We start from the raw sequence: 49859 nt of genomic DNA, 5'->3' as shown, positions 1-49859 counted from the left end.
TCAGGGATGGCAGTATCAGATGTCGGCATTCCAACGCAGGCTGGAAGCCAGAGGCCTCCAACAGAGCATGTCACGCAAAGGCAATTGCCTCGACAACGCCCCAATGGAGAGCTTCTTTGCCATCCTCAAATCCGAGCTCTTCCATCCCGGAACCTTCGACACCGTTCAAAGCCTGGACGACGCCATCACGGACTACATTGACTATTACAACCACCGCCGCATCAAACTGAAACTGAAAGGGCTGGCCCCTGTGCAATACAGGAACCAGCCCTTAAACCTACCAACTCAATGAACCGTCCAACTTTATGGGGTCAGTTCACCGTCGCGGGACCTTTTTCATGACCTACGTCCTCTATGCCGCCGCCGCTCTGGCCGAGATCGCCGGCTGCTTTTCGTTCTGGGCCTGGTGGCGGCTGGATAAGTCGCCGCTTTGGCTTCTTCCCGGCCTCGGCTCGCTTGCCCTGTTCGGCCTCCTGCTGGCGCTGGTCGACACGTCAGCCGCCGGCCGCGCCTACGCCGCCTATGGCGGCATCTACATTGCGACATCGCTTGGCTGGCTGTGGCTGGTGGAGGACGTGCGCCCCGACCGCTGGGATTTTGCCGGCGCGGCGCTCTGCATTGCCGGCGCTTCCGTGATCCTTCTCGTCCCGCGGGGCGCGTGAGATGGAGTTGCCGGCATCCCTCCGCCAAGGTGTCGAGCGCTTGCTCGAAAACGTTCCGCTGGCGGTACTCAAACAAGCGGCAAAAACGCTGTCCGACCGTTATCGTGCCGAATTGCGCGACGGCCGTCTGCACATGGCCGAGGATCTGGCGGTGAAAGCCTATCTGGCGACGCGGCTGCCGGCGACCTATGCCGCGATCCGCACCAGTCTCGATGCGCTGAGCGATGCCAAGCCCGCCTTCCAACCCAAGAGCCTGCTCGATGTCGGCGCAGGTCCTGGTACTGCGCTTTGGGCCACGACTGAGCTGTGGCCCGATCTCGAACAGGCTGTGTTGTTCGAAGCCAGTGCGGCGGTACGCAAGGTCGGCGAGACACTTGCCGCCGGTGCGATTGCCGCCCAGACGAGGTGGCTGGCGGGTGATGCCACCATCGACCTTGCCGACCTCAAGTCGGCCGATCTGGTCACTTGCGCCTATGTGCTCGATGAAATCGCTCCCGCATCACTGCCGAAGCTCATCGACCGCCTCTGGCAACTCACCGCCGACACGCTGCTTGTGGTCGAGCCGGGCACCCCTGCCGGCTGGCAGCGCATCCTTGCCGTGCGCCGGCAACTTATCGAGGCGGGCGCGCATGTGCTAGCGCCTTGCGCGCATCAGGCGCCCTGCCCGCTGGTCCCGCCCGACTGGTGCCACTTTTCCCGCCGCGTCGCCCGCTCGCGCCTGCATCGGCTGGCCAAGGATGCCGACGTGCCGTGGGAAGACGAGAAGTTCATCTACGTCGCGGCTTCTCGCGACGGACCCACATCACACCAAGCGCGGGTTCTTGCGCCGCCGAAGTCCGGCTCCAGCAAGGTTCTGCTTAAGCTTTGCCAGGACGACGGCACCGCCGCCGAGCGCTTGTTCACCAAGCGCGACGGCGCCGACTTCAAGCTCGCCCGGCGGCTGGACTGGGGCGACAGGCTGGGTTCCGAATAGGCGGCAGTGGCGTTTCGAACCGCTCCGAAGAAAAATTCGGAGCGATGTCGAATCCAGGCCGTGCCGTTCGACCATTGGCGTTCTCGGATCTTTCGAGACGCCAAGAGTGTCAAACGGCATCAGCCAACAGGAGAGACGCAATGAGCTATATCGCAGGATTTGTCGCCGCGGTGCCCGCCGCCAACAAGGAAGCCTATCGCAAGCATGTCGCCAAGGCGGCATCGGTGCTGAAGGAGTTCGGCACCACCCGGATGGTCGAGGGATGGGGCGACGACGTGCCCGGCGGCAAGATCACCGACTTCAAGGGAGCCGTGAAGGCAAAGCCGGGTGAGGTCATCACCTTTTCGTGGCACGAATACGCGGACAAGGCGGCGGCGGACGCTGCCTATCAGACGATGATGAGCGACCCGCGCATGGCGGAGATCGGCGCGTCCATGCCCTTTGACGGCAAGCACATGATCATCGGCGGTTTCACGCCGTTCATCGACCTGAACACGACCGGCAAGACCGCTATATCGATGGCTCGCTGGTGCCGGTGCCGGCCGCCAACAAGCAAGCCTACCTTGCCGTGGCGGCGAAGCAGGCCGCGGTGATCAAGGAACATGGCGCAACCCGCGTCGTCGAGGCGTGGGGCGACGATGTTCCCGACGGCGAGATCACCGATTACCGCAGCGCCGTGAAAGCGACGGGCGATGAGGTTGTCGTCTATGCCTGGGTCGAATGGCCGTCGAAGCAGGTGCGTGACGACGCCTGGAAGAAGGTGATTGCCGATCCGCGCATGTATGCCGACACCATGCCCTACGACAACCAGCGCCGGGTCCATGGCGGCTTCGCACTGATCCTCGACGCCTGATCCCAAGAACCCTAGTTTCGACAATCCTGGAAAAGGAAACCCACCATGCGTTATGCCTGTCTCATCTACTACCACCCCAAGACGCTGTTCGGCGGCAGCCCGCAAGCCAACGCCGTGCTGGCCGAATGCGCCGGATATGACGAGGTGCTCAGGGCCAGCGGCCACTTCGTAACCGCCGAAGCCCTGGTGTTGCCGGAAGAGGCGATGACCGTGCAGGTCCGCGACGGCAAGATGTCTTCGGTCGACGGCCCGTTCATGGAGACCAAGGAAATCCTGGGCGGCATCATCGTCATCGAAGCCCGTGATCTCAATGAAGCGGTGCGGGTGGCGAGCGGCCATCCGCTGGCGACGATCGGCTTTATCGAAGTCCGTCCGGTCGTCGACTTTAGCCAGCCGCCGCCGGTCCTGTGAGCACCGCCGGCCCGCGCGACGCCCTGGAGGCGGCCTACCGCACCGAGGCGCGGCGCGTGCTGGCGACCTTGATCCGCCTGCTCGGCGGTTTCGACGCGGCGGAGGAGGCCTTGCATGAGGCCTTCACTGCTGCCGCCGAACAATGGCCGCGCCAGGGTGTGCCGGCCAATCCCTATTCCTGGCTGGTCTCGGCCGGCCGCTTCAGAACCATCGACCGCTGGCGCCGGGAAGCGCGGCTGACCGGGGCCCTGCCCGAGCTCACGGCTCTGGCCGAGCCGACGCCGGAACCAGCCATGCCGGAAGACATTCAGGACGATGAATTGCGGCTCATTTTCGTCTGCTGCCATCCGGCGCTCACGCCGGATGCACGCATTGCCCTGACCCTGCGCGAAGTGGGTGGCTTGACCACCGAGGAGATCGCCCGCGCCTATCTGACGCCGGCGCCAACCATCGCGCAACGCATCGTGCGGGCCAAGGCGAAGATCCGCGACGAGGCCATCCCCTACGAGGTGCCCCACCGCGCCAACCTGCCGGTGCGTCTCGAGAGCGCGCTGCAGGTCATCTACTTGATCTTCAACGAGGGTTACGCGGCAACCGAGGGGTCGAACCTGACGCGGGCCGATCTGTGCGCCGAGGCGATCCGGCTCGGCCGGCTGATGGTCGAACTGCTCGACCAGCCGGAGGCGCAAGGGCTGCTTGCCCTGATGCTGCTGCACGAGGCGCGGCGCGCGACGCGGGTCGACGCCAGCGGCGACCTTGTCCTGCTAGAGGATCAGGACCGCACGCTGTGGGACCGTTCGGTGATCGCCGAGGCCGACGGCCTGATCGGTCGGGCGATCGCCTCGCGCCGCATCGGGCCATATATCCTGCAGGCGGCCATTGCTTCCGTCCACGCCGAGGCGGCAGGCACGGCGGAGACCGACTGGGTACAGATCGTCGCGCTTTACGATGTGCTCGGCCGCGTCGACCCCTCGCCGGTCGTGGCACTCAACCGCGCCGCGGCCATAGGCATGCGCGACGGCCCGCAGGCCGGACTGGCGGCAATCGAGGCGGTCATGGGACAAGGCGGGCTGGACGGCTACCATCTGGCGCACGCGGCGCGAGCAGACATGCAGCGCAGGCTTGGCTTGACCGAAGCGGCAAGGACCTCCTACCGGCGGGCGATCGAGTTGACCCGGCAACCGGCGGAACGCCGGTTCATCGAGGGGCGACTCGGTCAGCTTTGAGCGGGATGGCTGCACAGGGCACCATTCTTGTTTTCCCGTTTTGTTCTCCCTGTGAATGCGCTACAATCGTTCTTTCGATTCGAGTCAATTGCGATTCTTTCCACCGAAAAAACTCGGCTGTGAATCGCGGGTATCAAAGCTGATTGGACAGGCACTGGTGCAGATAAGTCAGCATGGACTTGTCACGTTCTGATATCGAGAAGCCGGGATCGAAATCGGGGACATCATGGCAGAAGCAGCGCGAAAATTCGGCGTGGCGGAAACACCGCTTTATCGTGAAGCGCCCAACAACATCGAGGCCGAGCAGGCGCTGCTCGGCGCCATCCTCGTCAACAACGACGCCTTCTACCGCGTCTCGGACTTCCTCAAGGCCAGCCATTTCTACGAACCGCTGCACCGCAAGATCTTCGAGGTGGCGTCCGAGTTCATCCGGATGGGCAAGGTGGCGACGCCGATCACGCTGAAAACCTTCCTGCCGGCCGACGAGAAAGTCGGCGACATGACGATGGCGCAATATGTCGTGCGGCTGGCGGTCGAGGCCGTCACCGTCGTCAACGCCACCGACTATGGCCGCGCCATCTATGACCTTGCCACACGCCGCGCGCTGATCACTGTCGGCGAGGACATGGTCAACATCGCCTATGACGCGCCGGTCGACATGGCGCCCGGCGAACAGATCGAGGACGCCGAACGCCGCCTGTTCGAGTTGGCCGAAAACGGCCGCTACGATGGCGGCTTCGAGAGCTTTTCCGATGCGTTGAAGAATGCCGTCGACATGGCCAGTGCGGCTTACATGCGCGACGGTCACCTATCCGGCATTGCCACCGGCCTGCGCGATCTTGATCACCGCATGGGTGGCCTGCAGCCTTCGGATTTGATCATCATCGCCGGCCGCCCAGGCATGGGCAAGACGTCGCTGGCCACCAACATCGCCTACAACATCGCTGCCGCCTATGAGCCTGCCCAGCAGGCCGACGGTTCGGTCAAGGCGGCCAATGGCGGCGTCGTCGGTTTCTTCTCGCTCGAAATGTCGTCCGAGCAGCTGGCCACCCGCATCATCTCCGAGCAGACCGAAATCCCGTCGTCGAAAATCCGGCGCGGCGATTTGACGGAAGCCGATTTCGGCAAGCTTGTCGCCTACACGCAGGAGAACCACAAGCGCCCGCTCTACATCGACCAGACGGGTGGTATCTCGATCGCCCAGCTCGCGGCGCGCGCCCGCCGCCTCAAGCGGCAGCGCGGGCTGGACCTGATGGTCATCGACTATATCCAGCTGATGCAGGGTTCATCCGCCAAGGCGTCGCAGAACCGCGTTCAGGAAATCACCGAGATCACCACCGGATTGAAGGCGCTCGGCAAGGAGCTGGGCGTGCCGATCATCGCCCTTTCACAGCTCTCGCGCCAGGTCGAAAGCCGCGACGACAAGCATCCCCAGCTGTCCGACCTGCGCGAATCGGGTTCGATCGAGCAGGACGCCGACGTCGTGCTGTTCGTGTACCGTGAGGAATATTACATCAAGAACAAGGAACCGGAGAAAGGCACGCCCGAGCACCTCGCCTGGGAAACGAAGATGATCGAGGTCCAGGGCAAGGCCGAAGTGATCATCGCCAAGCAGCGCCATGGCCCGACCGGCACCGTCAGCCTTGCCTTCCAGGGCGAGTTCACCCGCTTCTCCGACCTCGCTGAGGAGCATCATCTGCCGGAAAGGTTCGAGTAGCTTTTTGACCTACCGTCGCGCTCTGTCACACCCCCCTCTGTCCTGCCGGACATCTCCCCCGCAAGGGGGGAGATTGGATGTCGTTACCGATTTCGCCAATCGCCGACGTGGCAGAGATGGTGCTGTAGTCAAAACTGCCAATCTCCCCCCTTGCGGGGGAGATGTCCGGCAGGACAGAGGGGGGTGTGAAGGAACGCCCCGCTTTCCCAATTTTCAGCCTGCGGCGACGTAATGGCAAAGTCACGCGTCCAATTCATCTGCCAGAGTTGCGGATCGGTGCATCAGCGCTGGGCCGGCAAATGCGATGCCTGTGGCGAGTGGAACACGCTGGTCGAGGAAGGCACGTCCGGCGGCATCGGCTCGGGACCAGCCAACACGCGCAATGCCCGCAAGGGCCGCGCGGTGGTGCTGACCACGCTGTCCGGCGATATCGAGGACGCGCCGCGCATCATCTCGGGCATTGGCGAACTCGACCGCGCCACCGGCGGCGGTTTCGTGCGCGGCTCGGCGTTGCTGGTCGGCGGCGACCCCGGCATCGGCAAGTCGACGCTGCTCACCCAGGCGGCCGCGGCGCTGGCATCAAAAGGCCATCGCATCGTCTATGTTTCCGGCGAAGAGGCGGTCGCGCAGATCAGGCTGCGGGCGCAGCGGCTTGGCGTCGCCTCTTCTCCGGTGGAACTTGCCGCCGAGACCAATGTCGAGGACATCCTGGCGACGATCGCCGACGGCAAGCGGCCTGATCTCGTCATCCTGGATTCGATCCAGACGCTGTGGACCGACCTTGCCGATTCGGCGCCTGGGACCGTCACACAGGTGCGCGCCGCCGCCCAGGCGATGATCCGTTATGCGAAATCCACAGGGGCGGCGATCGTGCTGGTCGGCCATGTCACCAAGGAAGGCCAGATCGCCGGGCCGCGCGTCGTCGAGCACATGGTCGACGCCGTGCTCTACTTCGAAGGCGAAGGCGGCCATCACTATCGCATCCTGCGCACGGTGAAGAACCGTTTTGGCCCGACCGACGAGATCGGCGTCTTCGAAATGTCGGACAAGGGCCTGCGTGAGGTCGCCAATCCATCCGAGCTTTTCCTTGGCGAACGCCATGCCAAATCGCCGGGTGCTGCGGTTTTCGCCGGCATGGAGGGGACAAGGCCGGTGCTGGTCGAGATCCAGGCACTGGTCGCACCCTCCTCGCTCGGCACGCCGCGCCGCGCCGTCGTCGGCTGGGACGGCGCCCGGCTGTCGATGATCCTGGCGGTTCTCGAAGCCCATTGCGGCGTGCGCTTCGGCACTCACGATGTCTATCTCAATGTCGCCGGAGGCTACCGGATTTCGGAGCCCGCGGCCGATCTGGCAGTGGCGGCCGCCCTGGTTTCCTCGCTCACCGGTCTTGCCCTTCCCGCCGATTGCGTCTATTTCGGCGAAATCAGCCTTTCGGGCGCCGTGAGGCCGGTTGCGCATGCGCAACAGCGCCTCAAGGAAGCCGAAAAGCTGGGTTTTGGAAGCGCGGTTCTGCCCTCGGGCAGCGGGGAACTAGCCGGGGGGATCGGGGCCGGTTCTTTCCAGCCGACCGAGCTTGCCGACCTCGTGGCACGCATAGCCGGCTCACGCCGAAGCCGCGTGGACGAAGAAGATTAGAGCATCGGACCCAGAGCCCGATGCTCCGCGCTATAATGCGGCTCATGGAGTGGGGCGAAAGACATGCCGATTACGCTGCTTGACGGAATTCTCGTCGGCTTCACGCTGGTCTCGGCGATGCTCGCCATGGTTCGCGGCTTCTCGCGCGAAGTCCTGTCCGTCGTCTCCTGGGCAGCGGCGGCAGCGGCGGCGTTCTTCTTCTACAAGCCGGTTGTGCCTTACCTCGCGCCCTACATCGAGAATGAAAAGGTCGCCATGGCGGCCGCGGCCGGCGTCGTCTTCATCGTCGCGCTGATCGTCGTCTCGGTCATCACCATGAAGCTCGCCGACTGGATCATCGATTCCAGGATCGGCGCGCTCGACCGTACGCTGGGTTTCCTCTACGGCGCCGCGCGCGGCATCCTGGTCGTTGCCGTCGCACTGCTGTTCTTCAACTGGCTGGCTGGCGCCAAGGCACCGGCCTGGGTCACGGAGGCCAAGTCGCGGCCGCTGCTCGAGCAGATCGGCGCCAAGCTCGAAAGCCTGCTGCCCGAGGATCCGGAAAACGCCATTCTCAAGAAACTTAATCCGAATCAACCGGCCGCCGAGACGCCAGCGGCTCCGGACGCACCGGCCGCGGATGCTCCGGCGGGCGGCGACGATGCCAACACGCCGGCGCCTGACGACAATGACGCAACACCACCGGCGAACAACGCCCCGGCCGCTCCGGCACCGGCAAACTGACGCCGAAAACGGCGTCAGGATCTGACGATGGTGTGAACGATCGCACGGCCCGCGTTGCTTTCGGCGCGAACCCGCATTATATGGCGATTTTAGCGGAGCTTAAGATGGCAGACGCAGACGACGTGCTTTCCGCCGAGGCCGACGACCATTTCCACGACGAATGCGGTGTGTTCGGCATTTTCGGCCGGCAGGACGCGGCAGCCATCGTCACACTGGGCCTGCATGCGCTGCAGCATCGTGGCCAGGAAGCGGCCGGCATCGTTTCTTATGACGGCAGCCAGTTCCATGTCGAACGCCATGTCGGCCTGATCGGCGACACCTTCACCAAGCAGCGCGTCATCGACAGCCTGCAAGGCAACCGCGCCATTGGCCATACGCGCTACGCCACCACGGGCGGCGCCGGCATGCGCAACATCCAGCCCTTTTTCGCCGAATTGGCCGATGGCGGCTTCGCCGTCGCCCACAACGGCAATCTGACCAACGCCATGACCGTGCAGCGCGCGCTGCAGAAGCAAGGCGCGATCTTCTCCTCCACCTCCGATACCGAGACGCTTTTGCACCTCGTCGCCACCAGCAAGGAACGCGACCTGAACTCGCGTTTCATCGATGCGGTGCGGCAGGTCGAGGGCGCCTTCTCGCTGGTGGCGATGACGGCCAAGAAGATGATCGGCTGCCGCGATCCGCTAGGCATCCGGCCGCTGGTGCTCGGCGATCTCGACGGCGCCTGGATCCTGGCCTCCGAAACCTGCGCGCTCGACATCATCGGCGCGCGTTTCGTTCGCGACCTGAAGCCCGGCGAGATGGTCGTCGTCACGTCCAAGGGTATTGAAAGCCTGTTCCCCTTCGAACCGCAGAAGACCCGCTTCTGCATCTTCGAATATGTCTATTTCGCGCGGCCGGATTCCTCGGTCGAAGGCCGTAACGTCTATGAGGTGCGCAAGCGCATCGGCGCCGAGCTGGCGGTCGAAAGCCCGGTCGAGGCCGACATCGTCGTGCCGGTGCCGGATTCGGGCACGCCGGCGGCGATCGGCTTTAGCCAGGCGGCCGGCATTCCCTTTGAGCTCGGCATCATCCGCAATCATTATGTCGGCCGCACCTTCATCCAGCCGGGCGATTCGATCCGCCACATGGGCGTCAAGCTGAAGCACAATGCCAACCGCCGCATGATCGAGGGCAAGCGCGTGGTGCTGGTCGACGACAGTATCGTGCGCGGCACCACCAGCCAGAAGATCGTGCAGATGGTGCGCGACGCCGGTGCCAAGGAGGTGCATATGCGCATCGCCTCACCGCCGACACGCGCATCCTGCTTCTACGGTGTCGACACGCCGGAGAAATCGAAGCTCCTGGCATCGCGCATGTCAATCGAGGAGATGGCCGAGTTCATTCGCGTCGATTCGCTAGGCTTCCTCACCATTGACGGGCTCTACCGCGCGGTCGGCGAGGCCAGCCGCGACAACGACCAGCCGCAATTCTGCGATGCCTGCTTCACCGGCCAGTATCCAACCCGCCTGCTCGACTTCGAAGGCCACGACAATGTGCGCACGCTGTCGCTGCTGGCGACGAGCGGGACGTAGGCCGGACCGTCATCAGCGTTAGTCAAATTCCCGGAATCCATCGCATGACCCTCGACCTTTCCGGCCGCGTTGCGGTCGTCACCGGCGCCTCGCGCGGTATCGGCTATTTCATTGCCAAGGAATTGGCTGCCGCCGGCGCGCATGTCATTGCGGTGGCGCGCACTGTCGGAGGACTGGAAGAGCTCGACGACCAGATCAAGGCGGCCGGCGGCCAGGCGACACTGGTGCCGCTCGACCTCGCTGACATGGCCGGCATCGACCGCCTGGGCGGCGCCATTCACGAACGCTGGGGCAAGCTCGACATTCTCGTCGCCAATGCCGGCGTTCTCGGCGTCATTTCGCCGATCGGTCATGTCGAAGCAAAAACCTTCGAGAAGGTGATGACCATCAACGTCACCTCGACCTGGCGGCTGATCCGCTCCGTCGACCCTCTGCTGCGGCTCTCCGATGCGGGACGAGCGATCATCCTGTCTTCCAACGCAGCGCACTCGGCGCGTGCCTTCTGGGCGCCCTACGCGGCCTCCAAGGCCGCGGTGGAGACGATGATGCGCTCCTGGGCGCATGAGACGCAGAGCCTGCCGCTCCGGGTCAACGCCGCCGACCCCGGCGCCACCCGCACCGCCATGCGTGCCCAGGCGGTGCCGGGCGAGGATCCCGAGACGTTGCCGCACCCGTCCGAAATCGCCAAACGTATCGTGCCGCTGGCGAGCCCGGCCCTGAAAGAGACCGGATTGATCTTTCAAGCCAAGCACAATCGCTTCGTCGCCTATCGCCAGCCGGAATAAAACTAGAGCCTTTTTGACGCATGTCGGTTTCCCAAAAACCGCTGCACACTTTTAGGCGACATGCGTAGGGATTAAACAGGCCTCCGGCAACGTTTCTTCTGATGTAACCCGTCGAAGACCAACCGGAGGACCGACATGCGTAGACTGCTTCTCGCCACCGCCGCCACCCTGATCGCAGCCGCGGGCGCCGCTTACTCGCAAGATGCCAAGATGAGCTTCTTCGTTACCAGTGTCGGTTCCGGCAAGGGTGCCGACCTCGGCGGCCTCAAAGGCGCCGACGCGCATTGCGCGTCGCTGGCGGAAGCCGCTGGCGTCACCGGCAAAAGTTGGGCCGCCTATCTGTCGACCAGCGACACCGACGCCCGCGACCGCATCGGCAAGGGGCCATGGGTAAACGCAAAGGGCATCAAGATCGCCGACGATGTCGCCTCGTTGCACAGCGATGCCAACGGCATCACCAAGCAGACAGCGCTCAACGAGAAAGGCGAAGCGGTCAACGGCCGCGGCGACACGCCCAACCGCCACGACGTGCTGACCGGCTCCAAGCCCGACGGCACCAAGATCGCCGACCAGACCTGCGGCGACTGGACGATGAGCGGGGCGGAAGGCGCCGCTATGATGGGCCATCATGACCGCGCCGGCCTCGACGATTCGGCAGCGGCCAAATCCTGGAATTCCTCGCACGCTTCGCGCGGCGGCTGCAGCCAGGAGGCGCTCAAGGGCACCGGGGGCGACGGCTTGTTCTATTGTTTTGCCACCAACTGAGCCGATTTCGCTTCGAAATCGGGCTGCGAAACCCCCGTCACATCACGCGGCTGTGATGTGACGATGGAAGGCTGCGCCGCCGTCATGCTTTCGTCATTTCCGTGGAGTTGGTAAGGATCACAGCGACTCCCACAACAAGCGCCCACTGGCAGAATGAGGAAATCCCCATGGCTACGACCGCAGCAGCGTTGGTCTGGTATCTGGTAATCGCCGGCCCGCAAGGCGGCATGGTCGTGCTGCCCAGCACCTTCGACAAACGCGAACAGTGCACCGCCGCCATCACCGAATATCAGAAGCAGCCGACACCGGCCGGCTGGTCGGTGCAATGCGTGCCGAGCGCCTCGCCCTTCACTGACGAGGGCGACGCCGAAGAACCGTCAGCGCAGTAAGCGTCAGCGGCGCGCGCTCACCGTCAGCTCCGGCTTCTGGCTGATGGTCTGGAATACCACGCAATAACGCTCGGTCAGCTTCAGCAGCGAGTCTATCCGCTCCTGCGGCTCATCGGTGTCGAGGTTGAAATTGAGCCGGATGGCGCGAAAGCCGACCGGCGCATCCTTGGCGACACCGAGCGTGCCGCGAAAATCGAGATCGCCTTCGGCTTCCACCGTGGCGGCGCCGAGCTTGAACTCGAGCGCCGTCGCCACCGCCTTCAGCGTCACCCCGGCGCAAGCCACCAAGGCCTCCAGCAGCATGTCGCCCGAGCAGAGCTCAAGCCCTGAGCCGCCTGTTGCCGGATGCAGTCCGGCGATGGCGAGCGCCCTGCCCGTCTCCACCTTGCAGGCAACCGACTGGTCGTCGATCGAGCCCTTGGCGCGAAGCGTGATCAGGGCCTGCGAAGCATCGTCACGATAGGCCTGCTTCAGCGGCGCCTGCATGGCCTTCAGTTCGGTCGCATCCATCCGCTTTCCCCTTTCGTCGACTGCTTGCGTCACCGGCATACGCCGTCCGGTCGAGATTTGCGCCGATCACCGTGGGAAGGCAATGCCGTTCCGCAACAGGAGACAGCCGCCAACACCGATATCCCAAATGGGACATTGACGGACAAGGTCCCAAAACGTCTGATCCGGGCAAGTCATCACTCCATTTCCCGGCGGTCCCAAGATGCCCCGTACCCTCTCGACAAGGCCGAAACAGGATGGGTTTCGCGCGCCCGGCGAATTCGAACCCAAATCAGGCTGCTGGATGATCTGGCCGGAGCGACCGGACACCTGGCGCCTCGGCGCCAAGCCCGCGCAAAAGCTGTTCGCGGATGTCGCCGGGGCGATCGCGCAAAGCGAGCCGGTGACGGTGGCGGCCTCTGCTCGCCAGTGGCAGAATGCCCGAGCGCGATTGCCCGGCCATGTGCGCGTCGTGGAAATGTCCACCAACGATTCCTGGCTGCGCGACAGCGGCCCCAATTTCGTCGTCAACGATCAAGGCGACGTGCGTGGCGTCGATTGGATCTTCAACGCCTATGGCGGTTTCGACGGCGGCCTCTATTCGCCATGGGACCTGGACGACCTGGCGGCGCAGAAAGTGCTCGAAATCGAGAACATGGATCGCTACCGCGCACCGCTGATCGCCGAGGGCGGCGGATTGCAGTGCGACGGCCAGGGCACCCTCATCACGACGGAGCAATGCCTCCTCAACCGAAATCGCAACGCCCATCTCGGCAAGGCCGAAGTGGAACGCCAGCTCGGCGACTATCTCGGTGTCGATACCGTCATCTGGCTGCCACGCGGCCTCGCTTTCGACGAGACCGACGGCCATGTCGACGACGTCTGCTGCTTCGTGCGCCCCGGCGTGGTCGTGCTGAGCTGGACCGACAACCGGGAGGACCCGCAATACGAGATTGTGCGAGAAGCCGAAGAGGTGCTGCGTTCGGCCCGCGATGCGCGTGGCCGCGCGCTGAAAGTTCATCGGCTGCCCCACCCCTTGCCGATCGAGATGACGCCGGAAGAAAGCGACAGCGTGGACCGGCTGGATTCGACCTGGGCGCGACCGGCTGGAAACCGGATCGCGGCGAGCTATATCAACTACTATCCGGGCAACAGCGTCGTGGTGGTACCGCAGTTCGGCTGCGATCTCGATGTGACGGCCAAGCAGACGCTGGCCGAGCTGTTTCCCGACCACAAGATAGTCGCCATCGAAAACTCACGCGAGATCCTGCTGGGTGGCGGCAATGTCGCCTGCATCACCTTGCCAGTCTATGCCCCGCAACGGCGTTGAGGGACGGGGCATGCCCAAAACAGATAGCGAAAACGGAGGACATTTATGCGCGCTCTGATCTTCTCAACCCTGCTTGCCTGCGGCATCTGCGCAAATGCGGCTTCGGCTGACGAGGAAAAGATCGTCAACGTCTACAACTGGTCCGACTACATCGCGCAGGACACGGCCGAGAAATTCGAGAAGGAGACGGGCATCAAGGTTCGCTACGATGTCTATGACGGCAACGAGGTGCTTGAAACCAAGCTGCTCACCGGCGGCTCGGGATATGACGTGGTCTACCCCTCAGCCTATCCGTTCCTGAAGAACCAGGTGAAGGCGGGGGCGTTCCTGGAACTCGACAAATCGAAGCTTGCCAACCATTCGAAGATCGATCCGCAGGCCCTGGCGCTGATCGCGGGCGCCGACCCGCAGAACCTGCATGCCGTGCCCTATATGGCCGTCACCGACGGCATTGGCTACAACGTCGCCGCGGTGAAGCAGAGGCTGCCGGACGCGCCGACGGATTCCTTCGCCATGGTCTTCGACGTGGACGTGGTCAAAAAACTCTCCGATTGCGGCGTGGCTATCATCGATGCGCCGGCTGAAGTCATCCCGATGGCGATGAACTACCTTCACATCGACCCCAAATCGACCAGTCCCGACGACCTCGCCAAGGTCGAGGACCTGCTGGGCAAGGTGCGGCCCTACATTCGCTATTTCCATTCGTCGAAATACATCAACGACCTCGCCAACGGCGACATCTGTTTGGTGTTGGGCTGGTCGGGCGACATACTCCAGGCAAGGACCCGTGCGGCGGAATCCGTGAAGAAGCTGGAGATCGCCTATGCCATCCCCAGAGAAGGCACGCTCATCAACTTCGATACGATGGCGGTGCCGAAAGATGCGCCGCATCCCGACAACGCCCAGGCCTGGATCAACTTCAATCTGCGGCCCGATATCGCCGCGGCCAATTCCAGCTATGTCTCCTACGCCAATGCGATACCCGAGTCCCTGCCGCTGATGGACAAGGCCATAGCCAGCGACCCCGGCGTCTTTCCGGCTGATGCCGTAAAGGCCAAGCTGTTCGTGGTGGACAACAACGACCCAAAGTGGCTGCGATCGCAAAACCGCATGTGGACGCGCATCGTGACGGGACAATAGAGCCGGCGGAAGCCGTCAGGCTCAAGCGACGTCGCGGAGGGTCGCCAGCAGCTCGACCTGGGAGTGCACGCCGAGCTTGCGGTAGATCTGCTTGATGTGGTTGCGGACGGTGCCGGGCGAGACGGCGAGACTTCGCGAGATGGTCTTGGCGTTGCCACCATCGACCAGGTGCCGCGCAATTTCGGCCTCGCGCCTGCTCAGCCGCGAGCGAGCGTCACCGATTGCGGCGCCCTTGTGCCGGAAGCGGCACAGATGAAGCAATCTTTCCAAAATGAGCCTTGTCGCGCTGCTTGCCGCGCAAGCCGTTGCCAGATCCTGCTCGCCAAACGGTTCTGCCCCGTTTCGCCTGAGAAAAGTGACATAGCCAGCGGTCAGCCCGTCGAGATTGAACACGCCGGTGATCTCGTCGAAACTGTCAGAAGGGCCGAAGAATTCGCGATAGTAGGGAGTACGCTGGAAGTCGCCATTGCGGAGTGCCGATAGCGGCAACAGGAAATCCTGCCTTGTGCTGGCGAACCTCTGGAAGAAGGGATCCTGGCGATACAGTCGTGCATCGTAGTCGCGGTTCCAGCGATCGGGGCCGGCATCGTCGATGGTCAGGGATGTTATGTCGCGACGGTAAAAGCCGACATAGGCGCGGTCGGAGCCAAGCAGCCCGCTCGCCGCCGCTGTGAAGCGAGCGGACAGTTCTTCAGGCGTCGCGGCCAGGGCCGCAGCCGCCACACCGCCGCTCCAGTGTCCAAACTGATCGAGGGAAACGTTCGACTGCATTCGGGCCACAGTAGCGCAAGCCGTTGCAAGTTCAAAACAGCCATTTCCTTTGACTTCGATCCTCTCGGCCATACCTATGCGGGAGTCGTTGTCGCGGAGCCATCATGCCGGTCAAGCTGAAACTGATCTGTCTTATCCTGCCGATGCTCGCCGTCCTGGCGCAGCCCGTCCTGGCTGAAACAGCGGAGCGGCCGGCGCCCTCGGGCGGCGTTCTGTCCCTGCTGCCGCCGCCGCAGACAACCAACCATTCGATCACGCTGGCCGGAAGAAAGCTGGATTACCAGGCAAAAGCCGCCACCCTGTCGCTGCTTTCCGGCAAGGGCGACGTCACGGCGGAGATCTTCTATGTCGCCTACACGCTGGAGCCGCCGGCAAGCGGGGCCAAAGACCCGCAGCGGCCGATCACCTTCGTGTTCAACGGCGGCCCTGGAGCAGCGTCCGCCTATCTGCATATCGGCGCTCTCGGTCCACGGATAATCGCGACGGGAGCCGACGGCGAATTCCTGCCGTCACCGCAAAGACTGATCGACAATCCGGACAGCTGGCTCGACATGACCGATCTCGTCTTCGTCGATCCGGTCGGAACCGGCTATAGCCGCGAGGCACCGGGGCAGGACACGCGCGATTTCTGGGGTGTCAACCAGGATGCCAGCTCGATTGGCGCCTTCATCCGGCTCTATCTCTCGCAGAACGGCCGCACCGGCTCGCCGCTGTTCCTTGCCGGTGAAAGCTATGGCGGGTTCCGCGCGGCGCTGCTCGCCAGGACATTGCAGGAAGATATCGGCATCAGTCCGAACGGCATCGTGCTGATCTCCCCGGCGCTGGAGTTCACGCTGGTGCAGCCCGACGAATTCGAGCCGCTGCATTGGGCGCTCGAACTGCCTTCACTGGCGGCGGTGCGCCTGCGCGCCGAAGGCGTCAGCGGCGATGCATTGCGGGAGAAGCTGGCAGACGTCGAACATTATGCGATGGGCGATTACCTTACGGCGCTCACCAGCGGACTGGAGCAAGGCAGGCGGCTGGCCAGTCAACGCGTGGCTGACATCACCGGCCTGCCGCTCGACCTGGTGCAGCGGAACTCCGCCCGCATTCCCACCGGCCTGTTCGCAAGGGAGTTCGCCCGCGCCAGCGGCAAGGTGCTCAGCCCCTATGACGCCACGATCGGCACGGCCGACATCGCGCCCGAGAGCGCTCGCATCGCCGGCCCGGATCCGGTGCTCGACCGCAGCGTGCCGGCGCTGACGTCGGCGTTCGTCGGCTATATCAGCGACGAACTGCATTTCCGCACCGATGTCAGCTATCGGCTGCTCAATGGCGAAATCAGCCATAATTGGGACTACGGGACCAGCGCGTCACGGCAAGGCTATGCCGGGGTAATGGACGATCTGCAGCGAGCACGCTCGCTGAACCCCTCGCTCGGCGTCGTGATCGTCAACGGCTACACCGACCTGGTCACGCCTTACCTCGCCTCGCGCTACCTGGTGAACCAGATCCCGTCGCTCGCCAATGCCAAGCCTATCCGTCTCGATGTCGTCGAGGGCGGGCACATGATGTATTTCCGATCCGATGGTCGGCGCGCCCTGAAAGAGGCCGCTTCGGAGCTTTACCAGGCGACGCAATAGGCTTGGCGACAGTGCAACTCGCCATGGACCCCTGCCCCAACATAAGCACCGGGCTGGCGTAGCGCCGCAGCGGTTTTCGCCCGTATAGCTTGGTGCCAAGGGAGCTGAATTCACAGTTCCCTTGTGTCGCTCCTCACAGCATTTCTGCCGCTCCGGCAATTTTGGTCCCACGCGCCTTATGGCCGATATCGCCATTCTCGAAACACGCGAGCGGGTTCTTGCAGGCATCCTGCTGACCGGTGCGGCCTATCTGCTGTTTTCGACACAGGATGCTTCGATCAAGCTGTTGGTCGTCGGCATGAGCGTCTGGCAGATCATGTTCTTCCGCAGCATCACCATTCTGGGTGCGTGCGCGGCGATCGGCGGACGACAGTTGTTTGCTGACACGATGCGCTCGCCGATCGTGCGGCCGATGCTGGTGCGCAGTGCCTTCACGCTTGCTGCGTGGCTCTGCTACTACAACGCGGCGCGCAGCCTGCAGCTCGCCGAACTGACCACCGTCTATTACGCGGCCCCAATCATTGTCACCGTGCTTTCGGTGTTCCTGCTCGGCGAAAAAGTGCCGATGCTGCGCTGGCTGGCGGTGCTGATCGGCTTTGCCGGCGTGTTCATCGCTTGCGATCCGACTCATCTCGGCCTGTCCGTGCCGGTGCTGCTGGTGCTGGCGGCCGCCTTCTTGTGGGGCATCGCCATCGTACTCTTGCGCAAAACCGCCCTTGCCGAGCGCTCGATGATCCAACTCCTGCTCAACAATTTCTATTTCCTGCTGTTTTCGGCGGTACCGGCGTTGTTGTGGTGGCGGACACCGGACGGGGCTCAGTTGCTGCTCCTTGCCAGCGTCGGCGCACTCGGCGGCCTGGCGCAGTATCTTCTCTTCGAGGGCATGAAGCGCACACCGGCCTCGGTGCTGGCACCGCTGGAATACACCTCGCTGTTGTGGGCGTTCGCGCTCGGCTTTGCGATCTGGGGCGACGTGCCGCGCCGCGAAGTCTTCCTGGGTGCCGCCCTGATCGTCGCCGCCGGCCTGCTGATCGTCGGCACCGAGCATTTTCGCAAACGCCTATGATGTGGATCACCATCATTGCTGACATTACGATGTCAGGACCAAGCGGCGTAGGCTGGCCGCATGACTGAGATTGCAGCTACCATCGACACCGCCGCGGAGCGTACGCTCGGCATCATCCTGGTGTCGTCCTCGGCGGCTGTGTTTGGCCTGACCGGCGTTCTGACCAAGTCGATCCATGCCGACCCGCTGACCATCATCTGCTGGCGCGGCTTCGTCGGCTCGATCCTGGTCAGCCTCTATGTGCTGTGGCGGCGCCACCGCTCCGGCGGGCGTGATAGCCTGCGGCTTGGCTGGCGCGGCTGGCTGCTGGCGGTGGAAGGGGCTCTCGCCAGCATCGCTTTCATATCGGCATTCAAGTTCACCTTCGTTGCCAATGTCGCCGTCATCTATGCCACAGCACCTTTCGTCACCGCGCTGCTGGCCTGGGTTCTGACGCGCGAACCCTTCCGGTTGCAGACGATGGTCGCCGCCGCCGTGTCACTGTGCGGCGTGGCGATCATGGTCTGGTCCGGCTTCGGCACCGGCAATCTGTTCGGCGACGGACTGGCACTGCTGATGACCATCGGCAGCGGCCTCTACATGATCATGGTGCGCGCCTTCCGCGACACGCCCGTGGTGTGGGCCGGTGCGGTTTCGGCTTTCCTGTTGTTCGTGCTCGGCTGGTTCGTCGCCGATCCGCTGGCGGTTTCGCCAAGGGACGCCGTTCTGCTCGCCACTTTCGGCGCGTCCTTCGCACTCTCCTCGATCCTGTGGACGGAGGGCGCGCGGCTCATCCCGCCGGCCGAATCCGGGCTGCTCGGCTCGGCCGAAGTGCCGTTCGCGATCCTGTTTGCCTTCCTGTTCCTGGGCGAGATTGCCCCAGCCGCCAGCATGATCGGCGGCGTCATCGTGTTGTGTGCGGTGTTTGCCCATGCGGGGCGGGATTGGCTGATGGCCCGCTCGCAACGCTTAGCATCAAATATTTCTTAAAAAAGTGACGCGGTCACGGAACCATCATCCGGGTCAGGCATTATTGCTGCGACGGGCCATCCCCAAGTCCCCCCAAACCCCTCGGCCCGTCCTACTCCAAGCCGACCGTAAGGTCGGCTTTTTCTTTGCCCCCAAGCCGACCGTAAGGTCGGCTTTTTCTTCATTCAACCGCCCGACAGGGCAAGGTTACCGCCGAGCAGGGCCGCCAGATCGCCCGCCGGACCGTCGGCGCCAGCGCGCAGCCGGATGGCGAACTCAGCCATTGGAACCTGTGGCAGGCCAAGCTCGCGCGGTGCCTCGACAATGCCGGAATGGGCAAAGCGGGCCGTTCGCAGCGTCAGCGCGACACCGGCGTTCACCGCCGTGCGCAGGCCGGCCAGGCTGGCGCTGCCGGCAGCAATATGATAGCGGCGGCCGGCAGCATCGAGTGCGGCAAGTGCTGCTTCGCGAAAACCGCAATATGGGTCGAGCAGCGCCAGCGGCAGTTCCTCCTGCCGCGTGGCCAGCCCCTTTTGTGAGCATAGCCATATCATCGGCTCGCGCAGCACACCGACTTCGTCCGGCGCTGCTGCCTGGCGCATGACGATCGCCAGATCGAGGCCGCCAGACTGCAGCGCCTGCGCCAGTTCGGCGGAACGGCCGACCCGCAGTTCGATCCTGACGCGCGGATGGCTGCCGGCGAAGGCACGCAGCAGATCCGGCAGGCCGCTGTCGGCGAAATCCTGTGTCGTGCCGATGGCGACGCGTCCGGCAGCGCGCGCGCCCTTAAGCGCCAGCCAAGCCTCGCGATGGGCGGCAAGGATCCGCCTGGCATGGCCGACGAGGTCCTCACCCGCCGGCGTCAGGCCGCGCCCCCGGCCTTGCGGCGCCAGCAGCGGCTCGCCGACGATTTCCTGCAAGCGCTGCATTTGAGCGGTCACCGCCGAGGGTGAGCGGCCGACGTGTGACGCCGCTTGTGCCAGTGATCCACTGTCGACGAAAGCGAGGAAGGTCCTGAGCAGATCGGGATCGAGTGTTTCCACAATTTGATAATATCAAATCATCTCTTAAAAACAATTCGATTTTTTTGTTTCAATGATAATGACATGGTCCTCCAACGGCGATCAGAGGCCGCTCGCACCAAGGAGAAGAAAAATGCCCATCATCAACATCAGCGTCACCGGCAAACCTGACGCGGCTCTTTCCGCTCGCATCGCAAAGGAGGCCACCGAAATCACCGCGACGCAGCTGCGCAAGGACCCGACGATCACGGCAGTTGCCGTGTCCTACGTCGATCCGCAGCACTGGTTCGCCGGCGGCAAGTCGCTGGCCGAGCACGGCACCAACACGTTCTGGCTTGATATCAAGGTGGTCGACGGCACCAATACCAAGCTTGAACTGGAGGCCTATCTGAAGGCGATCTTCGCAGCCTTCGGCCGTCTGCTGGGCGGCGTGCATGAGGAGAGCTACGCCTTCGTGCATGAAGTGCCGGCAGCCGCTTATGGCTATGGCGGCAAGACGCAGGAATTTCGTTTCATCAGTGGACGGCTGCAGGCGGCGTGAGAAGCAGCTTCCCGCACCAAGGGAAGCAAAAGCTCCGCATTGACCTTGCTCCCACATCGTCTAGGTTCTGGCCGACACGGCCGCAAAGAGCCGAGATGCTAAAAAACGTTGGGAGAGACGCGGCATGATCCTGACACTGGCGCTGCTTGCGGGTCTTGTTCTGGCCTGGCTGCTGATCGGCGTGGCGGAAAAATTCCGCCTCGGCCTGCGCTTCACCCAGGCGCTGCTCTATGTGCCGTTCAAGCTCGCCTACCGGATCGGAGACAGCCGCATCCGGGTCGCCCGCAAGGCGCAGGCTCCAGTCATCTACGTCATCTCGCATCAATCGCGCTTCGAGCCGGCGCTGATGCTGTCGCTGCTGCCGGAAGACACGCTGCATATTCTCGATGAGGTCTCGGCGCGCTCGCCGTGGCTCGAACCTTGGCGCGAGCTTGGCCGTACCATCGCCTTCAACGCCGAACATGTCTTCGTCAGCCGCCGGCTGGTGCGCGTGCTCAAAGGCAAGGGCCGGCTCGCCGTCTATCTGCCGGATGCGGTCGAGCCCGACGTCAAGACGTTTCGGTTGTTTCGTGCCGTCACCCGCATCGCCATGCAGGCCGATGCCAAAATCGTGCCGATCTTCGTCGGCGGCGCGCGCAGCCTGCCGGTGTCGCTGACGCCCGCGGACAAGGCGCCACGACACTGGTTTCCGCAGCTGTCGATCAGCGTGCTGGAGCCGATGACCATCGCCGAACTGGTGGCGCGCAACCCCGAGCAGGCCTCGAACACCAACGCGCTGTTCGACCGTGTCGCCGAGGCGCGGCTCTTCGGCACCAACCTCGATCGTGGCCTTTTCCTGGCCATGCGCGATGCCGCCGACCGCGTCGGCGCTTCGCACACGATCATAGAAGACGTCATCTCGGGTGCGTTGAGCTACCGCAAGATGTTCATCGGCGCCCGCGTCCTGGGCAGGCGCTTCGAGGCCGTCACGGCGCCGGGCGAAGCGGTCGGTGTGATGCTGCCCAACGCCAATGGCGTCGTGCTGTCGCTCACCGGCCTTCTGTCGGCCGGCCGGGTGGCGGCGATGATCAACTATACGGCCGGGCCGGCGAGCGTCACCGCGGCCGTGCGCACGGCGGTGATAAGGACCGTGATTTCGTCCCGCGCGTTCGTCGAGAAGGCCGACCTTGCCGATATCGTCGCGGCGGTCGAAAAGGGCGGCGCCAGGCTGCTTTGGCTGGAGGATGTGCGGGAAAGCGTAACCACATTGGACAACCTTGCCGCCGCCTTGCTGTGGCGCTGGCCGCTGCAGCGGCAGGATGCGGCCAAGCCGGCGGTGATCCTGTTCACCTCCGGTTCGGAAGGCACGCCGAAAGCGGTCGTGCTGTCGCACAAGAACCTTTACGCCAACGCCATGCAGGCCGAGGCGCGGATCACCATCTCGCCCGCCGACATCCTGCTCAACGTGCTGCCGGTGTTCCATTCGTTCGGCCTGACGGGCGGCACCATCCTGCCGCTGGTCACCGGGGTAAAGCTGTTCCTCTACCCCTCGCCGCTGCACTACAAGATCATTCCCGAGGTTGCGCGCAAGGTAAAACCGACCATCATGTTCGGCACCGACACATTCCTCGCCAACTATGCGCGCACCGCCAAGGACGGTGATTTTTCCAGCCTGCGCTTCGTCGTCGCCGGCGCCGAGGCGGTGAAGCCGGGAACCCGCCGCGTCTACCGCGAACGCTTCCAAGCCGAAATCATCGAAGGGTTCGGGCTGACGGAGGCGGCACCCGTGGTTGCCGTCAACACCGCAATCCATGGCCGCGACGGCACGGTGGGTCGGCTGCTGCCGGCCATGCGCATGAAGCTCGAGCCGGTCGACGGCATCTCCGACGCCGGCCAATTGTGGCTCGACGGACCGAACCTGATGATGGGCTACATGACCGCGGACCGCCCCGGTGAATTGCAGCCGCTGACCGGCTGGCACGACACCGGCGACATCGTTGCCGTCGACCGCGAAGGCTTCATCACCATTCGCGGACGCGCCAAGCGCTTCGCCAAGATCGCCGGCGAGATGGTGTCGCTGGGTGCGGTGGAGATGCTGGTGCAGTCGCTGTGGCCGGAAGAGCACCACGCGGCTGTGGCCGTGCCCGACAAGAGGCGCGGCGAGCGCATCGTGCTGGTCACCACCGCCGACGACGCCAATCCCGACGAATTGCGCAAATTCGGCAAACAGGCGGGTGCTGCCGAACTGATGGTGCCGAACGACATCGTCAAGGTCGAGGAAATCCCGGTGCTGGGATCCGGCAAGACCGACTATGTGTCGACGAGAAAGCTGGCGATCGACAGGCTGGGGCTCGGCGTCGCGGCGTAAATACCTCGCGGTCGTCATCCTAGGGCGAAGCAAGGAGCGAAGCGACGCGGCGCAGACCCTAGGATCCATTCCGTGACATTCACGTCACGCGCGGCCATTCAGAAGGCGACCGGCGCCAAGCGATTGCCAGTTCTCGTCCGTTGCGCTTTTTGGCTGAGGTCACGGCATGGATCCCAGGGTCTTCGCAACGTCGCTTCGCTCCTGCTTCGCCCTAGGATGACGAAAGCGTAGGTTCTAACCTATATCCGAAGGCGGCACCTTCTCGCCCTCCAGCTTGGCGCGCTTCGAATAGGCGCGCACGCTGAACGGTAGGAAGATCAGGTAGCCGGCAACCGAAGCGGTCAGCGTGTACCAGGGGTAGGTCATCAGCAGGAGTACGTAGAGCACGACACCCAGGATGATCGGCAACACCCTGTCGCCCGGGATTTTCAGGCTCTTGCCGGAATAGACAGGCAGCCGGCTGACCAGCAGGAAAGCGACCAGGATGGTGAAGCCGGTGGCGACGAAGGCTGCTGGACGACTGGGCTCCAGACCTGTGCGCAGGAAATAGAGATAAAGCGGCAGCATCACCAGCACGGCGCCAGCCGGCGCCGGCACGCCGACGAAATATTCGGACTGCCATATGGGGCGATCCGCCTTCTCGTCATCGAGCACGTTGAAACGGGCGAGGCGTAGCCCGCAGGCGATGGCGAACAGCAGTGCCGCGATCCAGCCCGGCGAACCGGCGCGGTCGAGCAGGAAGGCATAGAGCACCAGAGCCGGCGCCACGCCGAAATTGACGATGTCGGCCAGCGAATCCATCTGCGCGCCGAATTTGGAGGTCGCCTTCAACATCCGCGCCAAGCGGCCGTCGATGCCGTCGAGGAAGGCTGCAAGCAGCACCATCACCACCGCCGGCTCGAAGCGGCCTTCGAAGCCGAAGCGGATGCCGGACAGGCCGGCGCAAATGGCGAGCACGGTGACCAGATTGGGCAGCACCATGCGCATCGGGATTTCGCGGATGCGCGGACCGCCGCTGGCATGAGCCTCGAACTTTTTGTATTGCGTGCCCACCGGTCAGGAAACCCGAACAAGAGGCGTGCCGGCAACACCGCCGAATTCGGCCAGCACGGTTTCGCCGCCAACCGCCGTCTGGCCGACGGCAACGCGCGGCGTCGCGGTCAGGGGCAGGAACACATCGACACGCGAGCCGAAGCGGATCAGGCCGAAACGCTCGCCAGTGCCGATCGAGCCGCCGGCCTGGGCCCAGCAGACGATGCGGCGCGCCACCAGGCCGGCGATCTGGACGGCCGCGACCGTGCCATTGGGGCTCTCGATGACCAGGCCGTTGCGCTCGTTCTCGGTGCTGGCCTTGTCGAGTTCGGCATTGAGGAATTTGCCCGGCCGGTGCTCGATTTTCGCAATACGGCCGCGCACCGGGGCGCGATTCACATGGCAGGAAAAGACGTTCATGAACACCGAGATGCGGGTCATCTCGGCATTGCCGAGGCCGAGTTCGCGCGGTGGCACGGCGGGTCCGACCGCCGAGATGATGCCGTCGGCCGGGCTGACCACCAGGCGGTCGTCGACCGGCGTGACGCGCTCGGGATCGCGAAAGAAATAGACGCACCAGGCCGTCAGTATCAGACCGATCCAGAACAGGATCGAGGAGAAATAACCGAGGAAAAGCGTCGCCGCGCCAAAGGCTGCGATGAAGGGATAGCCCTCGCGATGGATCGGTACGAACGCGTTCTTGACCGTATCGACAAGGCTCATCGGTAATAAACAGGCTCCGTTTCAAGTCCGGCCTCAATAGCCGAAAGCCCCCCTCGCCGCAACGCAACAATAGGGAAGGCCGTATTGGGTGCGCCGGCAGGGGTCGCGATCCGCTTGCTAGGTCGGTGTCGTTGTCGGCAGAATTCGGGACACCGACGGTTCAAGGCGCCGGAAAAGGTTGCCCGTCCATGATCCCAAATCCGAAGGCTTCTGAAGCCCGCACCGGCCAGGTGCTCAGCGTCGAAGCGCCGGCACCTGGCATCGGCTGGCGGTAGCAGCCTTGCTACAGCCCGGGAACCCTCTGATAGTTGGCGATGTCGGCGCGAACGCCGAGCCGGGCGATCGTCTCCTGCGGGTTGAAGGCGATGCGCTCGTGCGCGGCCTTAACGATCGGCACGACGTTGTCGACGGCCGCCTGGCTCTCCCATTCGACGATGGTGACGAGGTTGAATTCGCCTGGGCCCGAGAATTGCTCGAGCAGGAAATCCTGCACAAAGCCTTGTTGCAGGCGCAGCAATTCATGCGTCGTCCGGACCTTGGCGAGTATCTCCTTGCGAGCGGCGGCCGGGACGACGAATTTGTCCACCCTGAACACGCTGCCCCCGTCAACAGTCTGATTTGTCTCGCTCATTCGATTGCTCCGTTTTTTAAACACGCTAGTTGGCGGGCTCCAAGAACGGCCTACGATCTCAACTTAAGTTGAGGTCAAGCGGAAATTTTCTCTTTTCCCCTCGTTGGAGAAGGAACGGTGTCAATTCACCTCCGACGTTCGTCGACGAACGACAACGCCAAGCTCGTCGCCCTCGCGGGCGATGCGTAGGCGCTCCTCGGCCTCGGTCGCCTCGCGCTGGCGGTCCCACATCGAGGCGTAGAGGCCATGCTTGCGCATCAGCTCGGCATGGGTGCCGCGCTCGGCGATCTGGCCGTCCTGCAGCACGATGATCTCATCAGCGGTAATCACCGTCGACAGGCGGTGGGCGATGACGATGGTGGTGCGGCCACGGCTGACCAGATCGAGCGCGGCCTGGATTTCCTGTTCGGTGTGGCTGTCGAGCGCCGAGGTCGCTTCGTCGAGCATCAGGATCGGCGGCGCCTTCAGGATGGTGCGGGCGATCGCCACGCGCTGCTTCTCGCCGCCCGAAAGTTTTAGCCCGCGTTCGCCGACCATCGACTTGTAACCGTCAGGCAATCGCTCGATGAACGGGCCGATCTGGGCGAGTTCGGCGGCCTTCTGCATATCCTCCTCGCTGGCGCCGATGCGGCCATAGCGGATGTTGTAGGCGATGGTGTCGTTGAACAGTACGGTGTCCTGCGGCACCATGCCGATCGCTCCGCGCAGGCTCTCCTGCGTCACGTCCCTGATATCCTGGCCGTCGATCAGCACCTGGCCGGACTGGACGTCGTAGAAGCGGAACAGAAGCCGCGAGATGGTCGACTTGCCGGCGCCCGAGGGCCCGACAATGGCCACGGTCTTGCCGGCCGGCACCTCGAAGCTGATGCCCTTCAGGATCTTGCGGTTGGGGTCATAGGAAAAATGCACGTCGCGGAACTCGACCTTGCCGGCGCTGACAGTAAGTGGCTTCGCGTCCGGCTTGTCGACGATCTCCTGCGGCACATCCAGAAGGTCGAACATCTGCTCGATGTCGGTCAGCCCCTGGCGGATTTCGCGGTAGATGAAGCCGATGAAATTGAGCGGCACCGACAGCTGCATCAGCATGGCATTGATGAAGACGAAGTCGCCGACCGTCTGCGTGCCGGCCTGCACTTCCAGCGCCGACATGCACATGACGATGACGGTGCCGAGGCCAAAGATGATGCCTTGGCCGAAGTTCAGCCAGCCGAGCGAGGTCCAGATCCGGGTCGCTGCGACCTCGTAGCGTGCCATCGAGCGGTCGAAGCGCTCGGCTTCCATGCCCTCATTGTTGAAATATTTCACCGTCTCGTAATTGAGCAACGAGTCGATTGCCTTGGTGTTGGCATCGGTGTCGCTGTCGTTCATGTCGCGGCGGATCGAGATGCGCCAGTCGCTGGCGCGGACCGTGAACCAGACATAGACCCAGACGGTGACCGCGACGACGACTACGTATTTCCAGCCATAGGTGTAGGCGAAGATGCCGGTGGTCAGCGCGAATTCGAGGATGGTCGGCGCCGTGTTGAGCATGATGAAGCGCACGATCGTCTCGATACCCTTGGTGCCGCGCTCGATGATGCGCGACAGGCCGCCGGTGCGGCGCTCGAGATGGAAGCGCAGCGACAGTTGGTGCATGTGGACGAAGGTGCGGAAGGCGAGCTGGCGCACCGCGTATTGGCCGACACGGGCAAACAAGGCGTCGCGCAATTGATTGAAGCCAAGTTGCACCAGGCGCACGACATTGTAGGCAACGACCAGCATGACCGGCGCCAGCAGAAAACTCGGCAGCGGCGGCACCGATTTGGCGTCGCCGGCCAGCGCGTCGGTCGCCCATTTGAAAAAATAGGGACCGGCGACCAGCGTCAGCTTGGCGACGACCAACAGAAGCGTCGCCCATGTGACCCGGGCTCTCAGATCGGCGCGATCCGCCGGCCACATATAGGGCCACAAATTGAGCAGCGTCTTGAAGGTCGAGGAGTCGGAGACGGTTTTTTCGGCCATTTCTTGTGCCTTCTTCTTATGTCTTTTTGACCATGATCTCGTCCGAGAACCGGGCTCCACTTTTCGGGATCATGGTCTAGCGGCCGGAGCAGCAGGAATTGACGAGCGCGGCCACCGACGCGGAAACATCGGCAAGTGCGGCACGATCGACCTCGTAGCGCGAGCGCTGACGGTCGGGTTCGAACCGGACCAGCCCGGCTTCGACCAGTATCTTCAAATGTTGTGACACAGTGGACTGCGCCAGATCGAAACGGTCGACAACCTCGCGGCAGCAGCAGGAGTTGCTTGCGGACAGGTATTTCAGGATTTCGATCCGAGCCGGGTGCGAAAGTGCTGCCAGCCGGGTGGCAACGGCTCGGCTGTCCGGGGCGCAGCCAGGCATACCTATTTCAGCTAGGGATTCGCTCATCGTCCATCGGCGATAAACGATGGTCGACGCTGCTGCAAGCTACTCTTCTGGGCAGAGCAGATAGCGGCTAACGCTTTGGACTGGACTTCTCGATCCCCGGGATGCCGGCAATCCGCTCAGCCAGGAAGTCGACCATCAGGCGGACCCTTGCAACGCCCGCGCGCTCCGGGACGATCAGCATGTTCAAAGGGGCGGACGGCAGTGAATAATCATCCAGTATCGTCTCGAGCAGGCCCGCCGCCAAAAGATCGTCGACAAGCCATCGGTGAGCCGGTGCGACCCCTCGACCCGCGAGCAAAGCCTCGCGCGCGGCAAGCCCATGGTCGACACGCAGGCGCCCCGCGAAAGGCACCATATGGCGCTCGCCTCCGGCGCCCTGCAAGGCAAGAGTTTCACTCCCCGCCACGTTCGACATCCGGATACCCTCATGTCCAGACAGATCCGACGGGATAGCCGGTCTGCCTCGCTGCGCCAGATAATCCGGCGATGCCACGAGCAGGCGCCGTGACAGGCCGAGGGCCCGCAGCCTCAATGAGCTGTCGGTGAGCGGCCCCAACCGAAGCGCGATGTCGACACCTTCCCTGACGAGGTCGACACGCTCATCGCTGAGGCTGAGGTCAACGCCGATGTCGGGATATCGGTCCTGAAAGTCGAAGATGAGTCGGCTGGTGTGCAAGACCCCGAAAGCGGCAGTACAGGATATCCGGACGGTGCCGGCCGGCGCGCCACGTGCGCCCCGCGCTTCGTCGCCGGCCTGCTCGACAAGGCGCAGGATCTGGACGCTGTTGGCATAGTAGCGGCTGCCCTCGTCGGTCAGCGTGACCCGCCGGGTGGTCCTGCTGAGCAAAGGCGCACCCACTGCCTCTTCGAGTTCCTGCAGATGCCGCGTGACCGTCGATTGTCCGATACCCAGTTCACCGGCAACCAAGGACAGATTGCCCCGTTCCGCGACGCGAACGAAGGTGCGCATGCGTTCGAGGGTGATGTCCGATTTATCCACTATTCGGCACAATCTTATGCATTACGAATATATAGCGGATTGCGTCGATATTGCCTAGCTAAGGGACCAGTTTTTCAATCCCCGGAGTCCCCCGCATGAAAATCCTACTTGTCTTCGCACATCCCGAATCCCGCTCGCTCAACGGCGCGCTCCGCGACGTCGCCATCAGAGAACTCGAGGCACAAGGCCACGAAGTGCGGGTGACGGACCTCTACGCCCAGGGTTGGAAATCAGCGGTTGATCGGGCCGACTTTCCGGTTTTGGCGCCGGGCGCGCGGCTGATGCCTGCCGCAGCGTCAAAAAAGTCTTTCGAGGCCGACGCGCTGACAGAGGACGTCAAGGCCGAGATCGCAAAGCTGCTATGGGCGGATGCCCTGATTCTCCAATTTCCGCTCTGGTGGTTTGCCATGCCGGCGATCCTCAAGGGCTGGGTCGACAGGGTCTTTGCCTACGGCTTCGCTTACGGCGTGGGCGAACATAGCGACAAACGATGGGGCGACCGCTACGGCGAGGGAACCTTGATGGGCAAGCGCGCAATGTTGATCGTGACCGCCGGCGGCTGGGAGGAGCACTATGCCCCTCGCGGCGTCAACGGACCAATTGATGATCTGCTGTTCCCGATCAACCACGGGATCCTCTACTACCCGGGCTACGACGTCCTTCCGCCATTCGTCGTCTACAGCGTCGACCGCTTCGGTGAAGCCGACTTCGAACCCACCGCCGAGCGCCTGCGCGAGAGGATGAGAACGCTCGCGACCACGCAACCCATCCCCTATCGCCGGCAGAATGGCGGCGACTATTTGATTCCGAGCATGAAACTACGCCCCGACCTGGGGGATCCGAACATGATCGGATTCAAACTGCACCTGAGCGGCTCAGCACACCAGTAGATTTCGACCTGGACGGCCTTGGATCTAGTTGGTCTTGGCCGGCGCTGTCGTTGCCTGCTCGCCCATCGTCTTGAGGTCGGCTGCCTCGCCTTCCTTCGACTTTTCCGGGACCTTGAACACCTGCCCCGGCCAGATGCGGTCGGGATCACTGATCTGGTCCTGGTTGGCGAGGTAGATGGTCGAGAAGCGTACGCCATGGCCGTAGACGCGCCGCGAGATCCGCCACAGCGTATCGTTGCGGCGGATGATGACGGCGCCGTCGGCATGTTCGAGCTTGGGCGCCACGGTCTCGGGCACATCGCTTGGCGGCGTCGCCTCCGCCACAACGGCCGGAGCCTCGGTGGCGGGAGCAGGCGTCGTGGCCGGGGCCGTCCCGGCCGCGGCCGGCGCCTCGGCGGCGGCAGGTGCGGCCGGCTTGGGCTGAACGGGCTTCGGCGCCGAGGGTGCCACGGCGGCGACCGCTTCGCCGGGCTCGCGCTCGAACGGCACGGCTGCGCGGGCCACAACTGTCACACCGTCGGTATCGAGGCCGTCGACACGAATTGTGTAGCTGCCGACCGGAATGTCGCGCGTCGCCTCGACCAGGAAATGACCGTCCGTCGAAGTTTGCGCATCACCGAGCAGGATATCGTTGGCATAGGCGCGCACCTTGCGGCCGGCATCGGCGAGACCGGCGACAAAGATCTTGCTGCCGTCGATCTCGACCGCCTCGACGACGATCTTGGGCTCGGTCACGCCTGCAGCGGGCGGCGTCGCCGGCGCTGCAGGAGCCGGTGCTGCTTCTACCACGGCAGGAGCCGGTGCTGCTTCTACGACGGCTGGTGCCGGGGCGGCTGGTGCCGGAGCAGTTGCGGGCGCTTCGGCTGCGGGAGCAGCCGGCGCGGCGGCCGGAGCAGCCGGCTTTGTTTCGGGCGCCGGAACGGTGAGCAGTTCGGCCGGTTTGCCCGGCTCCTCGACCATTGCCAGCACCTGGCCGGCGGCATCCTTGGGAACCGAAACGACAGCGGTCTGCACCGAAGGGGTGACGACATCGCCCGTGGTCGCGCGCAGTGCGATTGTATAGTCGCCGGGCTTCAGCGGATCGTCCAGCACGATGACAAATGCGCCATCGGGACCGGCAACCGTCGAGCCAAGCACGGTCGTGCCGTTGAGGATCTCGACCTTTGCGTTGGGCGCTGCATTGCCGGCAACGACGATCGAGCCATTGCCCTCGACGCGCACGACGTCAAAGGACGGTGCGACGGGACCGGCCGCAGCCGGCGCCGCCGCGGCCGGTGCCGTTGCCTGGGGCACCGCGGCGGGAGCCGCGGGGACCTCCGCGGCGGGCAGCCGCGCTTCGGTGCCGGGATCGGCCGATTTTGGCGCTGCGGGCGACGTCTGCGCCGCCACTTGCGCCGGCGGCGTGGGATTGAGATACGGGTCGAGTGCGCCCGATACATAGGCGGTTCCCGCGGCAGCAACGGTCCCACCCGCCGCGAACAGGAACGCCTTCAGTGGATTAATTGCCATATTTCCCTACCCCTTAGCCACCTAACGCCGGTCTAGCTTGTTTTGCCAATGCCGACAAGAAAAACGGGCCGACAAGAAAAAGCCCGGGCTTGTTGACCCTTGGGGCTTGACCACGCTTTCAGACCCAATCACCAATCATCGGCATGAACACGATTCGATCCGTCTGCGTCTATTGCGGCTCGTCTCCGGGCCGTGATGAAATCTATATCAAGGCCGGAAACCTGCTCGGACGCTCGATTGCCAAAGCAGGAATGCGGCTGGTCTATGGCGGCGGCACCAAAGGCATCATGGGCGCTGTCGCCGAAGGCGCTTTGCGCGCCGGCGGCAAGGTGACGGGCATCATTCCGCGCTTCCTGATCAACAGGGAGGCAACCGAAACCGCGCTTGACCGGCTCGACGAGTTGCTGATCACCGACAACATGCACGAGCGCAAACACAAGATGTTCGAGAAATCCGACGCCTTTGTGGCGCTGCCGGGGGGCATCGGCACGGTCGAGGAGATCGTCGAGGTGATGACCTGGGCGCAGCTTGGCCATCATCGCAAACCGATCGTCTTCGGCAATGTCGGAGGATTCTGGGATCCGATGCTGACGCTGCTCGATCACATGGCCGCTGAGGGCTTCATCCACACCGCGCAACGGGTCAAGCCGCTGGTTGTCGACGACCCCGAAGCGATCGTCGCCGCCATCATGGTGGCTGGATCCTCCGTAGACGCCCCGACCGAGGGCGTGCAGTCGGTGATAGACAAGATGTAGGGGAATACGGGAGTAAGGCAGTAGGGGAATATGTGAAGTGCCTGGGAACGGCGCCCCCTATTCCCCTATTCCCCTATTCCCCTATTCCCCTATTCCCCTATTCCTCAGCTGCCTGCCGCAAATCGGCAATCACCGCCCGTCGGTCATGACGCCGCCAGGCGAGATAGATGGAGACCGTGCGGTCGAACCACGGCAGGTCGCGAAATACGATCCGCGGCGGCGCAGCGACACGCAGGCTGGCTTGCACCGTCGCAAGGCCGAGACCGGCGCTGACAAGGCCGAGCGAGGTCAGCGGGTCCGCCGTCTCATAGGCGATGTCGGGCAGAAAGCCGGCCTTGGCGCAGGCGGCAAGGAACTGGCCGCGATTGGTGTCGTCCGGCTGGCGCACGACGGTGATCCAGGTGCGACCGTCAAGGTGGTCGGGCCCAATCTCTGGCACTTCAGCAAGCGGATCATCTTCGGGGATCGCCAGCACCAGCGGCTCATGCCGCAGCGCTATCGCGGCGACATCCGGGTCATCATCGGCTGGCGGCGAGTAGACAAAGCCCAGATCCAGCGACCGCTGCCGTAGCCCTTCCAACTGCGCCGCCGAACGCAGGCTTCTCAGCTGCAGGTGGAAATCCGGCCGGTCGCGACGGAACTGGCGCAGCATCCCAGCGACAAGCCCGGCATGAACGGCGCCTTCGACATAGCCGATGGCGAGCCGGCCGACGGCGCCGCTGGCCAGGTTGCGGCCGAACTGCTCCAAACGTCGCGCATTGGACAGCAGCGCGCGGGCTTCGACGAGGAAGGCGCGGCCCTCGGCGTTGAGGTGGACCCGCTGCTTTGCCCGTTCGAACAAAGCGACGCCGAGTTGCTCCTCGAGCTGGATGATCTGCCGGCTGAGTGGCGACTGAGAAATATGCAGCATTTCGGCGGCGCGCCCGACATTGCCGGTTTCGGCGACGGTGACGAAATAGCGGAGCTGACGCAGATCGAACATTTTTCTCCGGGCTCCAGTCCCCCCAGGTCTCAACTTTAGCCTAACCAGTCTTGGACAGTCTGACCGGCGGGAGCGATAATTCGGCCATTCCAACCAAAGGAGACCGCCATGCAGTTCTTTGCCCTTCTCACCCGCAACACCGAAAAATTTGCCGATGCCGATTTCGCTCCGCTTCTACCCGGCGAAGCCGAACAGCGGCGCACGCTCTATGCCGAAGGCGCGGTACGCCAGATGTGGAACCGAGGCGACATCCCGGGCAGCGGCATGATGTTCGAGGCAGCCGATGATGCAGAGGTTCGCGCCCACCTCGCCACCTTGCCGTTGGTCAAGGCCGGCATGATGGACATTGCCGCAATCGTATCCCTAAAGCCCTACCCCGGCTTCGGCCCGAAGCACTGACAGGGACACAATCCGGGGGTGGCGAAGGCCGTCACCACCGGATTGACGTAGGTGATCGACAGACCGTGATCGGCTGTCAAGAAACCGTCACACGGAACCGGGTTCGCTCGTGCTAGAAATCAAGGCCAGGCAGCCGCCGTGCGGTGCCATCTTCGGAACATGCATCTGGCACCGCCCCCATGGATATCACTGTCGCCCCGGAAGGCACCGACCTGTCGCCCTACCTGCCCGACGAGCACGGATTGTTCTTCATCTATCACTTCACCGCTGAGGGCGTGCGAACCAGGGACGCCGCCGCCGCGCACTGGACATGGCGCAGCTACCAGCTTTCCGACATGCGCGCTCGCCATGAGATCGGCACCGATCAGGCTTTGCCGGCACCGGTGCGTGAAGCTTTCCTGTCCGCCAGCCATGGCTGCCACATCGACCTCGAGGACGACTGGCTCTATGGCGACCTGCCGGATCTGCGCCATGACTATTCGGCGGAAACGGGCGGACTTGGCCATTTCCGCTTCGCCCTCAACGACACCATGCTGGTCGGCGCCCGCAAGCAGCCGCTGCAGTCTGTCGATAACATCCGCAAGGCGATCGAGAACGGATCGCGCAAATTCCGCTCGCCGGCCGCGCTGATCGAGGCGGTCGTCGGCCAGTCGTTCGACGGCATGGTGGCCGAACTTGCGGCACTTGGCGACAGTCTCGACGGCATCGAGGATCGCATCGCCTGCGACGCATGGCACAATGAGCGGCAGGCGCTGGTCGACGCGCGCCGGCACCTGGTGGTGATCCACCGGCAGATGGCGACGCTGACCAATCTGTTTCGCCATCTCGACCATTCGCACCGCAACGACCTGCCGGATTCCATCAACGACATGGCGGCGCGGCTGTCGCATCGTGCGCAGACGCTGCACTATGACGGCGAGCAGTTGCAGGCCCGCGCCCGGCTTTTGCAAGACGAGCTGATGGCCAAGCTGACAACGCAGTCGAACCGGCTGCTGTACGTACTGTCGGTGATGACGGCGGTGCTGTTGCCGATGACCATCATCTCCGGCCTGTTCGGCATGAATGTCGGCGGCCTGCCGCTGGTCGACACGCCAATGGGCTTCTGGGTGGTGACGGCGGTAGCGATGGTAATCGCGGGAGCGACCTATCTCTTTGTCAGGCGGCTCGGACAGATGTAGCACCCGCCGGCGGCTATCACGCCGTGGCGCGAAGATCCTCGATGACTGTGCCGGCGGCGGCCACTTCCGCTTCGTGATCGGACTCGCGCCAGATTTCGGCAAGGCCAGCCGCATACCATTCGCGCATCGCCGGTAGAGCAAGCAATTGCGCCGGATAAGCCGCAGCCGCACCCTCGAAGGGGAGCCCATAGGACTGGGCGCGGAACGCCACCGGAGCAAAGAAAGCGTCGACGGCGGTGAAATGAGCGCCGGCCAGAAACGGCCCGCCGAAACGGGCAAGACCATCATTCCAGAGGTCACCGAGGCGGAAAAGGTCCTGCTTCAGCCCATCGGACATCGGGAACGGCTTTACCCGCACGCCGCAACTCATCGGGCATGCCCCGCGCAATGCGGTGAAGCTCGAATGCATCTCGGCGGCGGCCGAGCGTGCCCAGGCGCGCGCCTTGGCTTCGACGGGCCACACGCCATGGTGGCGTTCGGCCAGATATTCGACGATGGCCAGCGAATCCCAGACCGCCCAGCCGTCCTCGATCAGGCACGGCACCCGGCCGCTGGGCGAAAACGACCGGTAGAGTTCCCAGCTCGATGCGGTCGGGAATGGCGTCAGCCGCTCCTCGAATGGGATATCCAGCGCGCGCATCAACACCCAGGGCCGCAGCGACCATGAGGAATAGTTCTTGTTGGCGATATGCAGCAGGTACATCGAAACTCCTTACCGTGCGGGCTGCGGCGCGGCGCGGCGCGCTGTCGTCAACATCGACCAGGAATAGACCGCCAAGGCCGCCCAGATCAGCGCGAACGCAATCGCCTGGGTGGTGCCGAAAGGCTCGTCGAAGATCAGAACGGCGATCAGGAACACCATGGTCGGCGCGATATATTGCATGATGCCGATGGTTGACAGGCGCAGCAGCTTGGCGCCGAAGGCGAACAGCAGCAGCGGTATCGACGTGACTGGACCGCAGCCGATCAGCAGCGCCCTATCGGCACCGCTGCTGGATACGATGTGGTCCTGCCCGGTCGCGATGAGATAAACGATGTAGCCAAGTGCCGGCACCGACAGCAGAAGCACTTCGAGCAAAAATCCCTGGCTCGGTCCGATCGGCAGCGTCTTGCGGAAGAAGCCGTAGGCGGCGAAGGAAAAAGCCAACGCCAGCGACACCCAGGGCAGCTTGCCGCCCTCGATGGTCAGCACCGCGACCGCGACGGCCGCCAGCACCACCGCCGCGATCTGCAGCCGGTCGAGGCGCTCGGCAAGCAGCAGCGCGCCGACAACGACGCTGACCAGTGGATTGATGTAGTAGCCGAGCGCGGTCTCGACAGTGCGGTCGACGGCAATCGCCCAGACATAGATGCCCCAGTTGACCGAAATCAGCGCAGCCGTCAGCGCGGCCATGGCGATGGTGCGCGGCGAACGCAGTGCCGCCTTGAAATCCGCCGTGCGGCCGGCCCAGATCAGGACGGCGGCGGCGATCGGCACCGACCAGACGATGCGATGGGCAATGACTTCGGCGAGCGGCAGATGAGCGACCGCCTTCATGTAAAAAGGCAGCAGCCCCCATAGCAGATAGGCCCCCAGTGCCAGCAGGAAGCCGCGACGGGCCTTGGAATCCGCATCCAGGGTGATTGTTTCAGTGGCCATGGGCCAACGCTATGGCCCAGCCACCTTGGCAAGACCATCGCAAAGTTCTGATGGATCAATGGACTTTCGCTGATGGTTCAACCCTATTCGGCGGCCACCAGTCCGGCCATCTCGCGGTTCTTCATCAGCTTGTAGACGATGGAATCCATCAGCGCTTGGAACGAGGCGTCGATGATGTTTTCGGAAACGCCGACCGTCCACCAGCGCGCGCCGGTGCCGTCATGCGATTCGATCAGAACGCGGGTGATCGCCTCGGTGCCGCCATTGAGGATACGCACCTTGAAGTCGGCCAGTTCCATGTCGGCGATCTCGCTCTGGAACTTGCCAAGGTCCTTGCGCAGCGCGATGTCGAGTGCGTTGACCGGGCCATGCCCCTCGGCCACCGACATCTTCTCCTCGCCGTCGACCACCACCTTGACGATCGCTTCGGAGACCGTTTTCAATTGGCCGTTGGCGTCGAAGCGGCGCTCGACCATGCAGCGGAACGAGGTGACGTTGAAGAACTCCGGCAGGCCGTGCAGCATCTTGCGTGCCAGGAGCTCGAAGCTGGCATCGGCGCCCTCATAGGCATAGCCCTCGGCCTCGCGCTCCTTGACCACTGATATCAGCGCGTCGAGCCGGTGATCGTCTTTCGGCACGTCGATGCCGCGCCGCCTCAACTCGGCGAGGAAATTGGCCTTGCCGCCCTGGTCCGAAACCATGACGCGGCGGCGGTTGCCGACCGTTTCCGGGGGCACATGCTCATAGGTCGCCGGCTCCTTGGCCAGCGCGGAGGCATGGATGCCCGCCTTGGTGGCGAAAGCAGAGGCCCCGACATAGGGCGCTTGCGCTTCCGGGGCGCGGTTCAGGAGTTCGTCGAAGGCGCGGGACAGGCGCGAAATGCCGGTCAGCGCCTCAGCCGAAATGCCCGTCTCGAAACGATCGGCGAAGGCCGGTTTCAACGCCAGCGTCGGCACGATCGAGATCAAATTGGCGTTGCCGCAGCGCTCGCCGATGCCGTTGAGCGTGCCCTGGATCTGGCGCACGCCGGCTTCGACAGCGGCGAGGGAATTCGCCACTGCCTGGCCGGTGTCGTCATGAGCATGGATGCCGAGATGATCGCCTGAAATACCTGATGAAATAACCTTCTCGACGATGGCGCGGACTTCCGAGGGTTGCGTGCCACCATTGGTGTCGCACAGCACCACCCAGCGCGCGCCGGCATCACAGGCGGTCCTGGCGCAGGCCAGCGCATAATCGGGATTGGCCTTGAAGCCGTCGAAAAAATGCTCGCAATCGACCAACGCCTCCTTGCCGGCGGCGATCGCCGCCTCGACGGAGGCCTTGATGGCGTCGAGGTTCTCCTCATTGGTGCAGCCGAGCGCGACACGGACATGGTAGTCCCAACTCTTGGCGACGAAGCAGATGGCATCCGACTTGGATTGCACGAGTGACGCAAGGCCGGGATCGTTGGAAGCTGACACCCCAGCCCGTTTGGTCATGCCGAAGGCGACGAATTTGGCGCGCGACGTACGTTTCTCCTGGAAGAAGGCTGTGTCGGTCGGGTTGGCGCCGGGATAGCCACCTTCGACATAATCGAGGCCGAAAGCGTCGAGCAGTTTCGCGATAGCGATCTTGTCCTCGACGGAAAAGTCTATGCCCGGCGTCTGCTGGCCATCGCGCAGGGTTGTGTCGAAGAGGAACAGTCTTTCCTTTTTCATGACAGCAAGGTGCTTGAGCACCCCCCTCTGGCCTGCCGGCCATCTCCCCCGCAAAGGGGGAGATCGGCAGCTTTAACGACAGCGCTGGTCCTGCAATGTCGGCGATTGGCGAAAGCGAAGGCGACATCCAATCTCCCCCCTTGCGGGGGAGATGTCCGGTAGGACAGAGGGGGGTGTGAAGGATCGCCGTGCATCGACTATATCTTCCCTGCAAACCGATCCGTCGCCCGGATCAGTTGATCCAAAATCCCCGGCTCCGAATAAGCATGACCGGCGCCCTCGATCAGATGGAAATCCGCCTTCGGCCACGCCTTGTGCAGCGACCAGGCATAGCGCGCCGGGCACGGCATGTCGTAGCGGCCGTGGACGATGGTGCCGGGAATATCGGCAAGCTTGTGCGCATCGCGCAGCAATTGTCCTTCTTCCAGCCAACCGGCATGGACGAAATAGTGGTTTTCGATGCGGGCGAAGGCGACGGCATAGTCGTCCTGCCCGAACGGTCCACTGGTTTCCGGCTCCGGCAACAGCGTGATCGTTTCGCCCTCCCACAGGCTCCAGGCGCGGGCGGCTTCGATCTGCGCCTTGCGATCCGTGCCGACCAGCCGCTTGCGGTAGGCAGCCATCATGTCGCCGCGCTCGGCCTCCGGGATCGGCGCCAGAAAGCGCTCCCATTTGTCCGGGAACATTTCCGAGACGCCGAACTGATAGTACCATTCGAGTTCCGCACGTGTCAGCGTGTAGATGCCGCGTACCACCAACTCACTGACGCGTTCGGGGTGCGTTTCGGCATAGGCGAGCGCCAGCGTCGACCCCCAGGAGCCGCCGAACACCAGCCATTTGTCGAAGCCGGCCATTTCGCGCAGGCGTTCGATGTCGGCGACCAGGTGCCAGGTCGTATTGGCTTCGAGCGAGGCGTTGGGCGTCGATTTTCCGCAGCCGCGCTGGTCGAACAGAATGACATCGTAAAGCTTCGGCTCGAACAGCCGCCGGTGTTTTGGTGAAATGGTGCCGCCCGGTCCGCCATGCAGGAACACCGCCGGCTTGGCGCCTTTGGTGCCGGAACGCTCCCAGTAGACCTGATGGCCGTCGCCGACATCGAGCATGCCGGACTCGAAGGCCTCGATCTCGGGATAAAGCGTACGCAATTGACTGCTCATAGCTGCAAACCTTTGGTCGGCCAGTCCGCTGTTTCATGGTCTGGGTGCTGGAAGGAGATGATGGATTCCTGCCTGTTGTAATAATCAGGATCCTGGTGGACGGGCTGATCGAAGATCGTCTCCACCCATGGCAGCCGCGCGGCATAGTTGACCTGGATCTGCGGTGCCAGATCCGAACGGTCGTCGAAGGCACCGATGGCGATTTCCAGTCCGCCGGGCTGCCGATATGTCAGCGGCGTGCCGCAGCGCGCGCAGAAACCACGATCGATATTGACCGACGACTGGAAATAGCTCGGCTCTTCATGGGTCCATTCGACGCCGTCCCTGGGCACCGTGACCAGTGCACCGAAGAACGAGCCGAACTGCTTCTGGCACATCCGGCAATGGCAGATCGACGGACGGCCGAGCGCTCCATGAATGCGGAAACGCACGGCGCCACACTGGCAGCCGCCGGTTCTTACTGTCTCGGTCATGATCTTTCCTTTGGCGGCCATTGTTCGGTGTCGTGGTCCGGATGCTGGTAGGAGACGAGATCCGCCAGATAAGAGGCCGACGACACGTCGGCCATCGTCTCCTCGCCCGGCAATCGCGGGATCGTATCGACATAAGGCAGCTTTGCCTCGACACCCCATTGGATCAGCGGCACGATCTCCGCCGGATTGTCGAACGCGCCGATGGCGAGGCCAACACCATCCGGCGCGGTGAAGGTCAGCGGCGTGCCGCAGTCGGCGCAAAAGCCGCGATCGACATGGTTGGAGGAACGGAAGTATTTCGGCTCGCCGCGCGTCCAGTCGAGCCGGGCCCCATGCACCGAAACCAGCGGCGCATAGAACGAGCCGAACGCCTTCTGGCACATGCGGCAATGGCAGACCGAAGCGTCGCCGAGCGCGCCTTCAACGCGAAAGCGCACCGCGCCGCACTGGCAGCCGCCGGTGTAGATCGGCCGGTTGTCGAGGCTCATCTCGGCTCACTCCGGCGCATGGCAGACGGCTTCGACATTGTTGCCGTCGGGATCGAAGACGAAGGCGCCATAGTAGTTCGGGTGATAATGCCGGCGCAGGCCCGGCCCGCCATTGTCCTTGCCACCGGCAGCAAGTGCCGCTGCGTGGAAGGCATCGACCTCGGCGCGGCTGCGCGCCGTGAAGGCGACGTGCTGGTGATCCCTGGGCTTGTCCTTGGCCGAACTCAGCCAGAACACCGGCCGGTCACGGCCATAACCGCCGACCTTGGCGCCGCCGGTGTATTCCAGCGGCACCATGTAGAGGAGCGCTGCACCAAGCGGCGCCATCGCCTTGTCATAGAAAGCCTTCGAAGCATCGAAATCGGCAACGGTGATGCCAAGATGGTCTATCATGAAATTGCCTCCCTAGCTGGTTCGATCGCCAGCACTTCGGCAGCGGCCAGGCCGGCCTCGATGACGATGTGCTGGCAGACATTGTTGATATCGCGAATGACGTCGTCGTTCCAGAAGCGCAGGATGGTCCAGCCACTGCTCTTAAAATATGCGCTGCGTGTCTCGTCTTGTTGTAGATTTTCGCTATCCGCATGCTGGCTGCCGTCTACCTCGACGATGAGACGATAGGCCGAGCAAGCAAAGTCAACGATATAAGGTCCGATCGGCACCTGCCGTCGAAAGCTCATCCCCATAAGCCAGTGAGCACGCAACTCATTCCAAAGTTTCAACTCCGCATCGGTCATGACGCGACGCATGGATTTTGCATTCCGGCGGTGTCGTTGCGGAACGAGATCGTGTCCCATCAAACACCCCTTCGCCGGTGATTAGCGAAATCGGCGACGAGGGCTGATCTCCCCCCTTGCGGGGGAGATGCCCGGCAGGGCAGAGGGGGGTGCTGTCCCGCCCGCTTATCAATTGGAGACCGCTGCCTTCTCAGGAAACGGTCGAAACGAGGGTAGGCAAACAGAAACGATGGCGTTCCTTCACACCCCCCTCTGTCCTGCCGGACATCTCCCCCGCAAGGGGGGAGATCGGCTGTCACCAGCGCCTCCGCCAAACTTGTAAAGGTGTTTCGCGCCACCCTCACCGCTTGACCTCCCACGTCGTCACTCGCTCGCCGTTGACCGGATCCTTGCCGTCCTTCAACTGTATACCTTGCGCCAGCAATTCGTCGCGGATGCGGTCAGCCTCGACCCAGTTCTTGGCGGCGATGAATGCGAGACGCTTGGCGATGGCCTTGGCGACGTGGTCTTCATCAACCGTCGCCGACGCGACATCGAAGCCGAGGAACAGCAGCGACGCCTTCAGCGCAGCAGCCGCATCGTTGCCGTCCGCTGCCTCGCCAGCCAACTGCGTCAAGACCTGGAAGGCGGCATAGGTTGCGAGATCGTCCGACAAGGCATCGATGACCTGCACGGGCAGCAGTCCTGCGGCGGCCGGCGCAAGGTCGGCCGCCCGCTTCCATTTGCGCAGCGTGTTCTCGGCCTCTTCCAGCTTGCGCACGGAAAAGTCGATTGGTTCGCGATAGTGCGTCATCAGCATCGCCAGCCGCAGGACCTCGCCCGGCCATTTGCGGCCGCCAAACGTCTCGGTCTCGAGCAGTTCGTTGATCGAATAGAAATTGCCGACGCTTTTCGACATTTTCTGACCTTCGACCTGCAGGAAGCCGTTGTGCATCCAGATGTTGGCCATCACGTCCGTGCCATGGGCGCAGCGCGACTGGGCGATCTCGTTCTCATGGTGCGGGAAAATCAGGTCGAGGCCGCCGCCATGGATGTCGAACACCTCGCCAAGATAGGCGGCCGACATTGCCGAGCATTCGATGTGCCAGCCCGGCCGACCCCTGCCCCATGGCGAATTCCAGCCAGGCTCCTCCGGCGACGACAACTTCCACAGGACAAAATCGCCGGGATTTTTCTTGTGCGCGTCGACGGCGACGCGAGCACCAGCCTGCTGCTCGTCGAGATTGCGCTTCGACAGTTGGCCGTAGTCCGGCATCGACGCGGTGTCGAACAGGACTTCGCCCGCGGCAACATAGGCATGGCCGCGTTCGATCAGGCTTTGAATCAAGGTGATCATGTCGACTTTGCCGTCGGCGCGGGGCTCGACGAATTCGGTGGCGCGCGGCTCGACCGTCGGCTCCAGGCAGCCGAGAACCGCCACATCCCTGTGGAACTGGTCGGCGGTCTTTTCGGTCACCCGCCGGATCGCCTCGTTGAGCGAAAGTGTTCCGGAAGCGATCTCGCCGCCGAAGTCGCGCAGAGCGCGCGCGTTGATCTTGTCGTCGACGTCGGTGATGTTGCGCACATAGGTGACGTGCGCCTGCCCATAAACGTGACGCAGCAAGCGGAAAAGCACGTCAAAGACGATCACCGGCCTGGCATTGCCGATATGGGCAAAGTCGTAGACGGTCGGGCCGCAGACATACATGCGCACGTTCAGCGGATCGATCGGGACGAAATCCTCTTTCGTCCGCGTCAGCGTGTTGTAGAGGCGCAGGCCCTGCGATGCGTCGGACATTCGTGCCTTCCCGGTTCAGAACTCAATGTGACGAAGCCAGCCCCGCGCGAAACGCAAATCAGGCTCCAGCCTGCTGGCCGGGGCGTTTGTCCAATCTGGGGAAAGATGAGGCGTAAACGTCCGGACCAGCACGAGGCTAGCCAATAATGCAAATGCCACAGATGGCGAAAGACGTTTTCATGGGCGGCTTTATCGCCTTGGCTTGTGTTGCCGTCAAGTCGCAAGTCTCGGCAAAAACGTCGCTGGATCACAGGTAATGATGCACTGAAACATTTTATTAAACATGTCGGCACAGTCATGAAACATTCGCCGGCTAGATCAGCAGGCGTCACGATTTGGTCAGAATCAGCTATCAAACGCAGACACGAAAATGTTACCTGGGAAGAGAAACATGCCCCGAACCAAGCAGGAAGCCAACCGAGCCAAGCAGCCGGCACTGGCCAACCACTATCGCGCGATCGGCCCGGCCGCGATCGTCGCCGCCCTCCTCCACACCGCGAAGAAGAAAAAGCCGGTACAGAAGATCGTGTCGCCCCGCGCCGCCTGAAGTGGTGTGCGGCCCTGCGCCAAGGGCGCCTGGCAAATGGCGCAGACATACGCCGCTGAAGAACAGTTCAACTAGAACAACGTCATCTGATTGTCGTCCGCGCCGGGCTTCTGGCGCTTGACCTTTTCGGGCTCCGGCCCGATCTCGCCCCGCTCCTGAATCTCCGGGCCGGTGTTGGCGACCTTGTTGACCAGGTCGGAGACGGGAATGGCCTCGAAGAAATCGAGTTGAGCCGGCCGCAACAGATCGGCGACATCACGCGGTTCGAGCGTGCGGCAATCCAGCCAACGGGCGAAATCCCTGGGGTCGATCACCACAGGCATGCGGTCGTGGATATGCGCGATGTCGGCATTGGCGTTGATGGTCAGGATGGCGCCGGTGTCCATTTCCGAACCGCCCGGCTCGGCATAGGTCTCGATCAGTCCGGCGAAGGCGACCAGCCCGCCATGCCTTGGGCGTATCCAGTAAGGCTGGCCTTTCTTGCCGCCGGTTTGCCGCCATTCATAAAAGCCGGACGCCGGCACCAAGGCGCGGCGATGGCGCATGGCGGCCTTGAACGACGCCTTTTCGGCAGCCCCTTCGGAGCGCGCGTTGAACAGCAGCGGAAACTCGCGTGTGTCCTTCACCCAGGTCGGGATCAGCCCCCAGCGCACCAGCATCGGCTGCCGGTCCGGCAGATTGGAGCCCGGCGCCTGCGGGGGGCCGGCGACCGCCATCAGGATCGGTTGGGTTGGTGCGATGTTGTAGCGCGCCGGGAAATCCTCCAGTTCAGCCAAACCTAGCAAGGCGGCAGTCTGGTCCGGCGTCGCGGTCAAGGCAAAACGTCCGCACATGGTCGATTGGCGCCCTTCGAATGGTTCAGCTTGAAAGTGGCGATAGAACCGCCGTTGCGCAACCGCTAAAGCTTCCGCATGCTGGCGGTTCCACAACAGACCAGCTTCACGCCTGATCGGGAACCCATGAACAAAGCGCGCAAGACACTTCCGGCAGTTTCGGTCGCCGTCGTGCGCGCAGACACCGTGCTTCTGGTCAAGCGGGCGCGGCAACCCTCGCAGGGGCTCTATGCCTTTCCAGGCGGCAAGGTCGAGCCCGACGAAACGCTGGAGCAAGCCATCGCTCGCGAACTGTTGGAAGAGACCGGCTTGCGGGCCACCGATTATCGCCGGCTTCGGGAATTCCACATCGACGGCAGGGACGACAGCCACCCGGTTGACTATCTCCTCACAGTCTTCGGAGCCGTCTATGCCGGCGGCGAGGCGGTGGCCAGCGACGATGCAGAGACGGCGGCCTTCTATACGCTCATCGAGATGGCGGCGCTGCCGCTAGCAGGCTCGGTATTCGCGGTCGCAGAAGACTTGTTGGCCCCTGGCAGAAACGCCGGACTGCTGCCCTGAAAACCGCCTTGCAGGCGACAAATTGTTTCGCCACAAAGACTTATCCTGTTTGGCAGAGCCACGCCGTTGGGTAGAGAAGGCTTATGAACCGTCCATCCATGCTCCTCGCCGTGTGTCTTTCCGTCAGCACGACCGTTTCGATACGGCCCGCGCTCAGCGCCGAGTCGCCGTTCGAGCCTGGGTTGATGCGGCTGGCGGAGGTTCTGGGCTCGCTGCATTTCCTGCGCAATCTGTGCGGCGAGAAGGGCGAGCAGTGGCGTGTCGAGATGACAAAACTGCTCGATTCGGAAAATCCGGACGCCGAGCGGCGCGCCCGCTTCATCGCCAGCTTCAATCGCGGCTACCGCTCTTTCGGCGGCACCTATACGAGGTGCACGCCCTCGGCGACCGAAGCCATCAGCCGCTACATGAAGGAAGGCGAGACGCTATCTCGCGATATCGCCTCGCGTTACGGCAACTAGGCACTCGCTCATCAACAACTATCCGGATCATTGCTGGGCACAGCGGATATATCGGCTTGTGCCAGGCGATATCTTGGTGCAATCCTCATGTTGCACTTCTGCAACAGTATTAACGAAACCTTACCGCGCGAAAGCGGAATTAACTCAAACTGAAGGTTTTCGCCCCGCAGGCCGCCCCAATCGGCTAAGTTTGACTCGAGCTGAACGCAGCTTCGCATAAGGCAATCGGGCTTTGTAAAAGACGATCAAAAAAATGTCGTATTTACAAATACTTAATTGTCCCTGCGTGTGAAATGAACAGATCAGGCCTGATCCACATCGATGGATCGCAGCTTGAAAGGGTGGACATTCGCTTATGGAACATGGTGTCAACGACATCGACGCGCTGGTCAGGGAAGAAAAACGCCTGACCGCCGTGGAAAGCCACAGCGAGGCCTGGGCGGAAGGTCTCTCCGCCGGCATAGAGCCCGAGATCATTGCCGAAGCAGCGCTCGAAACCGCCTTCGGCGAGATGTTGCGTGCCAATGGCGAGACCTCGGCCCTTGCCCTGCTCGACCGCATGCGTGAAAAGGTGATTGCTGGCGCCTTCGAACCTGAACGGCTGCGGCACTGAACCGACGTCCGGTTCTTTGACGATAGGCCGCTCGGGCACAATGCCCGGAATCAAGGAGAAGCGGGCAGTGAATTTTTCGATGTCAGGCAAGCCGCGCGGCTTGGTCCTTTACATCTGCTTCGCCGCTTGCTGTGCTGCGATTCCCTTGGTTGTGTGTCTCGCAAGCAGCCCCGCCTATGCGCTGAGCGAGATCAAGCGCGAAGAACTCCCCCCAACAGTCACGCCGTCGGCGGACGATGACATGTCGCTTCCCGGAAGCGCCGTGCCAATGCCCAACCCGGTCGGAACGCCGCCTCCGGCCAGCCAGCCGGCTGCTCCTGCCGAAGCCGAGCCGGACAGTCCGGCGGATGGCGGCGTGACCAGACCGCGCGTCGATCCGGACACGCCGGTGCCCGAGGTTGTCTATGATCTCGGCAAGCTGCCGGAACCGGTGCGACGCATGCACGATCTGATCGTCGAGGCCTGCAAGGGCGGCGACATCGAAAAGCTGCGGCCCCTGATCGGCAAGGGCGACAGCATGACACAGATATCGCTGACCGACATAGACGGCGACGCCATCGCCTTCCTCAAGGGTCTCTCCGGAGACCCAGACGGCCAGGAGATTCTGGCCATCCTGGAGGAGGTGCTTAATGCCGGCTACGTCCACCTCGATGCCGGCACGCCACAAGAACTCTATGTGTGGCCGTATTTCTTCGCCCTGCCGCTGGACAAGCTGGACGCCAAGCAGCGGGTCGAGCTCTTCAAGATCGTCACCGCCGGCGATTTCAATGATATGAAGCAGTTCGGCGCCTATATCTTCTACCGTGTCGGCATCACGCCTGCCGGACAGTGGTCGTTCTTCGTCGCCGGGGATTGAGCTTTCTGCCTCTGCCCTTGCAGAGATCCGGGAGCCTAGACGGGCAATGCCTCGGAAAACTCCACCGCTTTGCCTTGGCCTGGCGTGACGATTTCGCCCTCCCACATGACACGTCGGCCTCGAATGACGGTGCCGACTGGCCAACCCGTCACTTCCCTGCCATCATAAGGCGTCCAGCCGGCTTTCGAGCCGGCCTGCGCATTGGTGATCATCTCGCGCCGCATCATGTCTACGATGGTGAAGTCGGCGTCATAGCCGGCGGCGATGCGGCCTTTCCTGGCCATGCCGAAGATCCGCTGCGGGCCATGACTGGACAGGTCGACAAAGCGCTGCAAGGTCAGCCGGCCGGCATTGACGTGGTCGAGCATGATCGGCACCAGCGTCTGCACGCCGGTCATTCCCGACGGTGAGGCCGGATACGGCTTGGCCTTCTCGGCCAGCGTGTGCGGCGCATGGTCGGAGCCGAGCACGTCGACGACGCCTTGGGCAATGCCGTGCCAGACGCCGTCGCGATGGCGGGCGGCGCGCACCGGCGGGTTCATCTGGATCAGCGTGCCAAGGCGTGCGTAGTCGTCGGCGCTTAGCGTCAAATGATGCGGCGTTGCCTCGCAGGTCGCGACATCCTTGTGTTGTTCGAGAAACACAATCTCCTCGGCCGTCGAGATGTGCAGGACATGAATGCGGGCGCGAACGCTGCGCGCGATGCGTACAAGCCGTTCGGTACAGCGTAAGGCGGCGATCTCGTCGCGCCAGACAGGGTGCGATGCCGGGTCGCCCTCGATGCGCTCGCCAAGACGCTCGCGCAGCCGGAATTCGTCTTCCGAATGAAAGGCGGCGCGCCGGCGCGTGTTTCTCAGGATCGACGCCACGCCCTCGTCATCCTCGACCAGCAGGTCGCCAGTGGACGAGCCCATGAAAACCTTGATCCCGGCAGCGCCCGGCAGCCGCTCAAGCTCGCCGACATCCCCGGCGTTTTCGCGGGTACCGCCGACCCAGAAGGCGAAATCGCAATGCATGCGATCCGTGCCGCGCCGGACCTTGTCGGCAAGCGCTGCCTCGCTGGTGGTCAAAGGATTGGTGTTGGGCATCTCGAACACGGCGGTGACGCCGCCAAGCACGGCCGCGCGCGACCCCGTTTCCAAATCTTCCTTGTGCTCCAGTCCCGGCTCGCGAAAGTGCACCTGGCTGTCGATGACACCCGGCAGGATATGCAGGCCGCGGCAGTCGATCGTCTCGCCGGCCGAGGCCGGGGGGAGACCGCCGATGGCAGCGATGCGCCCGTCCTTCACGCCGATGTCGCGAGCCCCTTCGCCGTCATGGTTGACCACTGTGCCGCCTGTCAGGATGAGGTCGTAGATCATGGCCATGCTCTCTTGCGGGGGGAGTGCCAGCGGCTTACGTAAAGGCCGACCATTTTGCAAGATCAGGTTGCTTTTCCGCCCATGCCCTTTGCCCAGCTCAAAGACCGCGCCCTCATTTCCGTATCAGGTCCGGATGCCGAGCATTTTTTGCAAAACATCGTGACCACCGATCTCGACATTCTGGCTCCCGGCGAAGCCAAGCCCGGTGCGCTGCTGACGCCGCAAGGCAAGATCCTGTTCGATTTCCTGATCTCGCGCACCGGCGAGAATGCATTCCGGCTCGAATGCCGTGCCGACATAGCGGACGATTTCATACGCCGGCTGACGCTCTACAAACTGCGCGCCAAGGTCGAGATTGCAAAATCCGATCAGGCATTTGTCACCGTCGCATGGGGACATGAATCAACACCCTCACAATCTGATTCAACGGCAGCCGCCGACACACGCTTTCCGAAGGGTGCCGTCACGCGTTCCTATGGCGAAACAGATGAGCGCAGCGATCTTGCCGCGTGGCAAGCCTTCCGCATTGCCGGCGGCATTGCCGAAAGCGGCAGCGACTACCAACTCGGAGACGCCTTCCCCCACGACGTGCTGCTGGACGAAACCGGTGGCGTCGGCTTCAAGAAGGGCTGCTATGTCGGCCAGGAGGTCGTCTCGCGCATGCAGCATCGCGGCACCGCCAGGCGGCGCGTGCTGATTGTGTCAGCCGACCGGCCCCTGCCCGCGCCCGGCTCTGAGCTGACCGTCGAAGGCAGGCCGGTTGGCACGCTTGGCTCGACTGCCGGCACGGCTGGTCTGGCGATTGTCCGTATCGACCGGATCAAGGCGGCGCTCGACGCCGATCTGCCGATCATGGCGGCGGACGTTCCAGTTACGCTGGCCATTCCCGGTTGGGCAAAATTCACCTTCCCGCAGGAAGCCGCCAGCGCGGAGGGGGTCTGATGGCGGCCGACCGCGTCGGCGCACCGGCACGCGCCTGGCAGCGCATGCTGTCGGGCCGCCGGCTCGACCTGCTCGACCCCTCGCCGCTCGACATCGAGATTTCAGACATTGCGCACGGGCTCGCCCGCGTTGCCCGCTGGAACGGCCAGACCAGCGGTGAGCATGCCTTTTCGGTCGCCCAGCACTCGCTGCTGGTCGAAGCGCTGTTCCGCGACCTGGTACCCGAGGCTTCGGCCGACGCCCGGCTGGCGGCTCTTCTGCACGACGCCCCCGAATATGTCATCGGCGACATGATCTCACCGTTCAAATCGGTAATGGGCGGCAGCTACAAGGATTGTGAGTTGCGGCTGCAGCGCGCCATCCATCTGCGCTTCTCGCTGCCGGAACCGGGTGCTGCGCTGCGCAAGGAGATCAAGCGCGCCGACCAGATCGCCGCCTATTTCGAGGCAACGCTGCTCGCCGGCTTTTCGACCGCCGAGGCGACCGAGTTCTTCGGCCGGCCGCGCGGCTTCAATGCCGACCGCTTCGATTTCACGCCACGCTCGGTGACCTGGGCGCAAAATGCGTTCCTGAAGCGGTTTTCCGCGATCGAGACGTCGCGGCACCAGGTTTCGGCGACCGCAATCGGCTAAAAACGCTAAATTAACCGGCGGCGGCCACAATAGCGCGTTCGATCACGGTCCGCAGGCGCGCTCATGCCCGTCGCTGATGCCAAGGATGGTCCGACCATCCCGAAACGGGAGGCCGAAGGCATGGACCACTCCCGCCACATGGAAGACGAACTGCGCGAGCAGAACCAACGCTTTTCGGCTGCGGTCGAGAACATGTCGCACGGCCTGTGCATGTTCGACGCCGACGAGCGGATGATCATCTGCAACGGCAACTACCTGAACATCTTTTGCCTCGAAGCCAGCGTGATAAGGCCCGGCATCCGGTTCCTCGACATTCTGCGCCACAGCGCCGATATCGGCATCGCCTCGCAAACCGCCGACGAACTCTACGCCATCCGCAAACCCTATATCGATCAGGCAAAGCCCTCGACCTACGAAGAAACACTGTCGGACGGCCGCATCGTCAGCATCTCGCACCGCCCTCTGGCTCTGGGCGGCTGGGTCTCGATCTATGAGGACATCACTGAGCAGCGCCGCGCGCAAGAGGACCTCAAAGAGCAGCACCGCCGCTTCGACGCAGCGCTCGCCAATATGTCGCAAGGCCT

General features: G+C 63.3%; 55 protein-coding genes (1 of these 55 running past the window's edge). 33 read left to right on the top strand and 22 right to left on the bottom strand.

Annotated features, from left to right (window positions below; genetic code table 11):
• The 14 genes from EOA19_RS06625 to EOA19_RS06555 form a co-directional block, all read left to right on the top strand.
• Positions 1-292: IS3 family transposase (locus tag EOA19_RS06625; RefSeq protein ID WP_206638013.1), on the top strand; the 292-nt coding region annotated here is incomplete at its 5' end.
• 46 nt (positions 293-338) lie between these two features.
• The gene (locus tag EOA19_RS06620; protein WP_128303072.1) at positions 339-662 is read left to right on the top strand and encodes a YnfA family protein; all 324 of its coding nucleotides are present in this window, start codon (positions 339-341) and stop codon (positions 660-662) included.
• A gap of 1 nt (position 663) precedes the next feature.
• Positions 664-1635 carry a small ribosomal subunit Rsm22 family protein gene (locus EOA19_RS06615; protein ID WP_128303071.1) on the top strand — a complete coding sequence of 324 codons (972 nt, stop codon included), beginning with the start codon at positions 664-666 and terminating at the stop codon, positions 1633-1635.
• A 140-nt stretch (positions 1636-1775) separates the two neighbouring features.
• Complete coding sequence (locus EOA19_RS35820) at positions 1776-2228, top strand: DUF1428 family protein (protein WP_128303070.1); 453 nt, start codon at positions 1776-1778, stop codon at positions 2226-2228.
• The gene (locus EOA19_RS35815) at positions 2165-2488 is read left to right on the top strand and encodes a DUF1428 domain-containing protein (protein ID WP_348629822.1); all 324 of its coding nucleotides are present in this window, start codon (positions 2165-2167) and stop codon (positions 2486-2488) included. The genes EOA19_RS35820 and EOA19_RS35815 overlap by 64 nt, the downstream gene beginning before the upstream one ends.
• A gap of 45 nt (positions 2489-2533) precedes the next feature.
• On the top strand, positions 2534-2899 hold the full coding sequence (locus EOA19_RS06600) for a YciI family protein (RefSeq protein ID WP_128303068.1): 366 nt from the start codon (positions 2534-2536) through the stop codon (positions 2897-2899).
• A complete protein-coding gene (locus EOA19_RS06595; RefSeq protein ID WP_128303067.1) occupies positions 2896-4125 on the top strand; it encodes an RNA polymerase sigma factor in 1230 nt (409 codons plus the stop codon). Before EOA19_RS06600 ends, EOA19_RS06595 begins: the two co-directional genes overlap by 4 nt.
• A 226-nt stretch (positions 4126-4351) precedes the next feature.
• Positions 4352-5842 carry a replicative DNA helicase gene (locus EOA19_RS06590; RefSeq protein WP_127261333.1) on the top strand — a complete coding sequence of 497 codons (1491 nt, stop codon included), beginning with the start codon at positions 4352-4354 and terminating at the stop codon, positions 5840-5842.
• 231 nt (positions 5843-6073) lie between these two features.
• Entirely contained in the window at positions 6074-7477 is a 1404-nt protein-coding gene (radA, locus tag EOA19_RS06580) for a DNA repair protein RadA (RefSeq protein WP_023813748.1), read from the top strand.
• Positions 7478-7540: 63 nt separating this feature from the next.
• The gene (locus tag EOA19_RS06575) at positions 7541-8200 is read left to right on the top strand and encodes a CvpA family protein (RefSeq protein WP_128303066.1); all 660 of its coding nucleotides are present in this window, start codon (positions 7541-7543) and stop codon (positions 8198-8200) included.
• 104 nt (positions 8201-8304) lie between these two features.
• Positions 8305-9774 carry an amidophosphoribosyltransferase gene (purF, locus tag EOA19_RS06570; protein ID WP_013532528.1) on the top strand — a complete coding sequence of 490 codons (1470 nt, stop codon included), beginning with the start codon at positions 8305-8307 and terminating at the stop codon, positions 9772-9774.
• 44 nt (positions 9775-9818) lie between these two features.
• Complete coding sequence (locus tag EOA19_RS06565) at positions 9819-10559, top strand: SDR family NAD(P)-dependent oxidoreductase (RefSeq protein WP_128303065.1); 741 nt, start codon at positions 9819-9821, stop codon at positions 10557-10559.
• 135 nt (positions 10560-10694) lie between these two features.
• Entirely contained in the window at positions 10695-11324 is a 630-nt protein-coding gene (locus tag EOA19_RS06560; protein WP_128303064.1) for a hypothetical protein, read from the top strand.
• A gap of 167 nt (positions 11325-11491) precedes the next feature.
• Positions 11492-11713, top strand: coding sequence for a hypothetical protein (locus EOA19_RS06555; RefSeq protein ID WP_013532531.1), 222 nt, complete (start codon positions 11492-11494; stop codon positions 11711-11713).
• 3 nt (positions 11714-11716) lie between these two features.
• On the opposite strand, the gene EOA19_RS06550 is transcribed toward EOA19_RS06555, so the two are convergent.
• Positions 11717-12223: an OsmC family protein gene (locus EOA19_RS06550; protein ID WP_128303063.1), complete on the bottom strand. Its 507-nt coding sequence runs from the start codon at positions 12221-12223 to the stop codon at positions 11717-11719.
• A 202-nt stretch (positions 12224-12425) separates the two neighbouring features.
• On the opposite strand from EOA19_RS06550, the gene aguA reads away from it, so the two are divergent.
• Positions 12426-13532 (top strand): agmatine deiminase, encoded by a 1107-nt coding sequence (aguA, locus tag EOA19_RS06545; RefSeq protein ID WP_128303062.1) that lies wholly within the window; start codon positions 12426-12428, stop codon positions 13530-13532.
• A 45-nt stretch (positions 13533-13577) separates the two neighbouring features.
• The gene (locus tag EOA19_RS06540; RefSeq protein WP_128303061.1) at positions 13578-14672 is read left to right on the top strand and encodes a polyamine ABC transporter substrate-binding protein; all 1095 of its coding nucleotides are present in this window, start codon (positions 13578-13580) and stop codon (positions 14670-14672) included.
• Between the two features lie 21 nt (positions 14673-14693).
• Here EOA19_RS06540 and EOA19_RS06535 read toward each other — a convergent pair whose 3' ends face one another.
• Complete coding sequence (locus EOA19_RS06535; RefSeq protein ID WP_245486080.1) at positions 14694-15395, bottom strand: LuxR family transcriptional regulator; 702 nt, start codon at positions 15393-15395, stop codon at positions 14694-14696.
• Positions 15396-15547: 152 nt separating this feature from the next.
• On the opposite strand from EOA19_RS06535, the gene EOA19_RS06530 reads away from it, so the two are divergent.
• The 3 genes from EOA19_RS06530 to EOA19_RS06520 all read left to right on the top strand — a co-directional run bounded on the left by EOA19_RS06530 (position 15548) and on the right by EOA19_RS06520 (position 19100).
• Complete coding sequence (locus EOA19_RS06530; RefSeq protein ID WP_128303059.1) at positions 15548-17065, top strand: alpha/beta hydrolase; 1518 nt, start codon at positions 15548-15550, stop codon at positions 17063-17065.
• 178 nt (positions 17066-17243) lie between these two features.
• The gene (locus tag EOA19_RS06525) at positions 17244-18131 is read left to right on the top strand and encodes a DMT family transporter (protein WP_128303058.1); all 888 of its coding nucleotides are present in this window, start codon (positions 17244-17246) and stop codon (positions 18129-18131) included.
• Positions 18132-18191: 60 nt separating this feature from the next.
• Positions 18192-19100, top strand: coding sequence for a DMT family transporter (locus tag EOA19_RS06520; protein ID WP_128303057.1), 909 nt, complete (start codon positions 18192-18194; stop codon positions 19098-19100).
• A gap of 164 nt (positions 19101-19264) precedes the next feature.
• Here EOA19_RS06520 and EOA19_RS06515 read toward each other — a convergent pair whose 3' ends face one another.
• Positions 19265-20122 carry a LysR substrate-binding domain-containing protein gene (locus EOA19_RS06515; RefSeq protein WP_128303056.1) on the bottom strand — a complete coding sequence of 286 codons (858 nt, stop codon included), beginning with the start codon at positions 20120-20122 and terminating at the stop codon, positions 19265-19267.
• A gap of 112 nt (positions 20123-20234) precedes the next feature.
• Between EOA19_RS06515 and EOA19_RS06510 the strand changes: the two genes are divergently transcribed.
• Positions 20235-20642 (top strand): 4-oxalocrotonate tautomerase family protein, encoded by a 408-nt coding sequence (locus tag EOA19_RS06510; protein ID WP_013532540.1) that lies wholly within the window; start codon positions 20235-20237, stop codon positions 20640-20642.
• A gap of 124 nt (positions 20643-20766) precedes the next feature.
• A complete protein-coding gene (locus EOA19_RS06505; protein ID WP_128303055.1) occupies positions 20767-22989 on the top strand; it encodes an AMP-binding protein in 2223 nt (740 codons plus the stop codon).
• Positions 22990-23223: 234 nt separating this feature from the next.
• Here the strand turns inward: EOA19_RS06505 and EOA19_RS06500 are convergent, their stop codons facing one another.
• The 6 genes from EOA19_RS06500 to EOA19_RS06475 all read right to left on the bottom strand — a co-directional run bounded on the left by EOA19_RS06500 (position 23224) and on the right by EOA19_RS06475 (position 28785).
• Positions 23224-23970: a phosphatidylcholine/phosphatidylserine synthase gene (locus tag EOA19_RS06500; RefSeq protein ID WP_224621703.1), complete on the bottom strand. Its 747-nt coding sequence runs from the start codon at positions 23968-23970 to the stop codon at positions 23224-23226.
• A gap of 75 nt (positions 23971-24045) precedes the next feature.
• Complete coding sequence (locus EOA19_RS06495) at positions 24046-24744, bottom strand: phosphatidylserine decarboxylase (protein ID WP_023813734.1); 699 nt, start codon at positions 24742-24744, stop codon at positions 24046-24048.
• Between the two features lie 283 nt (positions 24745-25027).
• Entirely contained in the window at positions 25028-25375 is a 348-nt protein-coding gene (locus EOA19_RS06490; protein ID WP_023813733.1) for a hypothetical protein, read from the bottom strand.
• 120 nt (positions 25376-25495) lie between these two features.
• Positions 25496-27376 (bottom strand): ABC transporter ATP-binding protein/permease, encoded by a 1881-nt coding sequence (locus EOA19_RS06485; RefSeq protein ID WP_023813732.1) that lies wholly within the window; start codon positions 27374-27376, stop codon positions 25496-25498.
• Between the two features lie 76 nt (positions 27377-27452).
• Positions 27453-27758: a metalloregulator ArsR/SmtB family transcription factor gene (locus tag EOA19_RS06480; RefSeq protein WP_023813731.1), complete on the bottom strand. Its 306-nt coding sequence runs from the start codon at positions 27756-27758 to the stop codon at positions 27453-27455.
• A gap of 94 nt (positions 27759-27852) precedes the next feature.
• Positions 27853-28785, bottom strand: coding sequence for a LysR family transcriptional regulator (locus EOA19_RS06475; RefSeq protein WP_031213735.1), 933 nt, complete (start codon positions 28783-28785; stop codon positions 27853-27855).
• A gap of 95 nt (positions 28786-28880) precedes the next feature.
• Here EOA19_RS06475 and EOA19_RS06470 point away from each other — a divergent pair, with 95 nt between their 5' ends.
• Complete coding sequence (locus EOA19_RS06470) at positions 28881-29675, top strand: NAD(P)H-dependent oxidoreductase (protein WP_023813729.1); 795 nt, start codon at positions 28881-28883, stop codon at positions 29673-29675.
• A gap of 24 nt (positions 29676-29699) precedes the next feature.
• On the opposite strand, the gene EOA19_RS06465 is transcribed toward EOA19_RS06470, so the two are convergent.
• The gene (locus EOA19_RS06465) at positions 29700-31184 is read right to left on the bottom strand and encodes a LysM peptidoglycan-binding domain-containing protein (RefSeq protein WP_128303054.1); all 1485 of its coding nucleotides are present in this window, start codon (positions 31182-31184) and stop codon (positions 29700-29702) included.
• A 143-nt stretch (positions 31185-31327) separates the two neighbouring features.
• Between EOA19_RS06465 and EOA19_RS06460 the strand changes: the two genes are divergently transcribed.
• A complete protein-coding gene (locus tag EOA19_RS06460; RefSeq protein ID WP_023812907.1) occupies positions 31328-31939 on the top strand; it encodes a TIGR00730 family Rossman fold protein in 612 nt (203 codons plus the stop codon).
• Between the two features lie 97 nt (positions 31940-32036).
• On the opposite strand, the gene EOA19_RS06455 is transcribed toward EOA19_RS06460, so the two are convergent.
• Positions 32037-32921 (bottom strand): LysR substrate-binding domain-containing protein, encoded by an 885-nt coding sequence (locus EOA19_RS06455; protein WP_023812906.1) that lies wholly within the window; start codon positions 32919-32921, stop codon positions 32037-32039.
• A 108-nt stretch (positions 32922-33029) separates the two neighbouring features.
• On the opposite strand from EOA19_RS06455, the gene EOA19_RS06450 reads away from it, so the two are divergent.
• Both EOA19_RS06450 and EOA19_RS06445 read left to right on the top strand, forming a co-directional pair.
• Entirely contained in the window at positions 33030-33320 is a 291-nt protein-coding gene (locus tag EOA19_RS06450) for a muconolactone Delta-isomerase family protein (RefSeq protein WP_128303053.1), read from the top strand.
• 179 nt (positions 33321-33499) lie between these two features.
• Positions 33500-34498 carry a transporter gene (locus EOA19_RS06445; RefSeq protein ID WP_128303052.1) on the top strand — a complete coding sequence of 333 codons (999 nt, stop codon included), beginning with the start codon at positions 33500-33502 and terminating at the stop codon, positions 34496-34498.
• 16 nt (positions 34499-34514) lie between these two features.
• Here EOA19_RS06445 and EOA19_RS06440 read toward each other — a convergent pair whose 3' ends face one another.
• The 9 genes from EOA19_RS06440 to cysS form a co-directional block, all read right to left on the bottom strand.
• Complete coding sequence (locus EOA19_RS06440; RefSeq protein ID WP_023812903.1) at positions 34515-35201, bottom strand: glutathione S-transferase family protein; 687 nt, start codon at positions 35199-35201, stop codon at positions 34515-34517.
• A 9-nt stretch (positions 35202-35210) separates the two neighbouring features.
• The gene (gene rarD / locus EOA19_RS06435; protein WP_023812902.1) at positions 35211-36137 is read right to left on the bottom strand and encodes an EamA family transporter RarD; all 927 of its coding nucleotides are present in this window, start codon (positions 36135-36137) and stop codon (positions 35211-35213) included.
• 83 nt (positions 36138-36220) lie between these two features.
• The gene (gene cimA / locus EOA19_RS06430; protein WP_128303051.1) at positions 36221-37837 is read right to left on the bottom strand and encodes a citramalate synthase; all 1617 of its coding nucleotides are present in this window, start codon (positions 37835-37837) and stop codon (positions 36221-36223) included.
• A 197-nt stretch (positions 37838-38034) separates the two neighbouring features.
• Positions 38035-38994, bottom strand: coding sequence for a prolyl aminopeptidase (gene pip / locus EOA19_RS06420; RefSeq protein WP_128303050.1), 960 nt, complete (start codon positions 38992-38994; stop codon positions 38035-38037).
• Positions 38991-39467 carry a GFA family protein gene (locus tag EOA19_RS06415; RefSeq protein WP_109662751.1) on the bottom strand — a complete coding sequence of 159 codons (477 nt, stop codon included), beginning with the start codon at positions 39465-39467 and terminating at the stop codon, positions 38991-38993. The genes pip and EOA19_RS06415 overlap by 4 nt, the downstream gene beginning before the upstream one ends.
• A complete protein-coding gene (locus EOA19_RS06410) occupies positions 39464-39955 on the bottom strand; it encodes a GFA family protein (protein ID WP_128303049.1) in 492 nt (163 codons plus the stop codon). The genes EOA19_RS06415 and EOA19_RS06410 overlap by 4 nt, the downstream gene beginning before the upstream one ends.
• Positions 39956-39961: 6 nt before the next feature.
• Positions 39962-40348 carry a VOC family protein gene (locus EOA19_RS06405; protein ID WP_023812897.1) on the bottom strand — a complete coding sequence of 129 codons (387 nt, stop codon included), beginning with the start codon at positions 40346-40348 and terminating at the stop codon, positions 39962-39964.
• A complete protein-coding gene (locus EOA19_RS06400) occupies positions 40345-40752 on the bottom strand; it encodes an endonuclease domain-containing protein (RefSeq protein WP_128303048.1) in 408 nt (135 codons plus the stop codon). The genes EOA19_RS06405 and EOA19_RS06400 overlap by 4 nt, the downstream gene beginning before the upstream one ends.
• Positions 40753-41032: 280 nt before the next feature.
• The gene (cysS, locus tag EOA19_RS06395; RefSeq protein WP_128303047.1) at positions 41033-42469 is read right to left on the bottom strand and encodes a cysteine--tRNA ligase; all 1437 of its coding nucleotides are present in this window, start codon (positions 42467-42469) and stop codon (positions 41033-41035) included.
• A gap of 391 nt (positions 42470-42860) precedes the next feature.
• Here cysS and EOA19_RS06390 point away from each other — a divergent pair, with 391 nt between their 5' ends.
• Positions 42861-43016 (top strand): hypothetical protein, encoded by a 156-nt coding sequence (locus tag EOA19_RS06390; protein ID WP_081738801.1) that lies wholly within the window; start codon positions 42861-42863, stop codon positions 43014-43016.
• A 71-nt stretch (positions 43017-43087) separates the two neighbouring features.
• Here EOA19_RS06390 and EOA19_RS06385 read toward each other — a convergent pair whose 3' ends face one another.
• Entirely contained in the window at positions 43088-43849 is a 762-nt protein-coding gene (locus EOA19_RS06385; protein WP_128303046.1) for an SOS response-associated peptidase, read from the bottom strand.
• A gap of 126 nt (positions 43850-43975) precedes the next feature.
• Between EOA19_RS06385 and EOA19_RS06380 the strand changes: the two genes are divergently transcribed.
• The 4 genes from EOA19_RS06380 to EOA19_RS06365 all read left to right on the top strand — a co-directional run bounded on the left by EOA19_RS06380 (position 43976) and on the right by EOA19_RS06365 (position 46340).
• Positions 43976-44410: an NUDIX domain-containing protein gene (locus tag EOA19_RS06380; protein WP_128303045.1), complete on the top strand. Its 435-nt coding sequence runs from the start codon at positions 43976-43978 to the stop codon at positions 44408-44410.
• Positions 44411-44493: 83 nt separating this feature from the next.
• Positions 44494-44871, top strand: coding sequence for a TIGR02301 family protein (locus EOA19_RS06375; RefSeq protein WP_023812891.1), 378 nt, complete (start codon positions 44494-44496; stop codon positions 44869-44871).
• Positions 44872-45226: 355 nt separating this feature from the next.
• A complete protein-coding gene (locus EOA19_RS06370) occupies positions 45227-45484 on the top strand; it encodes a hypothetical protein (protein WP_008874920.1) in 258 nt (85 codons plus the stop codon).
• Between the two features lie 67 nt (positions 45485-45551).
• A complete protein-coding gene (locus EOA19_RS06365) occupies positions 45552-46340 on the top strand; it encodes a hypothetical protein (RefSeq protein WP_164892867.1) in 789 nt (262 codons plus the stop codon).
• 35 nt (positions 46341-46375) lie between these two features.
• Here the strand turns inward: EOA19_RS06365 and EOA19_RS06360 are convergent, their stop codons facing one another.
• On the bottom strand, positions 46376-47707 hold the full coding sequence (locus tag EOA19_RS06360) for a dihydroorotase (RefSeq protein ID WP_164892866.1): 1332 nt from the start codon (positions 47705-47707) through the stop codon (positions 46376-46378).
• A gap of 75 nt (positions 47708-47782) precedes the next feature.
• Between EOA19_RS06360 and EOA19_RS06355 the strand changes: the two genes are divergently transcribed.
• The 3 genes from EOA19_RS06355 to EOA19_RS06345 all read left to right on the top strand — a co-directional run.
• Entirely contained in the window at positions 47783-48643 is an 861-nt protein-coding gene (locus tag EOA19_RS06355; RefSeq protein ID WP_023812888.1) for a folate-binding protein YgfZ, read from the top strand.
• On the top strand, positions 48643-49275 hold the full coding sequence (locus tag EOA19_RS06350) for an HD family hydrolase (protein ID WP_023812887.1): 633 nt from the start codon (positions 48643-48645) through the stop codon (positions 49273-49275). Before EOA19_RS06355 ends, EOA19_RS06350 begins: the two co-directional genes overlap by 1 nt.
• 63 nt (positions 49276-49338) lie before the next feature.
• Positions 49339-49859: the 5' end (the start) of an EAL domain-containing protein gene (locus tag EOA19_RS06345; RefSeq protein ID WP_128303043.1), read on the top strand. 1621 nt of this gene lie beyond the right edge of the window; 521 of the gene's 2142 nt are visible here — the first part of the coding sequence; the start codon lies at positions 49339-49341; its stop codon lies off the right edge, out of view.

This window comes from Mesorhizobium sp. M7A.F.Ca.US.010.02.1.1 (assembly GCF_004023085.1).
Taxonomy (GTDB): Bacteria; Pseudomonadota; Alphaproteobacteria; order Rhizobiales; family Rhizobiaceae; genus Mesorhizobium.
This window is presented reverse-complemented; position numbering and strand designations above follow the sequence as displayed.

Coding starts and splice junctions, on each gene's coding strand:
- EOA19_RS35820 (WP_128303070.1), top strand. CDS start 1,776: ATGAGCTATATCGCAGGATTTGTCGCCGCGGTGCCCGCCGCCAACAAG.
- EOA19_RS06460 (WP_023812907.1), top strand. CDS start 31,328: ATGAACACGATTCGATCCGTCTGCGTCTATTGCGGCTCGTCTCCGGGC.
- EOA19_RS06540 (WP_128303061.1), top strand. CDS start 13,578: ATGCGCGCTCTGATCTTCTCAACCCTGCTTGCCTGCGGCATCTGCGCA.
- cysS (WP_128303047.1), bottom strand. CDS start 42,469: ATGTCCGACGCATCGCAGGGCCTGCGCCTCTACAACACGCTGACGCGG.
- EOA19_RS06390 (WP_081738801.1), top strand. CDS start 42,861: ATGCCCCGAACCAAGCAGGAAGCCAACCGAGCCAAGCAGCCGGCACTG.
- EOA19_RS06355 (WP_023812888.1), top strand. CDS start 47,783: ATGCCCTTTGCCCAGCTCAAAGACCGCGCCCTCATTTCCGTATCAGGT.
- EOA19_RS06440 (WP_023812903.1), bottom strand. CDS start 35,201: ATGTACCTGCTGCATATCGCCAACAAGAACTATTCCTCATGGTCGCTG.
- EOA19_RS06400 (WP_128303048.1), bottom strand. CDS start 40,752: ATGGGACACGATCTCGTTCCGCAACGACACCGCCGGAATGCAAAATCC.
- EOA19_RS06375 (WP_023812891.1), top strand. CDS start 44,494: ATGAACCGTCCATCCATGCTCCTCGCCGTGTGTCTTTCCGTCAGCACG.
- EOA19_RS06490 (WP_023813733.1), bottom strand. CDS start 25,375: ATGAGCGAGACAAATCAGACTGTTGACGGGGGCAGCGTGTTCAGGGTG.
- EOA19_RS06510 (WP_013532540.1), top strand. CDS start 20,235: ATGCCCATCATCAACATCAGCGTCACCGGCAAACCTGACGCGGCTCTT.
- EOA19_RS06370 (WP_008874920.1), top strand. CDS start 45,227: ATGGAACATGGTGTCAACGACATCGACGCGCTGGTCAGGGAAGAAAAA.
- cimA (WP_128303051.1), bottom strand. CDS start 37,837: ATGAAAAAGGAAAGACTGTTCCTCTTCGACACAACCCTGCGCGATGGC.
- EOA19_RS06405 (WP_023812897.1), bottom strand. CDS start 40,348: ATGATAGACCATCTTGGCATCACCGTTGCCGATTTCGATGCTTCGAAG.
- EOA19_RS06410 (WP_128303049.1), bottom strand. CDS start 39,955: ATGAGCCTCGACAACCGGCCGATCTACACCGGCGGCTGCCAGTGCGGC.
- EOA19_RS06485 (WP_023813732.1), bottom strand. CDS start 27,376: ATGGCCGAAAAAACCGTCTCCGACTCCTCGACCTTCAAGACGCTGCTC.
- EOA19_RS06550 (WP_128303063.1), bottom strand. CDS start 12,223: ATGGATGCGACCGAACTGAAGGCCATGCAGGCGCCGCTGAAGCAGGCC.
- rarD (WP_023812902.1), bottom strand. CDS start 36,137: ATGGCCACTGAAACAATCACCCTGGATGCGGATTCCAAGGCCCGTCGC.
- EOA19_RS06415 (WP_109662751.1), bottom strand. CDS start 39,467: ATGACCGAGACAGTAAGAACCGGCGGCTGCCAGTGTGGCGCCGTGCGT.
- EOA19_RS06480 (WP_023813731.1), bottom strand. CDS start 27,758: ATGCCTGGCTGCGCCCCGGACAGCCGAGCCGTTGCCACCCGGCTGGCA.
- EOA19_RS06615 (WP_128303071.1), top strand. CDS start 664: ATGGAGTTGCCGGCATCCCTCCGCCAAGGTGTCGAGCGCTTGCTCGAA.
- EOA19_RS06620 (WP_128303072.1), top strand. CDS start 339: ATGACCTACGTCCTCTATGCCGCCGCCGCTCTGGCCGAGATCGCCGGC.
- EOA19_RS06590 (WP_127261333.1), top strand. CDS start 4,352: ATGGCAGAAGCAGCGCGAAAATTCGGCGTGGCGGAAACACCGCTTTAT.
- EOA19_RS06520 (WP_128303057.1), top strand. CDS start 18,192: ATGACTGAGATTGCAGCTACCATCGACACCGCCGCGGAGCGTACGCTC.
- EOA19_RS06600 (WP_128303068.1), top strand. CDS start 2,534: ATGCGTTATGCCTGTCTCATCTACTACCACCCCAAGACGCTGTTCGGC.
- purF (WP_013532528.1), top strand. CDS start 8,305: ATGGCAGACGCAGACGACGTGCTTTCCGCCGAGGCCGACGACCATTTC.
- EOA19_RS06470 (WP_023813729.1), top strand. CDS start 28,881: ATGAAAATCCTACTTGTCTTCGCACATCCCGAATCCCGCTCGCTCAAC.
- EOA19_RS06445 (WP_128303052.1), top strand. CDS start 33,500: ATGGATATCACTGTCGCCCCGGAAGGCACCGACCTGTCGCCCTACCTG.
- pip (WP_128303050.1), bottom strand. CDS start 38,994: ATGAGCAGTCAATTGCGTACGCTTTATCCCGAGATCGAGGCCTTCGAG.
- EOA19_RS06565 (WP_128303065.1), top strand. CDS start 9,819: ATGACCCTCGACCTTTCCGGCCGCGTTGCGGTCGTCACCGGCGCCTCG.
- EOA19_RS06385 (WP_128303046.1), bottom strand. CDS start 43,849: ATGTGCGGACGTTTTGCCTTGACCGCGACGCCGGACCAGACTGCCGCC.
- EOA19_RS06555 (WP_013532531.1), top strand. CDS start 11,492: ATGGCTACGACCGCAGCAGCGTTGGTCTGGTATCTGGTAATCGCCGGC.
- aguA (WP_128303062.1), top strand. CDS start 12,426: ATGCCCCGTACCCTCTCGACAAGGCCGAAACAGGATGGGTTTCGCGCG.
- EOA19_RS06380 (WP_128303045.1), top strand. CDS start 43,976: ATGAACAAAGCGCGCAAGACACTTCCGGCAGTTTCGGTCGCCGTCGTG.
- EOA19_RS06465 (WP_128303054.1), bottom strand. CDS start 31,184: ATGGCAATTAATCCACTGAAGGCGTTCCTGTTCGCGGCGGGTGGGACC.
- radA (WP_023813748.1), top strand. CDS start 6,074: ATGGCAAAGTCACGCGTCCAATTCATCTGCCAGAGTTGCGGATCGGTG.
- EOA19_RS06450 (WP_128303053.1), top strand. CDS start 33,030: ATGCAGTTCTTTGCCCTTCTCACCCGCAACACCGAAAAATTTGCCGAT.
- EOA19_RS06455 (WP_023812906.1), bottom strand. CDS start 32,921: ATGTTCGATCTGCGTCAGCTCCGCTATTTCGTCACCGTCGCCGAAACC.
- EOA19_RS06560 (WP_128303064.1), top strand. CDS start 10,695: ATGCGTAGACTGCTTCTCGCCACCGCCGCCACCCTGATCGCAGCCGCG.
- EOA19_RS06530 (WP_128303059.1), top strand. CDS start 15,548: ATGCCGGTCAAGCTGAAACTGATCTGTCTTATCCTGCCGATGCTCGCC.
- EOA19_RS06350 (WP_023812887.1), top strand. CDS start 48,643: ATGGCGGCCGACCGCGTCGGCGCACCGGCACGCGCCTGGCAGCGCATG.
- EOA19_RS06505 (WP_128303055.1), top strand. CDS start 20,767: ATGATCCTGACACTGGCGCTGCTTGCGGGTCTTGTTCTGGCCTGGCTG.
- EOA19_RS06495 (WP_023813734.1), bottom strand. CDS start 24,744: ATGAGCCTTGTCGATACGGTCAAGAACGCGTTCGTACCGATCCATCGC.
- EOA19_RS06360 (WP_164892866.1), bottom strand. CDS start 47,707: ATGGCCATGATCTACGACCTCATCCTGACAGGCGGCACAGTGGTCAAC.
- EOA19_RS06525 (WP_128303058.1), top strand. CDS start 17,244: ATGGCCGATATCGCCATTCTCGAAACACGCGAGCGGGTTCTTGCAGGC.
- EOA19_RS06575 (WP_128303066.1), top strand. CDS start 7,541: ATGCCGATTACGCTGCTTGACGGAATTCTCGTCGGCTTCACGCTGGTC.
- EOA19_RS06500 (WP_224621703.1), bottom strand. CDS start 23,970: ATGGTGCTGCCCAATCTGGTCACCGTGCTCGCCATTTGCGCCGGCCTG.